The following is a 57,671-nucleotide window of genomic DNA, read 5'->3' as shown; positions in this document are numbered from 1 at the left end:
AGGAGTCCCTTGATCGACTTCAGGAAACAGTATCGGGCGGCGATCCGATCATCGGCGCAGGTGCAGGGACCGGTATCTCGGCGAAGTTCGCCGAGCGCGGTGGCGTCGATCTACTGATCATCTACAATTCCGGTCACTATCGGATGAACGGTCGGGGGTCGCTGGCTGGCCTCCTTCCTTACGGTGACGCCAACGAGATCGTCGTCGAGATGGGCCACGAAGTGCTTCCAGTCGTCAAGGACACGCCAGTTCTCGCCGGCGTCAACGGGACCGACCCGTTCCGACAGATGGATGTGTTCATCGAGAGCCTGAAACGACGTGGGTTCTCGGGCGTCCAGAACTTCCCGACGGTGGGTCTCATCGACGAGGACAGCGGGTTCAGACAGAATCTCGAGGAAACGGGGATGGGCTACGACAAGGAAGTCGACATGATCCAAGAAGCGGCCGAGCAAGGAATGCTCACCTGCCCATACGTCTTCAGCGAGGAGCAGGCTCGCGAGATGACCGAGGCCGGAGCGGACGTGGTCGTCTCACATATGGGACTGACTACATCTGGGGATATTGGTGCCGAGACGGCACTAGATCTCGATGCCGCAGCCGAGCGCGTTCAAGCTCATCACGACGCCGCAAAAGAGGTAAACCAGGACGTACTGGTGATCTGTCACGGCGGCCCGATCGCATGGCCCGACGATGCCCAGTACGTACTGGAACACACCGAGGGTGTCGTCGGATTCTTCGGTGCGTCGAGCATCGAACGCCTCCCAACTGAGGAGGCAATCGAAGCACAGGCCCGCGAATTCAAGGAGATTAGTCTCGAAGATGACTGATAGCGAATACTTCATCACTCCTGATGACGTCGAAAGTCAGCTCTTCGATTGGGGCGTCCTGAAGTGGCTGAGCACGCCTGACGTGACGGGTGGCGAGCGCTTCAGCGCTGGCGTCGTCAAACTCGAACCCGGAAAGGGCCATGAGCGCCACTCGCACCCTGACAGCGACGAGATCCTCTTCGTCATCCAGGGCGAGGGTGAACAAGAGGTCGCCGATCAGACACGCGATATCTCGGCCGGCGAGATGGTGTTCGTTCCTGAAGGCGTCGAACACGGAACGGTCAACACCAGCTGGGAACCGTTGTTACTGCTCGCGGTCTACGCACCACCGGGTCCTGAAGAGGTACTCCGGGATCTTCCTGAGTGTGAGATCGTCCCGCCGGGCGAACTGCCGACACCCGAGAACGTGGAGGAGTGAGTATGGCCGTCACAATCGTTGGGACCCTCGATACGAAAGGCGAAGAGATAGGTTTCGCCCGAGATGTCCTTCGCGCGCAAGGCGTTGACGTACACATCATCGACACGGGCGTGGTGGGCGACCCAGGGATCGATCCGGACACTACTGCGAGTGCGGTCGCCGAAGCGGGCGGCACCACGCTGGGGCACCTCCGGGACGATGCCGACCGCGGTGAGGCGATCGAAGCGATGGGCAAGGGCGCAGCGGCGATCGTCCAGCAGCTACACGATGCTGGCGACCTCGACGGTGTGCTCGGACTCGGCGGTTCGGGCAACACCTCGATCGCGACCACGGCGATGCGGGCGCTGCCGGTTGGTGTCCCGAAAGTGATGGTCTCGACGATGGCCTCCGGCGACATTGAACCGTATGTCGGTGCCACTGACGTGATGATGTTGTATTCGGTGGCTGATATTGAGGGACTCAACCAACTCTCCCGGAGGGTGATTGCTAATGCTGCCCTCGCGATGGTCGGGATGGTCACGAACCAGCCAGACATCGAAGTTGAAGACCGCCCCACTATCGGGATCTCGATGTTCGGTGTCACCACACAGTGCGTCCAGACGGCTCGGGAGTATCTCGAAGAACGAGGCTACGAGACGATCATCTTCCATGCGACTGGGACCGGTGGGAAGGCGATGGAGGCCCTCGTGAGACAAGGCGTCATCGACGGCGTGTTGGACGTGACGACGACGGAGTGGGCCGACGAGCTTGTAGGGGGTGTGCTTGCTGCTGGCCCCGACAGGCTGGACGCCGCCGCGGAGACGGGCACGCCACAGGTCGTCTCGACGGGCGCGCTGGACATGGTCAACTTCGGGCCACGAGACTCCGTCCCCGAGGAGTTCGAGGGGCGGCACTTCCACATCCACAACCCACAGGTAACGCTGATGCGGACAACGGCCGAGGAGAACGCTGATCTGGGCGAGGTCATCGCGAAGAAGCTCTCAGCAGCGAACGGACCAACCGCCCTATATATTCCACTTGGAGGTGTTTCGATGCTCGACGTCGAGGGAGCGGATTTCCATGATCCCGACGCCGACACAGCCCTGTTCGAGGCACTCAAAACAAATCTGGCTGAGTCGGTCGAATTGGTCGAGATGGAGACCGACATCAATGACGAAGCGTTCGCCCGGGCACTGGCCGAGCAGCTTGACGCGTATATGCGGGCGGTAGATCTCGCTCCGGAGGAGTGATTACTGCTTCGAAGGAATCTCCGACACCGGACTGGTACGCCTGCTCCCAGCGTTGGTCACCGTCGGACCGTCAGTCATCGCGCACCGCCGCGAGCAGTCACGTCGGATTCGAGGAGAGACATACCGATACGGGGGACGAACGGCCGCAAAAGGCTTCGCCCTGTCGGAACTGTTTAGCCCGCGTTGCTCCTCGACCGACCAATGCGAGTCCTCGATCGGCAGCCTTACTCCTACGTCCTACTGGCCCGCGACGGCGAGTGGATTCTCACCTTCCTCCTCGGCGGACCGGTAGAGCGCGATGTCTCCGTGCGCTTGACGCCCGCGGAGGTCACTGCAATCGAAGACGGCGAGTCCTCGGCCACGGACTTGGTCGAGACCGTCCGCACCGACCTCTCAGCGTACGATGACAGACGGATCAGGCCGACAGTCTGGCCAGGGAAAACGGACGACGAATGAGCATAGCGGTCCCGCCAGTTTCGTCAGTGCTCTTCCGTTGCGAACGTGGCGTGTCGGTTCAGCGTCCGGACGAAGTCCGCCTCGTCGATAGCAGTCAGCGACCCGTGTCTGGATAGTTCCTCGCGGAGCCAGTCACCGGCGCAGGCGTCGACGAACTCGGCCCACTCGTCGAGGCGGAAGTCCTCGAAGTCGTAGACGGCACCGCCGAGACCGTGCCCTTTTCCCTGAAAGAGTCGGATCTCACGGTCGTCGAAGGACAGTCCGAGTTCCTTGGGCCACTCGGAACTGTGGTTGCTGTCGGGAGTGTGCTCCGGACTCGAGAGGACGTAGTAGGTTGCCATACGGTGGATTCTGCCAGTGGGTCACTCCGAGTAGTCCTCGGTTGGACGGTCGCCGCCGAAGACGGCCGCTTCGAGGGTCTCGCCCCCGGTCGCCCGGAGTGCCCGACCGAGCAAGTGGGTACAGTCTGCCTGTGCTCGGGGATTACCCGTCGGGAGCCTGTCGACGGCCCGCGAGAAGGTTCGTACCACGGCATCGTCGGCCCGGAATACGTTCTCCTCACTCGCACGCTCGACGGACTGAGACACGGCCTCGACACACGCCTCGACCTCGGCGGCTAGTTGGCTCTGCGTCGTTCCCGCGACTACGACGTCGGCGTAGACTCCTTCGAGAAACGTCGCCGGGTCCTCGACGTGGCTCTCCAAGGCGAACGCCCGGAGGGCGGCATCGAGACGCCGACGCCACGCTGGCGTCTCGGCTTCGACTGCGTCGACGTACGCCCGGGTGTAGACTCCCGCAACGAAACCGGCGGGATCGTCGGGGAGTTCCCGCGTCGCAGTTGCTTCCATCCGCTCCGAGCAGACGGCCAGCCACGCCTCGGTGTTGTCGTGGTCGGCATTCGTCCGACCGACTTCGGCGAGAGCCGCCGCATACACCCGTTCGAGGATGCTCGCCCGCGCCATCCCGACCCACGCGAAGTCAGTTCGCTGTTCGGCGGCGACGACTTCGGTCACGCCGAAGCGAACTTCCGCAGGGTCGGCCTCGACTGCCAGCGCCAGTGCGGTCCCGAAGACCGAAGCGACGTAGTGTACGGGCTGCAGTGGGTACTCCGTCGCCGTTGCGGTGGTTTCGATCTGGGAGAGTACCGACTCCACCAGGCGATCGTGCGTTCGCCCGCCGGCGTCAGTCCGAGTCAGCACTGCCAGGAGAACGGCCGCGTCCGCTTCCGCGAACGCGTCGAACCACTCCGTCTTGCTCGGTCCCTCGATCCCTTCTCGCGCTCCGCGGAACGCCCGGACGAGCGACCCAAGCCACTCTCCGGCCAGGTTCGCCCCACCCTCTGCGGCCCACCCTGTAGCTGCGTCGCCGTAGACCGAACGCAGGAACGCGACCGGCTCCGAGACTAGGTCACCCGTGGCTGCCAGGTCCTCAATGCGCTCTGTCATGCTGTCGAACCACATACTCTCGCTGTGTGGCGAAATCCCGTCGGCAGGCTCGGTGTCGTATCCCCGGACCTGCGTCGAGAGCGCCCCACGGTAGACCGCCCGAAGGTACGGCTCGACCACTGCTGTTGGTGCATCGCCCACTACTCCGCGGGTCACGGTCGCGTCGTAGCGGTCGATCCAGTCCGCGAACCCTGGCGAATCCGGGAGTCTGAGGGTTCCTTTGCCGTAGGGGCCCGACTTGGCCACGTCTCCCTGTTCCACGATGGCTAGGGTCGCGAGCGCGCCGGCGTGGAGTGACGCACGGCACCCCCACTCGTCGTCGGGGACCTCCGAGTCAGCGATCGTATCGACCAGCCGGTGACACTTCTCGAACAGTTGCTCGGCACGGTCGAGGTCGCGGTAGTGAACGACGTGCCAGATTGCCCAGCTGTACGTGTCGACCACGAAGGATTCGGGGTGATCGACGAACGACGACTCGGCCGTGCTCCGACAGAGTTGCTCGCCGGTCGCCACCAGCCACGGCTCGAATCGGTCCGCCGGACAGTTGTGGTCGAACACCCAGAAGCCGATTGCGCTCACGGACGCGACGTGTAACAGCTCGGCCCGGTTCTCGTCGTGCTGGAGCGATGTGGCCACGTCTCTCGCAGCAGCGTCGATCGCGTCAATCCAGACGGGGAGGTCGTCGGTCGGCATCTCCACACTCCCGAGGGCCCCGAGCATCGATCCGAACACGTTGCCGAGGAGGACGGACGCGTGACCGTCCTCGTGCTCGGACGCTGTCTGGTCGACGAGCGCGACCACCGGTGCGAGCACCGCCTCGGCACTCGCCGACTCCTCGGCTCGTTCTACGAGCCGTCCGACAGTCTTCCCGTAGATCCGACAGAGCGGATACAGGCCGGGTTCGGGATCGATGGCGTTCCCGTCCACCATCTCATGGAGCAGATGGTCGACCGTCGCGAGTGCCCCCTGATTCGGCTCTCCTCCGGCTTCTGGTCGGGCAAGCGTCGACAGGGCCGTCGTGACGGCGGTCACGATAGGTTCGACGTCGCCACCGACCGAGTCCCGACCGTGGGGAGTCGCGGTCTCGTTGGTCAGTGCCAGCGCACGAACTGCAATGGCCTCGACCCACGCGTCGGCTGTCGGGTGCTCGCTCGCCACAGTCGCCATAGCAGTGCCCGCGACCGTTCCCCGGTACCTGATCGCCGCGTCCGTGTCACAGCGGTTCCCTGCGACGTCTCCGACGAGGTTGTCGACCAAGAGCAGCCACTCCCGTGCGGCGCTCGGCTGGGCGGTCCGTGCGACGACAGCGACGGCCTCGGCAACGACCTGCCCGACGAAGGCCGCATCGAGAGCACTGTCGGGCATGCCAGCGATCGCTGCCAGCGTACTCTGGCCCGCGACCGAATCGACCGCGAGTGACCGACGGGAAGGAGTTCGATTTTCGGGCCACTCCAGCGCGGACAGCAGATCCTCGGCGACCGCCTCTGGCGTCCGATCGGCCGTCAGGTCAGCGTCTCCAAGGTCGAACTCGATACGGTCGCACCAGGCCTCGACGTCGTCACAGCCAGTCCGGTCGGCGAGGGCGTCCAGATGCTCCCGTCGGTCGTTATCACAGAGCAGCACTGCACCGGAACAGACCCCTGCCTCGACCCAGTCAGCGAGCGCCCGAACGCCAGCGTCGCTCACGATCCGTGCTGGCTCGGCCCCGTACGTCGCGACTACGACTGCGTTGGGCGTGGCGTCGATTCCCACCCTGCTGTGGTTTGGCTGACGGAGGTCGGAGAGTCTGACCGTCGCTCCCCGCATCGTAAGTGCCGTCGCAACGCTCGCTGTGAGCCGTCGCTTCCCGCTGGCTTTCGGTCCCGAGAGGAGCACGAGCCCGCCATCGAGTGCGTCGACGACCTCGTCGACGCCGACCCCAGCAACGTCCCCGTCGGCTGCAGAGTTCTTGTCCGAGTTCGGGAACTCTCGGTCCGCCGCAGCCGCGTCTAACGCTGTTAGTCCGTTCCAGTGCCAGGAACCGACGAGGGGATCGGTTCCGTACTCGTCGGGCTCCATCGCGGCGGCGTCCAGCGACGACCCGATTGCTCGCATGGCTGTCAGAGCTGCATCGATTGGGGCACTCGCGTCGGCGATGGCTGTCTCCGTTTCGGACTGAGCCGTCAGGCGCTGACTGATCCTCGCTCGCATCGGTTCGGACCCGAACACCCGAAGCCGCTCGACCGTCCCCGGCGGGAGATCGACGGCGATTTCGAGGGATTCGGCAGCCCCGGCCAGCGGCCGATGTCGAACGAACGGTTCGAGCCACTCCGTGTCGTCATCAGCCAGCGACCTCGCGACGAGAGCGAGTGCGGTGGCGACCGCAGGTGACATTTCGACCGAGCTACAACTGCCATCCACGGCACAGGAATAAAGGGACGCGATGAGGTCGAGGGCGCCCCCGTCAAACGGTTCGACCGTGATGTCGCGGTCGGTAACCACCGCCCTGACATCGGGACCGGCCAGAACCGTTTCGGACCCATACTGCGAGAGCGAGAGGAAGGCTGCGGGCGTGACTGTCTCCTCGACGGTCCCGATCTGTTGCTGAAGCCGCTCGTCCTCGAAGTCATAGCCTGGATAGGTGACGCGTTCGACGAGGGACGTGCGCTCCCCGTCACCCAGTTCTGGTGGACGTCGCTGGCTGGTGAGTTCGCGGATTTCGGTGATTGCATCGTGGCTCTCTGCGGGGGGCGTCCGAACCACGAGCACGGAATCGACTCGGTCATGGAACGCAACGGGCGCGAGGTGACCGTGTCGGCAGAGCCAGTCGAGGCTCCGTGGCCGCGTCACGATTACTGCACCCCCGGAACGATCGAACAGGACATTCAGCCTGTCCCGGTCGTCACCGAGGTGCAAAACCGCCGAGACAAAATCGTCGACGACCACGAGTTCGTCGTCGTCGATAGCTGTTGTTTCTGCGAGCCGCTCGACGGATGGACCGACCCGCCGCAGGTGATGTGACTTTCCGACACTGGGTGCCCCGAGGACGAGTGTAACCTCACACGGGTCGACCGCGTCGCACAATTCGCTAGGCGTGACTTCTCGAACCGTTCCTTCCATGTAATTCCCCACGACCGACCCCGCCGACGACCGCGTCTGGATGGCAGACCCTGCCGAGTATATCTGTTCAGTACGCTTGCTGGAGAATATAACTGTTTGCTGTTGGGACAGATATCCCCGAAGCCGATCCAGCCACCACTCCCCCGACATCACCCGACGATTAGCCCCCGGTGTCTTCGTCGTTGGCAGACCGTCCCTGTCGGCTCTGCTTCGGGTCGCTTGTCTGCGCCGTTATCAGGGCTGCGCATTCTCAATCACCCCACGCTCAACTCTAATCTTGCCTGTGGGAGGACTCGGTCGCCCGACGAAACGAGAGCGATTCGCTCTTCCAGTGGGAGGAACACTCGCTGTAGTGGTTCTATAGTAACAATTGAAACGAGTTACACACTGATCGCATTGCCGCCATGCGACCAGCTGTGCATTGATTTCCAATGGCTACTATACTGAAAGTTCAACTCTATGTTTGTGAGCGTCGCGTGTTCAGTCACGGAATCCCATCGACGGTTGCCGAGGGGACGTGTTGCATACAGAATAGTTATTTAACGAATTATCAGATAGTGATAATATAACGGTGCGCCTCGTGGCCACCGTATTTCCGTATTCCGTCGAACTGAGTAGCGCAATGAGCCGCATTGCGTGGAGAATTCAATTTGAGCGAGTGCGCTCAACTAAGACAATCCTGCTGCTCAGTCAGATACCTGTTTGAAACTCTGAATAGCGACTACGGTCTTGTTTTGCGACGGGATATCCCGGACACTGTACTCGTGTGGGTGCTGCTGGTCGTGTGGATATTCGGCCGGTTGTGGGACATCATACGTTTTGCTGTCTCGGAAATCGCTCAGGAACTCTCGGGTGAGCATCGGTTCAACGAACGCCAGCTGTGACCCCTCTGTGTCACCGAGAAACCCTTGAATGAGTGTGTTGCTGAAGCTAGTAGGATCACCTCGGTCGTCGGGGCCACTTGGGAGTTCAGGCGCATCGTTGGGAGCTACGTGTTCACCCATGTCTGTGATATACCGCTCGTCAGCGACGGGCGGAGGTGATCGCGCATACCCTTCTGGAAGTTGAGCGAAGTCGAAGTTTGTCTCGATTCCGTCCGCTGTTTTGATATCGTACGGCGGAAGCTGAGGCCCCTCGACGTTATCCACTGTTGCAGGGTCACGCATGTGAAAGTGGATATCGAAGTGTGGCTTCTCCCACGCTCCTTTGCCACCGAAATGGCCGTCCGGATTCCAGTTGAGTCCTAAGAAGGTAAACGGCGTGCCAGCCGCATCTGGGAACGGCACAAAGAACTGGAGTGACTGTTTGAAATGGATCGTTGCCGCTTGTCCACTAAATCGATACTTATCAGTCTCTACAGGATCGTTTACCTCACTTATCTCTGTCTCGCTTGGAAGCCCTTCGAGTGCCGTGTGGTCGAACTCGACCCCGTGATACCTCGGCTCTCCTGACGGTGTTTCACTCGTAAATGTTCGCACCTCCCCGTTTCCGAGGGTGACTTTCCGTCCATACTCAGTGATGCCACTCGGCGGAAAGCCCGCTGAGCGATTGTTGCTATCTCCAGAACCCTTCTCGTCGGACTGCACCTGTCTGGCAACTGGTGTGGCCAGACCGACTCCCCCCAATATCGCACTTCCAACAAGGGTCGACTGAAGTAGCGTCCGCCGATTTAGCGTGAACGTCGACTGTGCTGCCGACTGACCCTCCTCTTTTCCTTTCGGGCCGGACTCTTCCACCATACTGGTTAAATATAGTCCTATTTACACTATAAGCTGTGCGCGAATAGAACCGTCGTGTTTAGTTAAACGTATTCGGGCAAATCACACATGATGTCCAGTAACGACACGGACAGCCGAACAACGGAAGGGGACTCAGAGCTTCTTCACGGCAGAGAAGGCTGCAAAGAGGGTGAATAATCCGCCAAGTCCAATAGCGATGATCGGTGCGTTCGACGTTTTGTTTTTCAAAAACGCATCTCCTGGCTCGTCTGGAGACACGTATGCAGTTGTCTGTGTCCCCTGTTCGTAGGATTCGATCGCTGATTCGGCTGCTGACCGTCTCTCATAGTTCCGCTCAATATTCGCTGGGTATAGTTTTGTCCCGGTGTATGTCGTTCCATTATAGGTGTATTCAAATTCGACGTTCGGTTCGTACTTTACGCCCGGATTTGACGCTGTTCCGCTATCCGTTTCGATACCGAGTTCCGTAATGTTCGCGTCCACTTCAACCGAGTTTCGAACTGCTTCAGTCTGCTGAACGTAATCGAATCCCCCGTAGCTAGCGATAGCGATACCGACAACGAGATACAGTACTGCGCCACCCAGAGTATCTGGACCAGTAACACGAAGCCCTGAATCGTTGGCCATGCTACCAGTCTCCTCCGGAAAATTTGATGGCTAACGACAGCCAAGTGTCTTTGAGAAGCTCAAGTAATTGAGGACTGAACTGTTTATTCAGATGAATGTGACGGGGCAAGCAGGTCATAGCCACAGTTCGGGCGCTATGTCGTGGGAGTGTACGATGGTACTCCTGGAGGGCGGAATACACAAGATATCATCATAAGGGCTGGCCACTAAAACCTATATAGCCACTACCGCAGTGAGATATTCGCTGTGTTCACAGCATTCGAACAGTCGCTATAGTAACAATTGAAACGAATTACACACTGACCGCACTGCCGTCGTGCGATCAGGTGTGCATTGATTTTCAATGGCTACTATAGGTTGCTCAAAAATCACGGTACTGTTGATTGTCGCGTAGTACAGCAGCAACAGGTGACCGGTCTAGTGTTTCAGTCAGTGTTCGTAGTTCGGGGACTCGCTGCGAGAGTTCTGCAGGCGTGTGGCTGTCCGATCCGAGGACGAACTGGATTCCATACTCGGTAAACAGATCTAGCATCGCTGGGTCGGGATGTACCCGGCCGAGCGAGCGATGGACGCGGCCGGCGTTTACCTCAGGCACTGTCTCGGAGTCAGCAAGCGCTCGTGCGACCCGGTCGTAATCCGCTCGAGTTGTGTGCCGTCGCAACGTTGGAATGCGTTCTGGGAGGTCGAGGTGCCCGACTACGTCGAAGAGTTCAGATTCGATGAGCGCAACGACCGCATCGTAGTACCGCTCGACGGCCCGCCGGCGTTGCGTTGCGGACGCAGTAACGTATTGTGTCCTACTGGTGTAGTCGTACTGGTCGGCGAAGTGGACGCTCCCGATAGTGTATGCGAAGTCGGCGGTGTCGAGAAACGACGCAATACACGCCTCGGTGCCTTCGACGTAGCTTACTTCGGCAGCATCGTACAGTTGGAGGGCAGTCGTGTCTCTGGCAGCACGAATGTCCTCCCGGCGCTGTTGATACGTTTCGACGAGGTCGTATTTCGCACGTCGCCCGAAGTCGTCTTCAGTGACGATACAGTGATCAGTCAGCCCGAGTGCAGACAAGCCAGCCTGTTCGGCCGCGGTAATCATTGCGTCGAGATCCGACCCATCCGAGTACGTGGTGTGCGTGTGGATATCGGTCCGCATCAGATCTCGGTCTCGCCACTCACGTCATAGAGTCGTTGCCCGTCCAGTTTCGGAACGACGTCACGGCTGTCGAACGCGAGTGTGTACTCGTAGAGGTCCGTACGCTTGATCTGTGGTTTCTCCTCGTACTTCGGCCCCTTCCCGAACTGAACGACTTCCCGATAGATATCGCGTTGCTCCGGTGTCAGTGGCTTCCCGTGCAGTTGCCGAGCAATATACAGCGCGCCAACGAGGTCCTCAGGCGAGGGTTTCCCTCTCGAGCCGGCAGCAACGAAATACGTCTTGCGGTCGCTGTCTGCGAGATAGTCGGCGACCGCTTTCCCGTTAGTCAACCCACCAACGTAGATATCGACGTCGTCACCGCCTGCTAAGCGGATATCCGTGACCGCGTTCCCACCGTTGGTCGAAGTCATCGCAGTCGGCCGACCGGCGACGTCAATATCCTGAACGAAGCTCGGTGAATTAAAGAAGTCGTATCCCTCCTCGCCCCGATAGTCCGGGCCGGAACTCCCGCCGATTTTCGCGTCTGGATGTTCAGCCTTGAATGCTGGTTCGTTCCCCCGTTCCTCGGTAATGTAGATGTACTCCGCGCCATTCGCAAACAGTTCCGGGACCGTCGTCGAGAACTGCGCCACGTCGACGACGACATAGTTCCCTGGATCGGGATCGTCCGGAATCTTTGCTCGGCCGAGAATAATCGTCTCCAGCAGTTTCGATTCGAGCGAGTTCCCCGTAATCAGGCTCATATCACTCACTCAGTCCGTCATGTCAAAAAGACCGCTAAGAGCCCTATGGACCAGTTACACTCGATATGTATCCCTCAATATACGGTAGACAGTGCCAGACTGTCAAAGGGTACACTGGAGTTCCTTTTGATAGGCTATAAGAGAATGAGAACGTGGTAAGGAAACAGTCAACGGCGCGGAGGACATCACAGAAGAAGCGCGAGTCCGGTAACGACGAGCAGAGAACCGGCGAAGAACCCGACATCGACGGGTCGAATCTGCATGTCCGCCAGCCGAAGTTCCGTACTCGCCTCGTCGGCTAGTGAGTGCGAGAATCCCCGGGCTTCCATGGCCTCGACGGTGACGCGACTTCGCTTTGCCACGTTGAAGATCATCGGATAGAACGCACGCACCGATAGCTTCAGCAGGTAGACGTAGTGCCGCCAGCGGAATCGCCCGGGTGAGTCGGGAGCCGTACTCCGTAACCGGAACGAGTTCACCAGATCGTGGTACTCCTCAAACAACACTGGGAGCATCCGGTAGCCGTACGTGATGAGGAACGTGAACTGTCGTGGAATCCCGAGACTTCTGAGACCCTGAGAGAGGGTCTTCGGACCCATGCTCGAGAACACCGCCAAACTCGACACGGAGATAATCGTTAACTTCAGCGTGTACGGAACTAACGCTCGAATCGCCGCAACGGGATCACCCGTAAAGACAGTCACGACAGCGTACGATCCTAACGTCGTTGCCACGGTAAACGCCATCAGTCCGACGAGGAACAGGCTGACCCGTGAAAGTACTGCGAGCACCGACACGAACGCTAGCAGTCCGAGAAGGATGGTTGTGTCGTAGAACAGCCATGGGACGAACAGGAAGACGACGTACCAGAGTAACAGGACTCTGGGGTCCAAGCGGTGGAGGAACGAACCCTCGTTCTCGTAGGCCGTCCGAAGCAAGTCAGCCTTGATCGCCTCGACGGACGTGGCATCACGAAGCGCATCGAGTGTCGTCATCACTGCTCCTCCACGGTCGGTTTCGATGTCTCGTCCGGCGGACTTGCCGTGTTCAGTCGGTCCGTGAACGCCTCGACTGTGAGCGGTGCGGGACTGAGACCGAGTTCTGTCCCCAGGCGGACCACTTGCGGTGGGTGAAGGTTCGCTCGTTCGAGAGCGGCAAGGTCAGCAAACACGTCACTCGGCGGGCCGTCAGCGATGATGTCACCGTCGTCGAGCACGACGACACGAGTCGCCCACGATGCCGCGAGCTCGAGGTCGTGTGTCGCAATCACGACCGTCTCGACACGGTCGCCCGCCCGGTCGATGGTTCGACCGACCTCCTCGCGACTCGCGAGGTCGAGACTGCCGGTTGGTTCGTCGAGCAGGATAATCGACGGGTTCGTCGCAAGCCCGATAGCCAGTGACGCCCGGCGCTGTTGGCCGACGCTGAGCAGGCGGCCGTCCCGGGACTGCAGATCTTCCAAGTCGAGGAATTCGATCACCTCGTCGACTCGCTGCTCGACGTTCGGGTAGCCCCTATCATCGAGATAGTGAGCGACATCAGCCCGGACAGTATCGTCGATAAACATCTCTTCGGGGTTCTGCTTGACGTAGACGACCTCCTCGGCCAGTTGCTCTGGGAGGACGTCTTCGGTGTCTGTTCCGCCGACGGTGACCGTCCCTTCGTCGGGCGTCTCCAAGCCAGTCACCAGTTGCATGAGCGTGGATTTCCCAGCGCCGTTGCTGCCGACGAGGACGACCCGCTCGTCTGGGTAGACCTCCAGTGAGAGGGTATCGAGAACGTCTTTTGTCCCGCTTCGGAGTGTATCGTACGACTGCGAGACGTTATTGAAGGAGATGACAGGCTTCCCTTTCCGGTTCACCTCCGGTGGTCCGTCAGTTCGAGCCACAGTGGTGTCGCCGTAATCGGTGAATAGATCGAGGCCGTCCGCGAGCGTCACCGGGAGCGGGCGAGCATCATCGAGGACGCGCTCGGCGATCCGCGTGACCTGTGGGGGATGGACATCCTGTCCTCTGAGGTCTTCCAGCTGATTGAGGGCCGTCTCGACCGGTAATTTCCAACGGACAATACCGTCCTCGACGAGGACGACGCTATCGCAGTATTCGGCGATGAACTCTGTCTGATGTTCGATAGTGACCACGGTTTTCCCGTGGGTTTCGTTGAGCGTGGCGAGACGGTCGTAGGTCTCCCGAGCGTTGACTGGGTCCAGTTGTGCCGCCGGTTCGTCGACGACGAGGATGTCTGGGTCTAGCGATAACGCTGCCGCCAGCGCAACCAAGTGTTTTTGCCCGCCGGAGAGTTCCCAGACGAAGCGGTCTTCCAGCCCGCTCAAATCGAGCAGATCTAGTGTCCGGTGGACTCGTTCGCGGTAGTCCTCGTGTCCATAGTTCATCGGGGCGAAAGCGACTTCCTCGAATACAGTCGGACTGACGAGCTGGTTATCGAACTCCTGGAACACGTAGCCGACGTGCTGTGAGAGCTCTGCAACAGAGCTCTCGGAGACATCGTGTCCAGCGACGGTAACTTGGCCTCGCATATCACCCTCGTAAAAATGCGGGATGATTCCGTTAAACGACTTACACAGCGTCGTCTTGCCGGAACCGTTCCCACCGATGATGGCGACGAACTCGCCGGGCTCTATCGTCAGCTCCGCGCCGGTCAACACAGCTTCGTCAGCACCGGGATACCGGAACTGCAGTTCGTCAACGGCAATTTGAGAGTCGTGTGTCGCTGTCATCATCTTACGCCGTTTGCGTTGCGCGGTACCAGACGATGGTGGCGACGATAGCGGAGACGACGATCGGAACTGCGATGTAACTCTGACCGAACGTCGCGAGGAATTCCGGCTCCCAGACTACGTTGACCGCCCCGCCGACTTCGCTGGCAGCCTCGGCCACGAAGGCGAGCGGGAACGCGATAAGCACCGCCAACAGCGCCTTCGGGGAAAAGCCACGCCACATCGACCCGCCGCGTTCACCCTCAAACGGTTCCATACCGAGCAGCGGTTCGACTTTACCGTGGAGTTTGGGGTAGAGATACAGTGCGGGGATGACGCCGAAAAGAATCCCCGTGATTAGCATCTGTGTGAGGAAGTCGACCCCTTCGAGCACGATAATGCTCTCGGGGAGGCCGGGTACGGCTTCCAATTCTTCAACCCCGATATACACCTTCCCAATGTCGATGAACGTAGCGAAGAACTCTTCGAGTGCCTCAGCCAGAAACACGACAATTGCCAACTGTGTGGTGTTTTCCGGGTCCTGAAGCAGTTTCGCGGCGAAATAATAGCAAACCGGGATGAGGAGCAATCCCTCCATGGCACCCAGACCATCGAACTCACCGAGCAGTATCTCTCCGAATACAATTTCGCCAACAGGAACGGCTACTGCAGCCCAGTAGGTCCTGAAAAGTAGCACCAGCACGATCGGGATAAAGATGAAGCCACCAACGCCCAGTTCTAGCGGTCCGACCGTGAACTCGGGCATGATTTCTGTGAACGCATTCTGCAACCCGGTAAGGGACATAACGAGTATGAACACCATCATGTCCTGTTTACCAAACGATAACCAACTCTCCGTATCAGCCGAGAGTGTGCTCATGCTACACTGGAACGCATACTGATGACGTGTTTGAACATTTATAATATGTATACTGACTACTATGAACCGTCCACCGTGACTCGTAATACTATATACGGCCCTGTTTAGATGTCTCCAATAACGTGGGGTGGTGTCTGTGTCGACTGAACAGGACCGGTCTGTGGGAGTCTCTGGTCGATTTCGTTTTTCCGATAGCTACCGGCTCGGCCGACCTGCACCGCGTCGAAACAAGGCCCGTCGATAGCAAGTACTGTTGGTTACTACGACAGGGTAGTTCTGGAACGGTCAGTACCTGAAGGAGACAGTTGCAGAAGGCCATCCGTGGCGGGACCCGGTCAGCAGTCCTGGAGTCGGCCACCCACCCGGACAGTGATGCCCTCTTCGCGAGCGTAGTCTGCGACGGTCTCGAACGGGAGACCGAACGAGTCGATGGTTGCCTCGTGTGGAATCGGCCAGTCATCGCTGTAGACGACGTAGGAGTTGGTGGCAAGTCTGTACTCTCGACCGGCTTCGAGACTCTGGCCGTTGACAGCCACACCGATTAGCCGTCCAGCCTCGGAATCGTACTCGACTGTCATCCCGCTGACGTCGCCGTGCCAGAGCCGTCCGTCCTCGCGGTGGGGACGGAAGGCCGCCTGCAAGAGGGTTCGTAGTTGTTCACCGGAGACGCCGAGGACTTCTACCGTACCGCCGAAGGGGTGTACGCTGGCCACCTCGCCAGCAGTGACCTCGCCGGACAGGGGTCGCCCCGTTCGAAGGCCGCCATTGTGGACGAAGCTGACGTCAGTATCGGCCGCCCAGCGATAGGCGTCAGCCACGAGGTTGCCAACGCGGCTCTCGCCGCGGGTTCGCTCGTCGAGGCCTCGATGGATCGGATCGTCGACAGTGGCAACAGTCTCCAGCAGACCGACATCGGCCAGCCGTTCGCGGGTCATGTCGGCCACGGACTCGTCGATAGGTCCCTCGGATGTCGAATGACGGGTGGCAATCGGCGAGCGGTCCCCGTCGAAGAGTTCGACTTCCCAGACCACCTGCCCGTTCGCTCCGGGGCGGACAACCAGTGTTCCGTCGACAGCCTCGTGGCGCTCCCTGTGGACGTGGCCGCCGAGGACCGCGTCGACGCCCTGAACGGCCGCAACGTCGGTCTCTACGTCGTCTCGCAAGTGTGCGAGGACGACGAAATGATCGACACTGTTGCCGAGTTCGCTGACCGCTTTCCGCACGCTCTCGACAGGATTGGTCACGTTCAGCTCTGACGCGCCGGAAGCAATCCGGGGAGTCGCGGGATCGACTACGCCGACGAATCCGACTCGCCGGCCATCTCGATGCAAGACTGTCGTCCCGTCTAATCCGGCGAAGGGAGCGCCACGATCACTCTCGCCTTCGTAAACGTTCGCGACGACCCACTCCTGTGGACTCTTCGAGACCACGTCCAGAATGGGAGCAGTCCCGAAGTCGAAATCGTGGTTCCCTACCGTCTCGACGTCGGTACTCACTGCCCGGAAAAACGGCATCGCTTGATGCCCCTCGTAGTAATGGGCGAGGACACCCGGTGCAGTGTTGTCGCCGGTGCCAGCGACTACAGTATCCTCCCCGCGGATTGACTGGATCGTTCCGGCAAGCCGACCCATCCGCACGGGGTCGTCGCAAGCGTTCTCAATGTCTGAGTAGTGGAGCAACCGGATCGACATCTTTCGGAGCCGATTCCAGCGGGGCATAGAAGTGGATACCGTTTGTGGCTTCTTGGCAGGTGGCCGATAGCAGAAGCTGTCGATTCTGGGAGGTCGTGCGTTCGTTCAGCGGTGTACGCCAGATTCAGAGCCACCAATTTGCGGAATGCCGGCAGCAGGACGAGCAGAGATCCACTATCCAGATGAGTGTCCCCGTTGAAATTGTCGTCCCGCTAAGTGCCAACAGAACTGACAGCTTCGCCGCGATAGTTAGAATGGATCTGGGAGGTATTCGCGCGGAATGGAGTTCCGCACAGTAACGAGTGGGTCGACGACTTGGCTGATTTCGAGGCCGCCAACGAGGCTCGAAAAGAGGTAGGCGTCGGTCAGCGTGTACTCGTGTTCGGCAGCGAGCAATCCGATGAGGTCCTCGTTTGCCGTCTTGACCGCATCTTCCATCGTTTCGGCACTTGCAATCGTCTTCCACGCGTCACCGGTGTCGACGAGTGGGCGCTCAAGGTCGACAGCGGCATCCGAGATTACTGAGACGGTGACGTCGATCTCGGTTCCGATTTCGGCACCAGTGCCACACATTTCACCGTCTGCCATCGCGGCCTTCGAGTCACCCATCGCTAACATCGCACCGTCCTGGAACACCGGAAAGTAGGCCGTCGTCCCGGTGGTCATATCCGTGGTATCGAGATTTCCGCCGTGGTCGTGTGGCGTCAGAGTCGACATCGATTCCTCGGACGTTGCCACGCCAATGGTCCCGATGACGGGATCGACTGGTACCTCTATATCCTTGAACGAGAGTGCCTCCCCGTCGTCGGTTATCTCCGTCACGCGCGTCGCTGGGTGTTCGATGTCCTCGTGATCCTGGAGGAGTCCAAACCCCGGTGCCGTAATTACGCGACCCAGATCCTCGGTGACTCGGACGTCTTCGATCTCAACCTTGAGGACGTCGCCGGGTGTAGCTCCCTCGACAGCAACCGGCCCTGTAGCCGCATTCACTTCTTCAGGGATCGCATCCAGCAGATCAGCGTCTGATTGAACGGCTTTGTTCAGGCTATCGATGGTTTCGAATGTGAGCGATTCCCCGTCTGCAGCCGTATACAGCGGTTCCATATTCGGGGCGAACTCGTAGACGTGGCCGTCTTCGTATGATATGACAGTCCGTGTCATCGTATGGTTTCGTTGAAAACTGTCACTTATAAATCTATTTGAGTGCAATCCGCTTTGTCTCGTTTTTTCCGCACTTCAGACGGTCTGGCTCCAGTCCAACGAGAATCTAACGGGCCGTCTCATTGTGATTCGTCGACCAGCGTTTTGAGTTCCACCAGCCGCGGCAGTTCTGTGACGCCGCTGAGTACGACCAGAACCGACAACGTGTCCCGGTCCGGCGTCGGCATATCGCCGCTCCGTACCTCCGGTGACTGCAGTTCCTCCGTGAGCCATCGCCGCCCGTCGGTAACGGCATCCCGGATCAACCACGCGGGCGGCCCGGCAAACACGGCCAGGGCTCTGTCGACCGAATCCAGCTCGCACTGGGCCGTCAGTTTGCCGCGTACAGCGCGGCGAAGTGTCGTCTCGACGGCGTTGTATGCCTCGATTTCGTCGACGTCGTCCGAGTTGTCGCCGAGAAAACGGTTCTTGAGCTGGTCTATGACTGTCTCGTCACTGCCGCCATCGTCCGCTTGCAGGTCCTGACTGGCGTAGCCAAGCGTAGTGAAACCCGAATCCGAGAGGGTGTTGATTATTTCGCTGGCGTCGACGACGCTCTGGCCGACTGCGTCGGATGCCGTCGCCTCACCCGCTGCGAATAGTGCACCCAGCCGTGTCACGACAGTCTCGTTCAGCGTCTCGGCGGCCGTCTCGACCGTCTGTCCGCTTCCGAGCCACGCTTCGTTGTCGAACAGTATCTGCCCGTCGACGGTCGGTTCCAGCGCCCGGAGTGCTTGGATGGTGTTGGCGGCTGCTTCGTCGTCCCTGCCGGCGGGTAACACCGACAGGCAGTAGACCGGGATCGTGTAAATCTCTCTGAGCGCGTCGGCAATGTGGGCCGTAGCGCCACTGCCCGTCCCGCCCGCAAGCCCGGCCACGAGGACGAGAGCGTCGATATCGCTCGTTACCAGTTGGTCTATCGGCCGGCGCACTTCGAGCCGTTCGTCTTCGATGGCGGCAGTACCGTTCGTCCGGTCCCCGTTCGTTCCGGCCCCGTTTGTTTCGGAGAGCCCGAAGGCATGCCGCCGGTCGTCCGGAAGTGCGTCGAGTTCGTCGAGCGCTTCGGTGTCCGTATCGACGGCGCAGGCCGCGCCGAGATACGTCGTCTCGCGGCGTTCGTTGTCCTGCCACAGCCGCTCGACGATCCGTCCCCCGGCACCACCGATTCCGACTGCCGCGACTCGCATACGTCGTGTTTAGTGTCGGCTGACATTAATAGTCCGACTCGGTGCGAGGCAACCACTGGGACTTCGTAGTATGATGATTTACAGCGGAAGCGACAGGGGAACTTCAGGAGCGCCTCTCGGGGCTGGTGTTCGGGAGCGATACTGTCATCGGTCGGTGGACCAGAGGCCTTTCGTACGGCAAGCGCTGAGAGGGGCCGTGTCACAGGACCTCGCCAACGAACCATCCGATTCCCTGTCCGTCACCATCTCCGGCGGGTCGATGGGCGGCCTGTTTACCGGCATCGCTCTCGACAGTGCAGGCCACGACGTGACGGTCGCCGAGCAATCGGCCGGCGACCTCCGAAGTCGCGGCGGCGGCATCGTCGCCCAGCAGTCGATCCGACAGTTCCTCTCACGACACGACATCGTCGACTCGGCGACCATCACCACCCGAGCCAGTGAGCGGCGGTTTCTGACTGCTGACGGCGATGTACGGACGTCGACACCGGATTCGATGGTGTTCACCTCCTGGGACGCCGTCTACCGTCAATTGCGGGCGGCGTTCCCGGACGACCGGTACCACGCCGGTCGGACTGTCACCGGCCTCAGGGCCACAGACGGCACGGTTCGATTCGCCGATGGGGACCGGACCGCGGCCGATCTGGTCGTCGCTGCCGACGGCGGGCAGTCGACGGCCCGTGCGCAACTGTTTCCCGAGACCGAACCGGAGTTTGCCGACTACGTCGCGTGGCGTGGTGTCGTCCCGGAGGCGGACGTTTCGGATGCAGTCATCGACGCGTTCGACGGCCGCTTCACGTTTTATCAGGGAGAGCGAACGCTCATCCTCGCGTACTTCATCCCAGGCGGCGATGGCAGCACAGCACCCGGTGACCGCCGTCTCAACTGGGTCTGGTACGACACACTCCGCGGGCGCGAGCGTGATACTATCTTTACCGACACGACAGGAGCAAGCCAGCAGTTCAGCGTGTCGCCGGGGCACCTCCAAAACCCGGTCGAAACGCGCCAGCGCGAGCGGGCGACCGAGATACTGCCGCCCGTGTTTGCCGACCTCGTTGCAACAACAGCAGCGCCTTTCGTGCAGGCGATTTACGACCTCCGGATCCCCCGGATAACAGTCGATAGGGTCTGTCTGCTCGGTGATGCGGCGTTCGTCGCCCGCCCACACACTGCCGCTGGCACTGCGAAGGCGGCCAGCGACGCCGTCGAACTAAAAGCCGCTCTCGACCGCCACAGTTCGCTCGGAGACGCGCTGGCGTCATGGGACGACGCCCGGACCGACTACGGAGAGCGTCTCGTTGCGCAAGGCAAGCGAATGGGCGACGAACGGTTGTCCCTCGGGAGTTGATGGACTACCGTTCTGCGTGTCTCGGGTCTGGGTGCAGTACTGGCTCTTCGATTGCGGGCTGTCTTCTCGCCGTGTAAGAACGAACGGTATGTTACTTGTCTACGGCTCCGGTAATCAGCGTATGACACTCGTTGTGCCGTTCGACGGCTCCGAACTGGCCGAGGCAGCACTCGTTCGGGCGACGGAGTTCGGCACCGTCTTCGAAGAGGACGTGTTGGCCATCAGCGTTATTCGGAACGAGAATGCCAAGTACGCCCGAGAACGCGACTGGATCGGGCCGAACGAAGAATTCGATCTGGAGACAGTCGTCACCTCACTGCACGAGCAGGTGATGGACCTGTGTCCGAGTTCGGATTTCCGACATACAGTCGTGGATCGGTACGCGCCGGCCGGATCGGTGGCGAAAGCCATCCGTAAGATGGCCAAGAGAGAAGACGCGTCAATGGTATTCATCGGAAGCGAAAACGCCGGCCACCTAGTCACGAGCATCAGCAGTGTCGGCGGGTCGATTGCATCGGACGACGCCTACGACGTTGTCATCGTTCGCCATCGGAACCCGTCCAAAATCGCTCAACTCAGGAACACGTCCCCGCACAGACAATCGAAATCCGATTTTTATCTCCCGGAGTAGGTACCGATAGTCTTCGGCAAGTCAATACTGTTGGCTGTAACTATTTTAAGATATTCGCCACCCCGGGTGGCGAAATTCTTTACAGACTTACAGCCGACAGTAAAGTATTGAAAACAGAAGCCCGTCCTTAGACCCTTTTTCGCCGAATATCTTCGTGCCCCGTCTCACCAATTGGGAACCTGTAGTATCGTTCATTTAGCAAAGGCCGTGGGTCCCACGTATGCAGATACGCGCTGTCCAACGGAGTGATGTCCGGTGAAACTGTCACGGCGGGACTTCCTGACCGCGGCTGGCGCAGGGACGGTCGGCGCGCTCGCCGAAGGTGCTTGGGGCGCGACACAGTCCACGGAACCGATAACGAGCGTGGACAACCCGCTCAAATCCTATCCGAACCGGGACTGGGAGCAGGTGTACCACGACATCTACGCCTACGACGAGGTGGACTGGACGGTGTGTCACCCCAACTGCACCCAGTCGTGTGCGCTGAACTTCTACATGAAAAACGGCGTCCCGATACGGGCCGAGCAGGTGTATCACAACGAGGAACCCTCGGTCGGCCCGTCGGGCTACGAGGACGCCGGCGTCAGCCAGCACTGGAACCCCCGTGGCTGTATGAAGGGGCTCTCCCTGCACCGCCGGACGTTCGAGCCGTCGCGCATCAAGTACCCGATGGTCCGCAAGGGGTGGGACCCCGAGGACCCTAACCCCGAGGGCCGCGGCGAGGACGAGTTCGAGCGCGTCTCCTGGGACGAGGCCATCGACCTCATCGCCGAGAAGATGGCGAACTTAGAGGACAACAAGCGGTTCCACATCTTCAACGCCATCAAGGCAGATGGACTGTTCACCCGGCACGGCTCGGGCCGCCGACTGGCGTCCATCTTCGGCGGCTGTGAGTGGACCGAGTACGACTGGTACGCCGACCTGCCGCCGGGCCACGTCATCACCACTGGTTACCAGACATCCGATTCTGACGCCGTCGCCTGGCGCAAAGCCGACTACACCATCATCCAGGGGAAGAACCTCATCCACAACAAGCTCGCAGACAACCACTTCCTGCAGGAGACCCGCGAGCGCGGTGGGAAGATGGTCGGCGTCTACCCGGACTACTCGCCGACGGTCCAGAAGTGTGACCGGTGGCTGCCGATCCGCCCCGGGAGCGACCCGGCGTTCGCCCTCGGCATGGCCCACGTCATCATGGCCGAGGAACTGTACGACGCCGAGTTCATGCGGAAGTTCACGAGTCTTCCCCTACTCATCCGGGAGGACACAGGCAAATACCTTCGCGCACACGAGGTGTTCGAGGACGTCGAACCGCCCGCGGAGGACATCGACGAGCAGCACGAGCACAACGACTGGGGCGACTTCGTGGTGCTGGGTGAGGACGGCCAGCCCGTAGCGATGACCCGCGAGGAGGTCGGCGAGGAGATGCCGACCACGCCACAGCTAGACGTCGACAGCGAGGTGGCACTGACCGATGGCTCGACTGTCGCCGTCAGGAGCGACTTCGCCCGCCAGCGGGACAACATCATCGAGAACTACGACCCGGAGACGGTCGAGGAGATCACCACGATTCCGGCGGACAAGCTCGCCCAGACCGCGCGGGAGTTCGCCGACGCCGAGAAGGGCCAGTGGTTCACCGGCGAGGGGATCAACCACTGGTTCCACTCCAACGACGCGCTCCAGCGGGCGGTGTTCCTCGTCCAGGCGATGCTGGGCAACATCGGCGACGCCGGCCAGGGGTACTACAACTACTCCGGCCAGTACAAGATCGAACTGCTGGACGGGTACCCCCACTACGTCAACCCGGACGGCAACGCCGCCCACGGGATGTATCCGGGCTACGCCTTCGCCTTCTTCGGCGGCGAGAAACTCGACCCCCACGAGATTCGCGGCGACTTCGACCGCGAGATGGACCTCGTCCCTCAGGGCGACGCCGAGGAGCCGGTGATGCCGAAGAACGCCGGCTCGTACACGATGTCCAAGCCGTCGATCCTGTGGACGATGAACTGCAACCTCCTGAACCAGACCAAACATCAGGAGCACGTCATCGAGAACTTCGTCAAACACCCAGACACCGAGAACGACCTGTTCATCGTCTCGGACATGCACATGACCTACTCCGCCAGACACGCCGACATCGTGCTCCCGGTGCCGTCCTGGCTGGAGTGTGAGTACCCCGACATCACCATCGGGCCGGAGAACCCGTTCGTCCAGATGGACCACGGCGTGATGGACCCCATCTACGACACCAAACAGGACGGGGAAGCCGTCGCGATGGTCGCCGAGAAACTGGACGAGAAGATTCCGCCCGAGGAGCGAAACGTCGACTCCTACCGGGCGTACTTCGAGGAGTTCCTGGAGGAAGACGGCGACGTCAAGAACTACATCCAAGAGACCTTCGACCGCGGGATGACGACCCAGAGCATCGACGTCGAGGACTTGGAGGATGGCCCGGAACGGCTAGACCTCAAGACCTATCCGCGGATTCCGTTCTACTCGCAGGTCCACGAAGACCGACCGTTCTACACGAAGACCGGCCGGATGGAGTTCCACAAGGAGGAGGACCGGTTCATCGAACTCGGTCGGGACGACATCGACCACGTCGAGAGCGTCGAGGGGACTCCCTACGGCGTGAACAAGAAGTGGGACGAAGCCAAGGACGAGGAGAACCCGCTGTATCACGACGAGGGCAACCAGTTCTACTACAACACCCCCCACCCCAAGTACCGGACCCACTCCTCGTGGGGGATGACGGACTGGAACCTCATCTGGGCCTCGCGGGACTTCGGCAGCGTCAGCGGCGACCCGGAGGGGACCGACCGGTTGGTCGATGACTTCTCGTTCCCCACCGGGGACGGCGAGTCCGAAGACGTCGCGCCGCTCGGTGAAGCGTTCGTCGAGATGCATCCAAGCGACGCAGCAGACATCGATGTAGAGAACGGTGACTACGTCCGCATCACCGGCAAGCGCGGCGACCTCGTCGTCAGAGCGATGGTCAGCGAGCGTCAGCGCCCGCGGTCGGCCGGCGACATGGGACAGCTGACGCTGTGGCACGGCTGGTGGCCCCAGCACTTCCCCGACGACGAGGCCGACGAGGACGGCGTCAAGGGGTACAACACGATCACCAACATCTGGCTCGATCCGCTGCAGGAGACCGACGACCTCGTCCACAAGGCGGTGTTCGGCGACCCCAACGTCTCCGACATCGTCGACGAGGACATCGCCTGGCACGGCGCAGAACTGGAGCACGGCTACGAGGAGACGGTGTGGGCTCCGACGGGGACCAACCGGGACGACCTCGTGGACGTGGAGAAGTACGAGGAAGCGGACTGGTGGCCCGGCGACGCCCGCCGGGACGACCTCGTCGAGGACTACATCGGCGGGTCCTTGCAACCCAGCGGTAGCGGCTCTGGCAGTACCAGCAGGAAGACCCCAGGAGGCGATGACTGATGGCACAAACGTACAACCCACAACTCGGCCGCGAGCACAGCTATCCCTACGAACACCGCGAGGAAGAGCGGGACTACCACTGGGGGATGGTCATCAACACGAACCGGTGTATCAACTGCAACACCTGCTCCTTTGCCTGTAAGTCGACCTGGACCAGCGGCGAGGGCGAGGAGTACATGTGGTGGATGAACGTCGAAACCGAGCCCTACGGCGGCTACCCGATGGGATGGGACATGCGGCTGCTCGACGATTTAGAGGCCGACCAGACCATCTTCGACGCCGCCGACAACGGCGAAAAGGTCCACGGCTACATCGCCGAGAAGCAGGCCTGGGAGTACCCCGCGCTGGGCGACGATCAGGTCCACGGCGAGTACCCCGAGGGCGAGGTCGTCGAGTCCGACCTGGAGAACGACGAGTACCACGACATCTGGCAGTTCTACCTCCCGCGGCTCTGTAACCACTGCAAGAACCCGGCCTGTCTGGCGGCCTGCCCGCGGAAGGCCATCTACAAGCGCGAGGAAGACGGTATCGTCCTGCTGGATCAGGAGCGGTGTCGCGGCTACCGCCGCTGTGTGAAGGCCTGTCCGTATCACAAGCCGATGTACAACCCCGAGACGGGTGTCACCGAGAAGCCGGTCGGCTGCTACCCCCGCATCGAGGAGGGGAACGTCCCGCGGTGTGTCTCCTCCTGCATTGGGAAGACGCGGCTCCACGGCAACATCAACCGCGGGCCGGACGCCGGGCCGGCAGGGGGCAAATCCTCCGCCGCGTCGGGGCGCTCGCCGATCAACTACCTCGTCCACTCCGACGAGAAGGTGGCCCTGCCGCTGTACCCGCAGTTCGGGACCCAGCCGCAGGTGTTCTACATGCCGCCGTACCACGTCCCGCCGGAGTTCCTGACCCAGATGTTCACGCCGAACACCGAGGTCAAAGAAAACGAGTGGCCGGGCGACACCTACGAGGAGTCGGTCCGCATCGTCCAGGAGCGGGCTCGCAACCCCAGCCACGAAGTGCTTGGCATTCTCCAGTTGTTCGGCGCGACGACGCGGCTCATCGAGACCTACAACGTCAAGGAGAACCGCGTGAAGGGCTGGGACCGCAACGGCGAGAAGGTCGTCGACGTGCCCATCGAGGAGCCCATGGAGGTCCGCGAGGGCGAACAGTGGACGAACCAACCCTGAGGTGCGTACAATGAAGAACACGCCACAACACCACACGCGACGCGCCGCACTGTACGGGTTCGCCGCGGCGGTCTTCCAGTACCCCGATGAGGCCGTCGTCGCCGATTTACAGGACGAGGCGGTACAGGACGCCGTGCGACAGGCCGGGGTCGAACTCGGGCTCGACAGCGAGGTCGAGGCGCTGCTGGACGCGCTGGACGGCGTCGACCGCGACTCGCTCGAACCGGCGTACAATCGGCTGTTCGGTCTCCCGGGCGACGGCGGCACGTATCCAGTCGTCCCCTACGAAGCACATTACACTACCGGCGACGAGGTCAACGAGAGCCAGCGCCGCATCGCCACGGTCGTCGGCCTGCTGGAGGAGTTCGGCCTTGAAATCAGCGACGAGTTCGACGAGCGCCACGACCACGTCACCGTGGAACTGGAACTGCTACAGGTGCTCGCCGCACAGCGGGCGGTCGCCCTCGACGGCGGCGACGACAAGACGGCCGTCCGCCTCGCTCGTGCGGGTGCAACGGTGTTAGACGAGCACCTCGGTGACTTCGTCCCCGCGTTCGCCCATCGGGTCCGGGAGACCGTCGACGGCGACGGCAGTTCCGACCGAGACGTGCCCGAGGCGAGCGCCGTCTACGCCGCCGCCGCGGGGCTTGCGGCGGCCCTGGTCGAGTTCGACGAGGCGAGCCATCCCGATCCGGTCTCGCCCGGCACGGGGGTGAGAGCCGATGGTTGAACTCGACTACGAGGCGGCCCGCCGGGCGACGACAGCAACGGCAGTCGTCATGGCGCTTCTGGTCGCCGGACAGATGGCCGTCGCGGCGGCCGTCACCGGTGGCCAGCAACCGCTGGTCGCGACCGACGAGGTGCCCCAGACCGCCGAGAGCGACCGCTGGTCGGAGGCTCCGTCCCGGACCGTCTCGCTGTCGAAACAGCAGATGGCCGTCCCCTACGGCGGCGGGAGCGTCGACGAGATGGAGGTGCAGGCGCTGACCAACGAGACCCACGTCGCCTTCCGGCTGACCTGGACGGACCCGACGAAAGACACGAACATCCGGTCGCCGAAGAACTACAGCGACGCGGCGGCCGTTATGCTCCACAGCGGCGAGAAACCGCCGATCACGATGGGCGCGGGCGGCGACCCGGTCAACATCTGGTACTGGCGGTCCCAGTGGCAGTACGGGAACGACAAGAACGCGGAGTGGAGCAACGATATGTACGCCTACCCGCACCCGGACGAGGAGACCAAACCGGGGCGTGCGGCCGGGAACCCGCTATCACAGAGCCAGTACGAAAACTACGGCCAAAACTACTACGCGGCCGGCTACGGGTCGCTGAGCAACGCGCCACAGCAGAACGTGAACGCACAGGGGACTCGCAACGGCGACGAGTGGTCCGTCGTCTTCGTCCGGGAACACACCGGCGAGGGCCAGCATGACGCGGCGTTCCGCCAGAACGAGACGATGTACCTCGCCTTTGCCGTCTGGAACGGGAGTAGCGACGAGGTCAACGGCAAGAAGTCACTGACGATGCAGTACAGCACGCTCGACACTGAATCGGGCGAACTCACGGCACCCGAGAGCGGCGGCAGCGGGGACAGTTCGAGTTCAGGTAGCGCCGCCAGCGGCGGCGGTTCCAGCGGCGGCGACTCCAGTAGCGGCGACGGCGGTTCGGGCGGCAGTAGCAACCCGCTGTACACGTCGCTCGGGACACTCATCGCGGCAACGGTCGCCGGCTGGACTGTCCTCTACTGGAGGCTAGCGCGATGAGCTACGAGAACTGGAGCGCACGCGGTCGGACGCCGGGCGAGACCGAGACAGAGGTCCGAAGCGCACTCGACGCTCCACAGGTCCGGACTCGGCAGGACGCCGCCATCGCACTTGTGGATGCGGCCGAGTCCGGCCTCGACCGGGAAACGATTGACGCGCTGGGAGAGCGCGCACTGGAAGACGACGACCCCGAAGTGCGGCAGTTCGCTGTCGAGGCGCTGGGTGTCGCCGGGGCCGCGCCGGCCGTCGTCCGGCAGGCGCTCGACGACGCCGAACCGTGGGTCCGGGCCGAAGCCGTCGTCGCCCTCTCGCGGGCCGGCGGCGACGCCGACCAGCCGCTGCTGGTCGAGTGTATCAAGACCGACCCCCATCCGGCGGTCCGGGAGTACGCCGCGCAGTTCCTCGGCGGCGTCGCGGAGGACGTGCCGGAGGCCGAACGCATTCTGGCCGCGATGCTGGCCCGGGAGCCGAACGCCTTTGCCCGGGCGAAAGCCGCCGAGAGCCTCGGCGAACTCGCGACCGACCGCGCGGAGCAGGCGCTCGAAGCCCACGGCGTGACCGACCAGAGCGAGGACGTCGCCCGCGCGGCCAAACAGGCGCTCGCGAGCGCTCGCGGGACCGACCCCGAGGAGCTAGATGTCGAAATCGGGCCGCCGTCGGCCCCCGGTAGCGGGCCGGACACGCCCGCGGAGCAGTCCGTCGATGGCTACGACCCCGCCGGCTCCTTTGACTCGGCCCGATCCGGGAGCGGGTCACCGGCCCCCGGCGGCGCGCCCGGGTTCGAGCCCCGGCGCGATCTGAACACCGACCCGGAGGACAGGACCTGACGATGCCATACGAACTCGACTCGACCGGCACGGCAGCGGAACAGGACGGGAACGAGACAGAAACCGACGAGGGCGGCGGTCTTGAGTCGTCGCTGGGCATGACCATCCCGGAGGACCACGTCGGTGCGTTCGTCGCCGAGGCGCTGGAGGACCCCGAGCGAGCGACGACCTGGACCGACATCGTCGACACGATGGTCGCGCCCGTCGCCCGGGATGCCTGGGCGGAGTTGTCCCCCATCGAACAGGCGACCGAGGTGCTCTCGAAGGCGGCCGAGTTCGACCGGCGGGCCATCGAGCACTTCGAGGCTGTCCCGCTGGACGGGGACCGGAGCGAAGCGGAGACGGACATCGACGAGGGGCTGCGGTGTCGGCGCAACGCCGACACGTTCCGGGACGGCGTCGCCGCCGCCTACGGCGACGGGCGGCTCGACGACGACGGCCTCGTCGACGCCCTGGAAGCCGCGGAGTTCGATACTGAGATCATCGCCAGGCGCGAGGACCTAATAGAGCGTATCGACAGCGTGTTCGAAATCGACTACCGCCCCTACGGCGGCACGTTGATGGACGACGACGATGGTCCCGAACCGGAAACCGAACACGGGGAGACGTGGTAATATGTCCGGAGAGCAGCCCGAACCAACGGAAGACGCGGTCAGGGACGCGCTTCGGACTGTGGCCACGCCCGAGAGTGACGAGGACGTGGTTGCCGCGGGGCTGGTAGCGTCCGTGGCTACCACTGACGGGACCGTCAGCGTGGAGACGGCGCTGTCCGGCATGGACCCTGCCACGGCGGACGCGCTCGCCGACCGGATGCGGGCGGTAGTGCTAGAGTGTGGCGGTGTCGAGGCGGTCCACATAGAGACGGACATCACAGAGCCGGACCACGGGACTGTCGTGCCCGGTGTGGACCAAATCATCGCCGTCGCCAGCGCGAAAGGCGGCGTCGGCAAGACCACCGTGGCGACCCAGTTGGCGCGCGGACTGGCCGCGTCCGGCGAGCGGGTCGGCCTGTTCGACGCCGACGTGTACGGTCCGAACACGCCGGAGTTACTCGACATCGAGGGGCCACTCGGCTCGACCGGGGACGGCCGGGCGGAGCCGGTCGAGGTCGACGGCCTGCAGGTGGTCAGCGTCGGCCTGATCGCCAACGACGAACCGATGGCCTGGCGCGGCGCGATGGCCCACGAGGCTGTCGAGGAACTGCTGACCGACGCCGCCTGGGACGTCGACACGCTGGTGCTCGACCTGCCGCCGGGGACCGGCGACATCGTGTTGACGACGCTGCAGTCGTTCCCCGTCGACGGCGCGGTGTTCGTGACGACGCCGTTTCCGACCGCGGCCAGCGATACGGAGCGCTCGACGGCGCTGTTCCGCGAGGAGGGCGTCCCGGTACTCGGAGCCGTTGTCAACATGGCCGGGTTCACCTGTCCCACCTGTGGCGACGACCACGCGCCGTTCGGCAGCGACCCCGACCTCAGTGCGGACGTACTCGCGGAGCTCCCCATCGACGACTCGCTTCGCTCGACCGAGGGAGACGTCCCAGCAGCCTTTCGGGACCTGGGCGAGGACGTACGCGAAGCCCTTGCGGACCGGACGACGGTGACGGTTCCCGAGACTGCGCTCGACCTCCGCGGCGTCCCCGACCGGGCGCGTATCGAACAGGTTCGCGCGGAGTTCGGCGCGCTCGCTCCCGGCGAGTCGCTCCATCTCGTGACGGACACCCGTCCGGGCGACGTCAGCGGAGCCCTCGAAGATCTCACCTCGGCACCGCCACGGGTGGCCGTAGAACAGAAGCGGTCCGGCGTGTGGGCGCTACAGATATCCAAGACTGGCCCTGACCCAGCCGAAGACGTGCCCTGCTAACCGACGGTCGAACACCCGGGTTACCGGACGCCTCCGATTCGGTTTTCCCTATCAACTAAGTGGTGTGGCCGGTTCGAGATGATATATGACTCTCCGCACCGACGGGAGGGGTGTTTCTCTACCGTCGCTCGACTCGACGTTTTCTGACGACGAAGTGACGATGGTTCTTACTAGATGCGGGCTTCTCGTTGACAGAGCGGAGACGCTCGCTCGACTGTACGCCCACCATCGGGACTGGACGGTTGTCGAAGAGAAGTGGATCGAAGAGCGATTCGACGAGCGCAGCACGCGTGGGAGTTCGAAGGGCATCTACCGCGCACTCAGTTCGCGGTTCAAGACCGCTGGCAGCGAACTTCCCTCTATTGTCCAGCTCCCCTCTGTACTCGACCGGTGTGAGACGGTGCGTGACAAAGCGCAGGTGTTGTATTTCTATTTGCTGGAAGACGATCCCCTCGTGAGGTACACGGTACATCGATACGTCGACCGCCTGCAGGAGTCCGGTGTCGACGGGCTGGGATTCGAGCAGGAGACGATAGAGCGCCTCCTGAGCGAGTTCCATTACGAGGACGGGAGCGAGTTTGACTATGCTGAATCGACGACGCGACGGTGGGGAGAGGGGCTCCGGTCGGTGCTGCGCGATATCGGTGTTCTCGACACACAACAGACCTTGCAGGGACAGATCCCAAACCTCGGGTCGACGCCGTTACTCGTCGCATCAGGCTACTCGTGGGAGATCCACGGCGACGACTGGCTCTCCCAGCCGACCGGCTGGCTCTACCTCTTCCAGCCGGACCAGTACTGGGACGCCCTGGCCGAACGCGTGAGCGACGATCCGAACTGGGAAGCGAGCGGGATTCACGGTGAGTTGCGACTCCAGCCGGTCGATGACACGTACGGCTGGGCTGAACCGTGGGAGGGCGAAGTGTGACGGACGAGGGCTGGTTCGCTGCCGACGTCGGGAGCGATTTCGAGGAGTCCGTGCGCATCGACCGCGAAGACGACGGGCGGGATCATCGGCTGGAATCGATCGACACCTACCACGTAACGGAGGAGTCCGAGGAGTTCATATCCGACTTCTTCTCACGGCTACTCGGTCGGTCCGAGGATATGCGGTCAGGCGCGAACTACTGGCTCTACGGGTACTACGGGAGCGGAAAGAGCCACCTCCTCAGCGTGCTCCGCGGACTTCTTGACAGCGAATGGCTGCGACAGCGGGACGATGTCTGGGAACGGCTACCCGACGGTCGGTCGCTAGAGACGCTCGAGTCAACGTGGTCATCGATTCACGAGGAATACGAGGTCATTCCGGTCTCGGTGAACCTCCTGAAGCATCAGGGCCAGAAGAAACTGAGCTTCAGCGAGATCGTCCTCCGAAGCGCCCACACGTCGGAACGGCTCACTGGTGCAGAGGGAGGGCTCTCCTCGCAACTCGACGTTGCCTTCTTCGAGGACTGGTACCGGACGACCGACGCGTGGGCCGACCGGACCGCCAACACCCACACGGCACTCCGGGGTACGGTTGACAGCCCCGAGAAGTACAACTGGGAGGACGTGCAGCAGTACAACGCTCTAGCCGACGCCGTTCTCCCGACACTCTTCGAGCAGGAGACCGGCACGGCGGATGGTCTAGATGACCTGATGCCGTCGGATCTCGACCCACAGGCGATGGTCGAGCGCCTCGAACAGTTGCGGAGCGATCGCGAAGCGGAACTCGGCCGCCCGGTCAAACTCGTGCTGTTGCTCGACGAGGTCAGTCTCTTCATCGGGACGGATTTCGACCGCCTCACCGAGTTGCAGACGCTCGCGGAGAGCGTCGACGAGACCGGCGACGGTGACATCCAACTGGTGGCGACGGCACAGGCCAAAATCGAGGACGTCCAGCCGCAGTTCGCGGCTCGCGGGGCCGACTTCAGCATCGTCAAGGACCGGTTCCCGCATCGGTTTGGCCTGCCGAGCCGACACGTCGGCGAAATATCGACGCAACGGCTACTCAAAAAGTCGGAAGCCGGGAGGGAGGACACGGAGCGCGTCCTCGACCGTACCAGCAACGAGCCCGAGACACTGCTCGTGTACTCCGGTATCGAACAGAACACCGAACCACCGCTCGACAACATCGATCGCGAGCGTCTCATCGAGTTCTATCCGTTCCTCCCGTATCAGCCACCGCTGTTTCTCGAAATTCTCTCGAACCTCCGGCAGGAGGCCCACGATCCGGCAAAGTCGATTTTCTCGGGAACCGCACGGGCGATTCTGGCCCTCGTTCACGGCCTCCTGCAAGAGTGGCTAGAGGCCGGCGACGAGACTCACGTCATTTCGCTTGTCGACTTCTACGACCTCATCGAGCCGGAACTCGATGACATTACGCCACAGGACGTGGGAGTCATCGAGGAGATCGAGGAACAACACGAGGCAGGCGAACTGGAGGAGATCGACGTGGCTGTCGCGAAGGCCGTGTTGCTCCTCCAGCACATCCCGGACACGATTCCGATGTCCGAGCGGAATCTCGCAGTCGCCGTGTTGAGCGACCTCGACGGCCCGACCCAGTTCCAGATGGAGAACCGCGTCGAGGACTCGCTCCAGCGGCTTCGGAAATTCATCCGTCCGACGCACGACGAAACCGGGCCGAAGTACGCGTTCACGCATCCGGAAGAGCGCGAGATCATCGAAGCCGCAGAGCGGAACCTCGACAACCCGGACTGGCAGTCCATCATCGAAGCCGTGGACGGGTATCTCTGGGACGACATCGTGCGTGACCTCTCGCTCCCGACGTCGGCCGAGTACGGAGAGACTGGCGAGCAGTACCCCGTTCGCTACGGGTTCAGTATCGACGGGATAGAACTCGACACGACCGTCGACGCTGCGGACGCACTCGATGTCGAGGTCGCCGTCAGAGGTATTTCACCTGCGGCGACAGACGTCGACCACGACGGCGACCCGCTCGAATGGACGATCGGTCAAGACGGGCTCGACGACCTCCGAGATAGCCTCATCGAGTGGTGGTCACTCAGAGATGCCGTCGGAGACCACACACTCCCACAGTCTGTCGAACGAGATCTCTCCGATCGCGCGGCTCGCGTTCAGAGCAAGCTCGTCGGGGCTCTCGATAGCGGGGCATTCGACGTCAAGGATCGCGGCGACCAGATCGGGGGCATGGGCTCGGGAGTCGAGGAGTATCTCGACGTCACCTATCCCGACGACTTCCATCCCGTAATGTTGCAGGTCGGCGACGAACACTTACAGGAGCTCCAGAGACTCTCCGCCCAGGACCCGCTCCCTGCGTGGGCCCGGCAGATCGATGTCGCGACAGAAGACCCCGAAACGCACGGCGGGTCGATCCAGAACAACGTACGCGCCTTCACCGGCCGACAGTTGAAGCAACGCGGCGGGAACCTCGCGATGGCGACGATCCTCGACGGCATCGTGAAGAAGAAGCCGATCTACGAGGACGCTCGCCCGGCGCTGTGTGCGATTATCTGGGGGCTCTGCCGGAAGGGGGACTTCCTGCCCGTCGACGAAACGGGCGACTCCCTCGAACTCGACGCCGTCATCGACCTCAACAAACTGACGACGACGCGTCTCAAGATCGCGGGGAGTGGCGGTGTCCGAGGGATTCTCCGCGAGGGCGGCTTCATCGACTCGACGGAGACCATACCGGACGGAATCGTCAGGCTCCAGTCCGCGAACGACACGCTCGCGGGTCGACTCGGGAGTCTCGTAGAAGACGTCAAACTGGTCGCCGAGAGTGACATCCAAACGCGAGCCGTTCGCACCCTCCTCAAGTCGTTCGCGGGGGCGCTCGAAGCCGAGCAGCAGAGCGCTATCGACCGAAGAGAGGCCGTCAAGTCACGCAATACCGACTGGGCGGCAGTCGTCGAAGCAACCAACGACGCACAGGGATGGTACGACGACGCCGAGGAGGTGTGGAATTTGCGCCTGCCCGCGCTCACACGAATCGACGCGCAGCTAACGCTCGCCCAGCAGTCGTACGACTGGCTGACCGAGGAGTGTGACACGGCCAGCCAGACGCTCCGTGGGAGTATCGACGGTTACGAGGGCGAGTGGTGGACACACGATGGGTGGGATCGGTTCAACGACGCCCAAACCACCGCACCGGCGCTCAACGACGCGATCGGGACCGCGTGGGACTCGTTCCGAGAAGAAACCGGGGTCGATGCGTTCGTCGACGAGTTACAGGCGCATCCGTGGATCCAGCCCCTGAGCGAGTTCGAATCGAACGTTCGGCCGGCTTTCGAGAGTGAATACATCACACCGCTCCGCCGCGCCGCATCGTGGTACGCTGACGTCTCGAACGCAGTGTCGACGGTGACTGGCGGAACGACCAACGCCGAAGCTGACGACTTCATTCGGGCAACGAACGCACTCCTCGACAACGACCCTCTCGCCGTGGTTGCCGGTAGCGACATCGGCGATTTACGAGCGACGTTCGAAGAGCTACAGACACTCGTTGGGGAGCAGTCTCCCGCGGACGTCACGGCGATCGGGGTGCTCCCGTCGGATCGCGAATCGCTTGACTCAGAACTGGAACGGCTCGTCGAACACCACGACCTCAGTGTCGAACGGACTGAAACGGGGGTTATTATCCGATGACGACAAAACGTCCCTTCCGGGACTTCACGGATCGGATCGCACAGTTCGCCGACGGGCGACGCGGCATCCGAAACCCGTTCGTCATCGTTCCCGTCCAGCCGAAGTACGAGCGACGCGTCGCCGAACGGCTCACCGAGTGGGCGACGAACCCGCACCGAACCGAGGAGTTCCCGGACGACGGAACCGTCCAGATCCTCCGGTTAGACGAGGTGTTCGTCGAAACAGAAGTCTTCGAACTCGCAGTTGACCTCGGGAAGCACAGCCAACCAGCGACGATCACCGAAACGATGCAAGACCGGCTAGCGGAAGAACTGGTCGGAATTATGCTCGATAGGATCGAGGCACCGGGCGAGCAGCGACACGTCGTCCTCCTCACACATCTCGGCAGCCTCTACCCGTTCACGCGTGCGTCGGAGCTCCTCGACGAACTCGACCGTCGCAACGTCCAGTCGACTATCGGCATTCCGTTCCCCGGAGATATCGTCGGTGGGAAGCTGAGTTTCTTCGGCGAGGAATCGCGTAACTACTACCCGGCCCACCAGATCGAAGGCCGGGTTGAGGGGGTGCATCTCCAATGAGCGACACACACATTCACGACATCTTCCAGCAATCACCGACTCGCGAACTCGAAGAGGTCCAGAAGGTAAACGCCAGAGCGCAGGCCGAAAACGACGTTCGCGAGTTCTACGAGACCGACAGCGCTCGCGACGTGCTGACCACGCTGGGGGACCTCGTCGACAAGTATCCACACGAGCAACCGCGTTTCCTCTACATCTCCGCGACGTTCGGGTCGGGGAAGACACACCTCCTGAAACTCATCGGCTTCGCCGCCGATACCGAATCGGAGTTCACCGATCTCGGCGAAGAGTTGGCGAACAGGTGGCCGGGGTTCCAGTCGTTCCGACAGAGCGTCGCTGACTCGCACGTCGACCGGCTGAAACCCGTGTTCCTGAACCTCCTCAACCGGGACGCAGCACAGGAGCCGCCGCTCCCGTATCTCATCTACGAGGCGATCGGCCGCGAACTCGGCTATCCGACTGATCCGAACTGGCTGCTCGAGTGGGCGTGGCAGCTCGACATGAACCACGGTGACTGCTGGGAGCGGCTACAGCAAGTCGAGCACGACGGCCAGACGTTCGAGGATGTGTACGACGAGCGGGCGTCGCTACGGAGCTGGCTCTACGACGCCGTTCCGACGCTCGATGACTCGCCGTTCGCGTCTCGGGCGGAGGTCAAGCAGTCGATCGACGACGCCATCGAGGAGGTCGATCCCGGTGAGTTCGACTCCGCCGATCTCGTCGAGCGCATCGAAGCGGCGCAAGCGTCGCTGAGCACGCCGGAGACCGAGACGGAGTTGCTGATCGGGCTCGACGAGGTGGCTCTGTTCATCGGCGATGGCCGCCATCGCTACAGGGAGTTCCAGGAGACGATGGAAGCGCTGACCGAGCTCGGCGTCGGGCCTAACCCGCCGGTCATCGGGACTGGACAGTATCCGATCGAGCGTATTCACGGTGAGTTCGACGATACGGAAGTCACGGAGCAACCGTGGTACGGTGCCCAGGAACCGTTGGAGGGTGCCGACACCGAGATCATCGTCCGGAAACGGTGGCTGCAGAAGGATGTCGAGGGCGGACAGGCCGTCGAGACCGCACTCCGGGAGATGCCCGACCTGACACTCGACGCATACACAGATATCGCCGGGGCCGATCCGGACGCAGTCGAGTCGTACCCGTTCCGGGAGTACGACCTCGGGTTGCTCCGGACGGTGATTCAGCAACTGATGCCGCGGGGACGCGTGACCGAAGAGGAGTACGTGCAGGGTCGGGCGTTGCTCATCCTCGTCCGCTCGCTGTTCACGCGGTTCGAGTGGGGCGACAAGCGGGTCGGTGCTCTCGTCACATGGGACGAACTGTACGACCTGCTGGTCGAGGAGACGACGTACGTCCCGCTCTGGGTACAGGAGATGGTCGAGAACAAGCTCGTCCCCTCGGCGGGCGGCGACGAGAACTCGTTCTCAGTTCGGGTGGCAAAGGCGCTGTACCTGCTGAATCAGGTTCGGTCCGCGGTGCCGTCGACGCCGGCGAACCTCGCCCGACTGATGGTCACGTCGACCGACGAGTCGTTCGAGTCCGTCCGAGACGATGTCGAATCGGCGCTGTCTGCCCTCCTCAAGGATCGGAAGGTGCTGACGGAGACGAACGACCGCGGCGACGAGGAGTACCTGCTGGTCTCCGAGGAACAGGAGGACATCCTGACGCGGGCGAAGACTCGCGCACGGCAGATTCCGTCGCATCGGCTGTCGGCCAAGTTGGAGAACTCCATCCGGGAGGGCAGCGATCGATTGCTCTCTGCTGGCAGTCGACACGAGGTGGATTTCGAGGGAGAGCGCAAAGTCCCGCTCCGGTTCGGCTACTCCGTCCTAGACCCGATCGAGCAAGCACCGACGCCGGAGTTCGACGCCGTTCGTGTGCGCTTGGTCGCGAACCGCGACGCCGAGATCAGCGACCAGGTTACTGCGTGGCAGGCAACAAACGAGGGCCGTGACGGTGGTGAGCATATCCTCGTCGCCGTCAGTCTACAGCAATCGACAATCGACCGCCTGCGGGACGTGATGGGGATGCAGGAAGTGCTCTCCGAAGAGACGGATACCTATCCGGACCTTGAGTCCGATCACCGCGACGAACAGCGGGCACTCGAATCGACGATTCGCGAGCAGCTCAAAGAAGCGGACGTCTACGTCCGGACGGGTGGGACGAGAGGGCGGTACGAGGACGCGTTCGAGCAGGTCGTTCAAACGGAAGTCCAGTCCGTGTTCAGCGGAACGCGGTTCGTCCTGACGAACGGTATCACGGAAGTCGACGACGCCAGGCGGATGGCACAGTTCTTCCGCGGTGTCGCCGACTGGCCGCTCACGAGCGAGGACGCTGTCACGCTCGGGGTGGATACAGACCGCGCCGAACTCGCCGACGGCCGGTGTCAGGAATTCCTCGACGAGTACGCGGACACCCAGTCGCTTCGTGCCGAAGACGTGCTCACCCAGACTGTCCAGCGCGGCGGCGCGTATCGCGGGACGCCCCAGGAGTCGATCTCGGCACTGCTGATCACGCTCGCTACGGCCAACGAGATCGCACTCCGGCGGGACGACGAGTACATTACCGAACCGGAGGAGATCGGACGGGCGGTCAGAAACAAGACGAACCTGACCGAGATACAGATCCGCTTCGAGTCGATAGGCAAGATCGATCCAGAGCAGATCCGGGACACCGTCGAGACGCTGATCGGCGATGAGCCGGACGGGACCGACCCCGACGCGTGGCTCTCCGCGTTAGCCGAGTGGGTTGACGAGAACAGCGTGCTGGTGAAACGCGTCCTGCGAGGTGTCAGCAGGGAGTTCGGCGACGGCGCTTCGCTGGACGAACTCGAAACGGCGCTCCAGCCCGCACTCGGGGGCGAATCACTCGAAACGGATGCGTTCGCGTCCGAGACGGTCGAACGGCAGTCCGAGCGGTTCGCTCGGGCCAGCGGGCTCTTCCAGCCGAGCGAAGACGGCCAGTCCCTCTGGGAGCAGTTCAGCCAGCGGACAGTGGAGATGAAGCGGCGCTACCCCGGTCCGGACATTACGGGGGAGATGCAAGCAGTCATCGGCGGGGACGAAGTGCCAGATGCCGACCGGCTTCGAGCACTACTCGAAGAAGCTGACACACACAGGCGTACCGTCGTCCGTGCGCAGTACGAACGCATCACGGGCGGACCGCCGACGGACGAGGAGCCCGAGAGCGTGGTGTCCAGTCTCGCGACGTGGCTCTACGCACACGACGGGAGCAGCAAGGAAACCGCGGACCGCGTCGCCGTCGAATTCGACGGCGTAACCATCGACGACCTCTACGATCTCTTCGAGACGGCGTGGCGGGGTGACTCGTTCTCCGAGGAAGCCCTCGTCGACCCGACGGTCGTCCAGCAGGCCAAGCGGTACGAGCGGGCACGGCGGCTCCTCGAAACATCCGGTGGCGAGGCCTCGCTCTGGTCGCAACTCCGGGACGCGTCGAAACGACTCGCGGAAGACCATCCGAATCACCCAGTCACGGCCGACGTGAGCGAGATGCTCAGCCGGTCGCAGCCGCCGAGTGTCGACGATGTAGAGCAACTCCTCGATGCGGCAGAGAACCCCTTCGAGGTAGACGAGCGACTCGAGGAACTCGCCAGCGAACTGCAGTCCGAGTATCCCGACCACGATCTCACCCAAGAGGTCGTCAATGCAGTAGAGGGAACCAGCCCGCCGAGTGAGGAACGCGTGGGTGAATTGGTCGAAGACGCCGAGCAGTTGCTCGACGGTGTTGACGAGCAGCTGCGACGGATTCGGGAGACCATGGATGAACTACCGGATGGCTCTGTGATGGTGATCGAGTCGCTCGACTGACGGTCTGGTGTTGCAAAACACCGAATTCATTTATATTCAATTCGCAATTACGCAACACAGGGCCGTAATCACGGTCGAACCGACGTGCCCGTCCAAATTCTCTCCCATTGTTACTGGTGGCTCCAAAGGATTATCATGCGTCTGTGATTCTATCTCGACATCATGCTTAGAGTCGGGGACAAGGAAGACGTTTCCACGTTAGAAACGGTCTCCCTGAAGGAAGAGGGATTTCGTGAGGATGACCTCCGAGAGTGGATTATCAATAGTCCCGAGAGCATCCTCGGAGAGGACTTTCGACTGGTCGGACGGGAGGTCTCTGTAAAGCAGATCGGCGATGGCATCGACCTTCTCGCCATCGACCGAGACGCTAACGTGGTCGCTATCGAACTCAAACGAGGCGCGCTAAAGCCGAAGGTCGATTTTCAGGGACTCAAGTACGCCGCCTACACCTCGCACTGGGATTACTCCAAACTCCGCGACCAGTTCGAGAAGTTCAAGTCCACGTCGTGGGGTCGGACGCTCTATGAAGAGGAAACCACGTTTACCGAGGTGCTTGACGAGTTCTGCAACGAGGACTACACGCTCAATCAGGATCAGCGAATCGTCTTCGTCGGTGAATCCGTCCGCGAGCGGCTGGACATCGTGCTCCGGTGGCTCAGCGACAGATCGATCGACATCTCCGTCATCGAGTTCCAGCTCCTCAAGGACGGCGACCGGCTGTATCTTGACGCAGAGCAGACGATCCCGACACCAGAACACACCGTGACGGACGTAAGTCCCGACACCTCTGACGAGCCGTGGAAGGAGGACGGACAGAGTTGGCACCTCAACGAGCGTTCAAATGAGGAAACAGCCGGTTTGCTGGAAGACGTCACAGCCGCGCTGCAGGAACTGGAGTTCCTCAACGGGCCGGAGTGGGGGCAGAAGCACTACGTCGCGTTCAACAAGGGCCGAAAACGTCGCACCGCGATCCGGACGAAGCGGACGCTGTTCCACATCGACCTGTACGACGTCGATACGGCGTCGCTTGACGCTGCGGAGATTGCGGATGCACTCGGGATCGATGCCGAGTCGGTTGCAGTCAAAGAGGATATGCGGGGCAGTGGCCGAAGCGGAGTGAGAATCACCTGTAACCCGAATCAGGAGATCGATTTTGACGCGCTTGAATCTCAGGCTCGGGAGATACTCGGCGAGACTACCGAGTGAGATAGAGGGCAGCAGAGGCTGCAGCTCCACTCTTTTCGAACCTAGCACCGGGTCGGCTTTCCGCTGTGTCGGCCTTCTGTTCACGGAAGGCGCTTAGAATGCTGCGCTGTGGTTGTTAGAATCCGCTATTCTCGGCCATTTCCAGAGCTTTCATCAGCACAATAAGGATGAGCGCGATGATCGAGAAGAACCCTGCAAGCTCAAAGAGCGCCATCGGGTTCTCTACGAACCACCAGAAGATTGGTTCGAGAAACTCGATCCCGTAGAAGTCCGCAAGTATCTTCGATATCACGGCACCGAAGACGGCTATCAACAGTAGATACAGGAAGTACCGAAGCTTCCGAGGGCCGGCGAAGGCATCTACTATACCTCAGCTTCCACATTTTGGCATAAATGCTTCGTGGAGGGTTACCCCCGTCGGCCTATCTCCGAGTGCTAATCCAACCGCCGTCCGAGAGATCGAGGGACAATCTTCAAGACATCGCAATGGCTCTGCTTGAAACATCACGGATTCTCGTATGGACGGACAATCTACCCACCCCCGCAAGGCCCAGCTCGACAAGGAAGAACGCGAGCATCTCGAAGCCGTCGTCACCGAGATGCGCGACCGGGTCGAGGCGAACGTTCGCTACCAGCTCGAAGACGAGTACGGCCTCGACGAGAAGCCGGACACCGTCGGAGCAAGCGCCGACGAGTCCTCCCTCGCTGCCGCTCGCGAGGACGGCGACGCGTCCCTGAGCGAGACGCAGGAAAACCTGGTCGAGGCTATCGAACTCGAAGCCGCCGACGGCCACGATTGGGAGGCCGCTCACGAGCAGTATATCACGGGCGTCGGCTACACTATCGTGAACCGTCTGGCGGCCCTCCGATGTATGGAGGTTCGGGACTTCATCGACGACGAAGTCACGTCGTTCCGTGACGACGGCCTCACACCGGCCGCTGACCGGTTGGTTACCGAGGAGTTCATGCTGGAGGAGGAGGCCGTCCTCGAAGCCTATCGGAACGAATGCGACGCCCTCGCTGATGAAATAGAGATCCTCTTCGACCGCTCGACCGCCTACAGCCTGATCGACCCCGACGACGACACCTACGAAGATCTCTGCGGAATGCTGGACGAGGTCCCCGACGAGGTCTGGCGAGCCGACGACGTACTGGGGTGGGTGTACGAGTACTACAACGTCAAACTCCTCGATGACCTGCGTCGGAAGGGCGACCGCGAAGGATTGGAGCCCGAAGACGTGCCGGCGGCGAATCAGTTCTACACGCCCCATTGGGTCGTCCGGATGCTCACCGACAACTCGCTCGGCAAACTCTATCTCGAAGACAACGGAACGCTGCAGGAGACCGTCGAAGCACAGGACGCGCTGACGCCGGACGAGCGCAAGAACCGGCCACTCTCCCCCGACGAATCCCCGGACTTGGCGGATTTCTGTACCTATCTCGTTCCCTCGGAGGAGGAAGGCGAGCCACCGGCGTTCGACGGCCCAGAAGACATTCGCGTCATCGACCCGGCCTGTGGAAGCGGCCACTTCCTCCTGTACGCGTTCGACGTCCTGGAGCGCATCTGGCGAGCAGAGACCGACCTTGACCACGCGGAGATTCCGCGGGAGATTCTGCGGCACAACCTCCATGGTGTCGACCTCGATATGCGGGCCTGCCAACTGGCCGCGTTCAATCTCTATCTGAAGGGGAGGACGCGTGCCGAGGCCGAAGGGGCAACTGGCTTCGATATGCCAGAAGTCGGCATCGTCTGTGCTGACGCGAAGGTGGCTGACATCGAGGGCGTCGAGGAAGTGTTCGACGAGGTGGCTGGCGGCAAATCGGACGTAAAAGACGCACTCAGGCAGATCCTCGACGCATTTGAAGGAGTCCACGGACTTGGTAGTCTACTTGATGTACGTGGTACACTTGATGAGCTATTCGAAGACAAAATTGATCAGGAAAGTGTACAGATCACCCTCGAAGATGACCCTCGTGACGATCATACACTTGGCCAGATTCTTCACAGTCTTCGAGATGCAGTAGACGAACATCGACAAGGAGACTCGTTCTTAGCTCAAGACTTACGGAGTTTCATTCGGTTGCTAGACGTGCTAGCACAGGACTATGATGTTGCGTTGATGAATCCTCCCTACGGATCGCGGAACAGAATGCCACCCTCAGTAAAAGAATATATTGATGATCACTATCGATACCCTGCTGAATTTTATGTAAACTTCTTTGAAGTGTGTGATGACATCACCAAGAATCACGGTAGAATTGGGATGCTCGTTCCGCGGACATTTATGTTCAAGGCTCGTGCGGAGCAGTTCAGATCTGATTTCATAGGTGGTGAGGGGAGTTTCGACTTCCTTGCAGAGTTCGGTTTAGGAGTTTTAGATAATGCAACTGTAAGAACAGCAGGAACTGTTGTTAGGTCTGGTGTAGAGCCTGATCCATCTGGAGAGTTTATCCGTCTATATGATCTCGAAGCTTCGAGTAAAGAGGAGAAGTTTGTTGAAGTTTTATCGGGTGACGAACCGGACGTTCAGAGGTTGTTCGAGGTGGATTTAGATTCATTTTCGAAGGTTCCGGGGAATACAATCTGCTATTCCACCCCCGAAGAAGTTCGGGATCTACATGATACAGAATTGAGGTTAGACTGTGAGGTCAGCGATATTGATGGAGAATCAATCGGATATGCTCGGCAAGGAATCGCGACAACGAACGATTTCCGGTTCATGCGGTTCCACTGGGAAACTGATGATTTCGATACGTTCAACCCTATTGCTACTGGTGGATCGGACGCGTGGATTTTACCCCAAATTGTGGAAGTTGTTAGATGGAGAGACCAAGGAACTCGGATCAAGAGGTATAGTGGTACTGTAAGAACACCAAACGAGTTTTTATATGGTAGAGAGGGTCTTGTCTGGACACGGTCGAAAGAGACGGGTAGACGGTTCGGATATTACCCCTCTGATGGATTATTCAGCCAAACAGGGTACTTGTTTGTTCCAAAGGATTCAGATCTACTGTGGCAACTACTTGCAAGCCTAAATAGCGACTTGTACCACTCTCTGTTCTTATCACTTACCGTTGAACGAGATTGGGTCGGTGGTATTGTAGGTCGTGCTCCTTGGATCACGGCGTTTGAGGGTGAGGAAAAACTAGAATCCTTAGCAAAAGAACAACTCAGTATAATGGCGAGCACAAAAACAAGTGATCCAGTTAGTCCATACTATATCTCACCGGACATTCTTCCAATAACAGGTGATCGAGGGTATTTCTACCAACATCCTCATTCAAAGAAGATTGACCTAGTATCTGAGGCAAAGGAGCAGTCGCCACCGAAAGAAGAAAGCATTATAGAGGCTGCGAAGACCGCAAAAACGGAAGGAATATCGACTAGACAAAGGTTAGAGACTCTTGCAGAGAATATTAACAGTCTTGTCTACGATTTGGCTGGTATATCAGGAAATACACAGAAACAAATTGAAGAAGAGATCCGCCTTCGGACTGGTAAAAATCAGAACAGCGAAAGTAATGAAACTGTTTCTGAAACACCTGATAACTTAGAGGAACAGGTCAAAGACCTCATCCACCACTTCGCGGTGGAAGCCGTCCGCGAAGAAAACGACGGCGTCATTCCACTCAAGAGCGCGGACGACCAGCCCGATATGCTTGATCGGATCGTCGACCGGTTCCATGACGCGTACGGCGAGTACGCCGAAAATCGCCTCGTCGAAGTTGACGACATCCTCGGGGCTGAGTCGGCCGCCGACGAAGCCTACCCCAACCTCCGGGCGTTCATCGATGACGACCTTTTCGAGTACCACGTCGAGACGATGGAGAACACGCCCATCATATGGAAGCTCAGTACGGAACGGCTCCTTGCCGACGCGAAAGGCGAAGGCTTCGCCTGTTTTGTTGACTACCACCAGCTTGACGCCAGCCTCTTCGACCGGCTGAGCAACCAGTACCTTGAGCCCCGGAAAGCTGAACTTCGCGAACGCCGGGCAGCTGCGAATCAACGGCAGAACGACGAGTCGCTCTCGACCAGTGAACGGGCCGAGGCTACCGAAGAGTTTGAATTCTGCTCAAGCGCCCTCGAACAGATCGCCGAATTCGAAGAGGTGATGCAGGAACTCGGCAGCACGAGCGAGCGCGACTTCGATGAGGATGACCGTGAACTCGTCGAAGAACTCGCACCGAAGGTGGCTGCGTTCCGCGAAGAGACAGCCAAACGCATCGAGACGCTCGAACAACTCCGCGAGATGAACGGCGAGGAGTGGTTCCAAGACACCTTCTCGGACAACTTCTGGGAGGCGGTCAACGAATGGAGCGATGAATGGCTGGAGGCTCTCGACGAACTCGAAAACGCCTGCGAGGAGTACGCCAAGCCGAGTGACGAACCCGTTGAGGCTCACCTAGCAGACCTCTTCGACTACTTTAACTGGCGACTCAAGGGCTCGGATCACTACTCTAGCACAGGCATCCTCTTCATGACCTACTACTTCGAACGTGAGGGGAGTAAGCTCCTCAACGGCGAGGGCGAACCGTTCGACACCCTCACTGAAGACGAGGAGATGCTCGCCTCGCTTGCGACGGGCGTCAACGACGCGTCCGTCCTCGACGAGGAGTACCTTCAGCAGATGGCAGACGTAGAGGACGTCGACGATATAGACGACTTACCACCGCTAGCGGAGTTCAAGGCGCTCGCCGAGGAGATCAACGATCGCTGCCAGACGGTAGACAAGCAAATTCCCTCGGACTGGTCAGACCGGGCACTATCGGAGATCACGACCGCTGGCTACCAGCCCAACCAGAATCACGGCGTCATTATCAACATCACGCCGCTCACGGAGAAGAATGTTGTTCCGGAAGTCGTTGAGGACAAGGTACTCTGATTGCTGTCAGAGAAGCTAATGGTGAGTAAATAAACCCTCAACTCAAAGAGACCACTATCATGACCATCAGTATTTTTGCCGAAGACGCGGGAACTACGCGGGAAGAGACAGATATTCCGTTTAAGCGGTTCTATCAAGGTGGATTCCTCACAGTTTCCAGCCTAGCCGATCAGCTTGGGGAGTATGGGGACGTTCAGTTACACATCCTATCGGAGCGATTCGGACTCGTCAGAGGGGGAGAGAATGTGAACAAATGTCGTCCCCAAGACCAAGCAGCGAGTGAAGATGAAGGAGAAGTTCTAAGCACAGTCTTAGAGAGAGTTGCTGATTCAGATGTCGTAGTAATTCTCCTTTCGTCATCTAGATTCGACTCTCTCATAGTAAGTAACTGGGAACAAATTGTTGATCGAGCAAAGCCCGACTCTGTATGGTGCCTTGGTGCAGCTCGAAGCTCCCTCGACGCTATAGATTTTGACCCGCTTCAACAGAAGAACTGCGAAATAGTCACCTACGAGCGAGTCGGTGTTGCACGAATCAGCAATGAGGTACGAGAGAAACTTCTAGAACAAGTCGAACAACAGCAGTCAGAATAATCATGCAAGCGAAACAGACCCTTCCCGAAGCCGCGAAAGACACCATCCGAAAAAAGTTCGACCGAGCCGAATCAGCGGACCCGATTGTCCTCTGGTGGGACGACGGGAACTACCTCGAGGACATCATCGAGCAGGCCTGCGACGAACTCGGCGTTCACCTGAAAGTCGCCGAGGAGACGCCGCTGGAACTCCGTGCCAACCCGGTCGACGGCGAACAGGTCTGGTACGTCCCACACGTCAAAGAGCCCGAAGACGCCGAGGGCGACTTCGACTGGTTCCGCGACGTCGAGCACACCGGCGGCGACGTGGAGATGAGCATCGAAGACCTCACCGTCCACGCGTTCGAGCGCGGGCAACTCGACGCGTGGGAGCTGAAAACCGCGACGCAGGCGGACGACCCCACAAAGCGCCGCGAGATCGCGCGGATTCTCCACGACCAGCTCACCGGCGGCCAGCTCCCGACGCTCGAACAGCTCCGCACGCGGATCGTCACCGGCGGCTACACCGACCCGGTCGCGTTCGTGCTGGAGAACGGCTGGGGCGATATCGACGACAGCCCCGGAACCATCGAGCAGATGCAGGACTTGCTGACCAGCGAGGGCGTCGACGCGGTCGCCAGCGAGGACGAACCCGCGGGGATCGTCGCGGCGACGCGTCGGTGGGCCGTCGCCGAGTGGCTGATCCACGCCGGTGTCGACGCCGAACGGTTCCCGACGGAGTGCCGCGCCGAGACGGCCGGCGATCACGACCTCCCCGAACTCAAGTCGCTGTTGAACAACACCACCTCGGCCGGTCTCCTCGCCGACCGCTACCTCGGCGAAGCGACCTGGCCCGACGTCGTCGCGGCCGTCGACGACCCGTGGGACCTCGCGGACTGTCTCGTTGACGCCGCGCTCGAACGTCGTCTCTGGGAGGAGTGGCACGCGTCCTTCGACGCCGGCGACTACGAGACGTGTCTCGAGCGCGCGGCGGAGCGGTACGACGCCCTCCTTGGCAGCGAGGACTTCCGTGGCACCTACCGCGGTGCCTACGGCCCGGACAGTCCGTGGACGCAGACGTGGGAGCAGGCCGCGGAGGTCGCCCGCCTCGCACACCAACTCGAGACGTGGGACGAGAGGGCCACCGACGACGTCGTCTCGCTGTACGCTGATCCGGACGACGGAACGTGGCAGATCGACAACGCGATGCTCAGCCTCGTCGTCGCCGGCGCGCCCGAGTCCGACCTCCCTGCCGACCATCCTGCCGTCGATACCCTTGACGACCTCCGCACCCAGCTCCAGTCGGAATACGTCGAGTACCTCGAAGCCCTCGGCGACCGCGTCACCGAAACTGTCGAGGCCGGCGCTCCGTTCGTCGACGAGGACCACTCCTATCAGTTCTTCACGAAGGAGTCCGCCGGCCTCGAAAGCGGCCAGACGGTCGCACTGTTTGTCATCGACGCCCTCCGACTCGACCTCGCGCGCCGGCTCGCGGACGAGTTGCGCGACTACGTGGCGACGCTCCCGGCCGACGCCCCCGAGTTCGCCGTCGACGAAGACGTCTGGCTCGGGACGCTGCCCTCGGAGACCGAGTTCGGGAAGGCCGCACTCACGCCGGGCGAGATCCAGATGTTCGACGTCTCGCTGGTCGACGGCGAGTTACAGCCCCTTCGAAACAACCGAAAGGTGAACACGAACCGGCGGAACTCGCTGTTGGGCGGCGACGGCTGGACGGTCACTCGCGACACCGAGGACGGCTGGCAGTCGACGCGCGTCGCCTACTTCAAAAACGACCTCGACGACATTGGCGAGAAGGAACTCAGCGACCTCGAGGCGATGCTGGCCCGACGCGTCGACTCGCTCGCGGAGTTCATCGGGACGAAGCTCGAACAGGGAGAGTGGGACCAGGCCTACGTGCTGACCGACCACGGGTTCGTCCTGCTCCCGGACAGCGCGTCGCCGGAGAAGATTTCTCGGCCAGCGGAAGCGTCCGACTCCGGACGCCGATGGATCGCTGGGGAGGACGTGGACGAGGATTCGCCCGGCGTGTTACTCGACTCCAGCTCCCGGCTGGGGTATCTCGATGCCAACGTCAGCGTCCTGGCGAGCCCGCTCAAGCGGTTCAAAAAGCAGGGCCTCGGGGACGCACGGTTCTACCACGGTGGCCTGCTCCCACAGGAGTTCGTGCTCGATTTCATCAGCATCACGCAGGGGTAGCTGTCCTGGTCGAGCCATCGCGATGGGGCAATATTCAAGAGACCACAGTTGTACTGGGAGAATATCACTGACTCTCATATGGATGGGAACGCTCTGGCCCCCCGAAAGGCGCAACTCGACAAGGAAGAGCGCGAACACCTCGAAGCGGTCGTCACCGAGATGCGAGACCGTATCGAGGCGAACGTTCGCTACCAGCTCGAAGCGTCTGATCTGGCAGACCGTCCTGATGACGCGTCCCTGAGCGAGACGCAGGAAACCCTCGTGGAAGCTATCGAACTCGAAGCCGCCGATGGCCACGATTGGGAGGAGGCCCACGAACAGTACATTACGGGCGTCGGCTACACGGTCGTCAATCGGCTGGCCGCGCTTCGCTGCATGGAGGTCCGGGACTTCATCGACGACGAAGTGACGGCCTTCCGCGACGACGGCCTCACCCCGGCCGCTGACCGGCTTGTCACCGAGGAGTTCATGCTGGAAGAGGAGGCCGTCCTCGAAGCCTATCGGAACGCGTGCGACAAACTGGCCGCGGAGATCGAGATCCTCTTCGACCGCTCGACCGCCTACAGCCTGATCGACCCCGACGACGACACCTACGAAGATCTCTGCGGAATGCTGGACGAGGTCCCCGACGAAGTCTGGCGGGCCGACGACGTGCTGGGCTGGGTGTACGAGTACTACAACCGTCCCGTTGTCGAGGCGCTCGACGCGAAGAACACGCTCGAACCGGAGGACGTGGGACCGGCGAACCAGTTCTACACGCCCCATTGGGTCGTCCGAATGCTCACCGACAACTCCCTCGGCAAACTCTATCTCGAAGCGACTGAGCAGGAAGACGCCGTTCCGAATCCGGACGCTCTCAGCCCCGAAGAGCGAAAAGAGCGCTTGGTCACGCCGGAGGACAGCCCGTCCGTTCCCGAACTCTGTACGTACCTTATCCCTGACGAGGAGGCCGGCGATGCACCGGAGTTCGATCATCCGTCGGAACTGCGGGTCATCGACCCGGCCTGTGGGAGCGGCCATTTCCTCCTCTATGCGTTCGACGTACTGGAGCGCATCTGGTGGGCCGAAACCGATCTCGACCGAGCCGAGATCCCGGCGAAGGTGCTGGAGCACAACCTCTACGGCGTCGACATCGACCTGCGCTCGTGTCAGCTCTCGGCGTTCAATCTGTATCTGAAGGCCAGAACACGTACCGAAGCGGAAGACGGCCAGTTCGAGATGCCCAGCGTCGACATCGTCTGTGCGGACGCCCGCGTGGCGGACGTTGAGGAAGGCGCAGAAGTGCTGGACGACATTACCGGCGAGGGAACGGACCTGCGTGCTGCGCTGGGAGAGATCATCGACACGTTCCAGCACACGGAAGCCCTCGGGAGCCTGCTGGACGTGAGCGGGACGCTCGAAGACGTGTTCGAGAGCGGTCAGACGGACCTCTCGGACTGGGGCGACGGAACACACCAGTCGCTGAACTCCTTCTTGAAGGCACTTCGAGAAGCCGTTGGTGAGCGCTCGTCAGATTCGTTCGGCGAACAGAACCTCAAGAGTTTCCTGAATCTGCTGGTAGTGTTAAGCCAATCGTACGACGTGGCGCTTATGAACCCGCCGTATGGTTCGGGGGGACGAATGCCGGACACCGTGCAGGAATACGTCGAAGAGAACGAGAATTACAAATATACGACGGAGTACTACATCAACTTCTTCGAGGCGTGTGATCGGCTGGCCAAAGCCGACGGACGCACGGGGATGCTCGTTCCGTGGTCGTTCATGTTCAACAAGTCCTTCCAGACCTTCCGGGAGGATTTCGTCGGTGGGAGAGGTGCGTTCGACTTCTTCTCAGAGTTCGGGTACGACATCCTCGACAACGCGACCGTCGGCACTGTCGGGACAGTTGTTCGCTCCGAGGCAGACAGCGGGCAGACAGGGACGTTCATCCGCCTCCCGGATGTTGCAAAGGGTGAGAAGGAAGGGGAATTCATCCGCGCGTCTTTCGAGGGGTCTGAAACCGGTGTCAAGCGACTCTATCACCGAGACCTGTCCGAGTTTGCGATGGTTCCCGGCACGCCGCTTTCTTATTGGGTGCCACGAGGCCTGCGAAGCATCTATCAGTCCGATACCGTTCTCGACGCGGATAATGCGGGCTTAGAGGACCGGGAGACGCTTGGAGACATCAAACAGGGTACCGCAACCGCAGACGATTCCCGGTTCGTGCATAAGTTCTGGGAAGACAGGGGCGCTGAATGGGTGCCGTTTGCGAAGGGGGGCGCTGATGCGTGGCTTTTGCCTCGAATAAAGAACACCCTCCTCTGGGGAGAAGACGGGACGGAAGTCGATAGATACCCGAAATCCTACCCCCGCAATACAGACGCCTACTTCAACGAATCATTAACGTACACCGTCGCAAAGCGAAGCGGTCGGAGGTTCGGGTATCTCCACGATTCGTCCGTCTTCGGTCACAAGGGCTCGGTTCTGATTCCGGATCGGGCTATCTGGAACGCTCTCTCGTACACGAATAGCCATCTATTCACGTATCTGATGCTTGCACAGACCTCCGAGCGAATGTGGGAAGTCGGGTTCGTCTCGAAAGTCCCGTGGCGGACAGAACTCGAAGAGATCGACGAACTGGCGACCCTCGCCCGGGAAGCCGTCGGGCACCTCATCTCGAAGCGGCAGTACGACTTCGTGTCGCCGCATTACGATGGGCCTGTCCTGCTCGATGCACTCGGTGTCGATGACCCGCTACCGCAGTACGATCATCCACACCGCGAGCTTCGGGACGAACTTTCGCTCGATAGCCCGACACAAACTGTGTCCACGGCAGACTCGCTCAATCAGGTCGGAACTGCCGCCGCGAAACACTTGGCGCGAGTCGAGCAAACCCTCCAGTCCTGTGCGAACGACATCGACGATGCCGTCTTCGATTGCTTCGACATCACCGACGGGCAACGCGAAACGATCCTTCAGGAGATCGCGCTCCGAACCATCGAAGATCCACGCGAACAGGAAGTGTATGCTCCAGCGGCCATCTCAGAGCCGTCTAGCGACTTCCCGGAACAGGTCAAAGACCTCCTTCTCCACTTCACGCTCCGAGCGATCAACGACACCGATGACGGCATTATCCCGCTTTCCGAAATCGACGGCACGGACGACCTTCTGACCCACATCGAGGCGGAGTTCGAACGTGTCTGGGGCGAGCACGCGACCGACCGCCTCGCGGAAGCCGACGCGGTACTCGGGAACCGCAACGCGAGCGACGAAGCGTACCCGAACCTTCGGGCGTGGCTCGAAAACGACCTGTTCGAGTACCACGTCGCGGAGTTCGACCGAACGCCGATCCTCTGGCGGCTTTCGACCGAGCGACTCGTTTCCGACGCCACGGGCGAGGGCTTCGGCTGTCTCGTCGATTACCATCAGTTGGACGCGAGCATCTTCGACCGACTGCAGAACCAGTATCTCGAACCGCGGCGGACGCACCTCCGCGAACGCCAGGCGGCGGCAAACAGCCGTCGGAACGACGAATCGCTCTCGACCACTGAGCGAGCCGACGCCGCCGAAGAGTACGACCAGTGTGAGAGCGCCCTCGAACAGCTCAGCGCGTTCGAAGAACGGCTTGGCGACCTTTCGCAGGCCACCCCGCGTGACTGGCCCAGCGTGAATCAGGAACGCGCGGCCGAGGCGGCCGAACGCGTGGCGGAGTTCCGGGAGCGGACAGCATCACGGCTAGACACTCTCGAAACCCTCGCCGACCTGAAGGACGTAGATATGGCAGACCTGTTCAGTCCCTCGTTCTACGAGACGGTACAGGAGAACAAAGACGAGTGGGTCGATGCGCTCGACGACCTACAGACTGCCTTCGAAGCGTACGCCGAAGACGGCTCCGAACCCGTCGAAGCACATCTCTACGACCTCTTCGAGTACTACGACGATCTCGTCGGCTCCTCCCACTACGCGAGCAACGGGATCCTGTTCATGACGTACTACTTCGAACAGTTCGAGGATGCCGAGCAGTCACAGATCGGAGACACCGGCGTCGCCGAGCGGCAGCGACTGCTCGCAGAACTCGCGGCCGACGTTGACGAGTATCGGCAACTGGCCGACGAAATCGCTGCAAACTGCGACGAGGTTGCGACCGATATCTCCGGCGATTGGGAGGAACGGGCGCTCTCAGAAGTCGTGACCGCGGGCTACCAGCCCACCCACAAACACGGCGTCGCGATCAACATCACGCCGCTCGCCGAGCAAGACATCGTCCCGGAAGTGGTGGCGGACAACGTACTCTGAGGCGGTGGGGAACCGATCTCCGTCAGAGGAGGTGGCTGACAAGGTTCAAGAGTCTATGCCGTTTTGGAACACGTAGCACTCGATGACGGATTCTTCATTCTCGTCCGGGCAACGAGTCCTTCTCAACGGAACACCGGCTGAAGTCATCAAAACACAGACAGTCGGCGAGATCGAATATTTGAGAGCGTATATCGAGGGGGAAGGCGTCAAGACTGTCTGTCTCGACGATGTAGAGATTCAGCCACAGCAGTCCGGAATCGAGGAACTGGCCAACCAGCGAATCGACGACCTTCATCCGGATCACGATGCGGTCGCGGCGCAGTGGTTCGACCTCCGGACGCAGGCGACGAAGCTCAAACTCGCTCACGAACAGGGACAGCTCCTGAGCATCTCGAACTCGCTCGTTCGGCTCGAACCGTATCAGCTTGACGCCGTAAACTGGGTGATGCAGAAGCTCCGGCAGCGGGCGCTTATCGGTGACGACGTCGGGCTCGGGAAAACGATAGAGGCGGGCCTCGTCCTCAAGGAACTCGCTGCACGGAATCGCGCTGACCGCGTCCTGTTCGTCGTTCCCGCCCACCTCCAGAAGAAATGGATCCGGGATATGGACCGCTTCTTCGACATCGACCTGACCGTGGCAGACCGCGCGTGGGTGGAAGGTGAGCGCCGACGGCTCGGCGAGGAGGCTAACATCTGGGCCCAAGACCAGCAACGGCTCGTCACCAGCATGGCGTTCCTGCGGCAGGACGAGTTCCGGCCTGCACTCCGGGACGCGTTCTGGGACGTCGTCGTGGTCGACGAGGCCCACAAGGCTGCAAAGCGGGGGGACTCACCGAGCAAGACGGCACGGATGATTGACGCCGTCACGGGGAACTCCGACTCGTTGCTGCTTCTCAGCGCGACGCCACACGACGGGAAGGGCGAGGCGTTCCGCTCGCTCGTGGAGTACATCGATCCGTTCCTCGTCGCCGAAAACCAGGAACTCTCACAGGAAACAGTCGACCGCGTCATGATCCGTCGCGGGAAGACCGACATCTACGACGAGGACGGTGAACGCGTCTTCCCGGACCGCGAGGTCAACTCGGTATCGGTCTCGATGACCCACGACGAACGACAGTTCTACCGGGCTGTCACCGACTACGTGAAAAACGTCTACAACCGCTCGGAGAAGCTGAACGAACCCGCGGTCGGGTTCGCGATGGCGCTCATGCAGAAACGACTGGTGAGCAGCGTCGGCGCGATTCACGCGACGCTCCGACGACGACTGGACGACCTTCTCGACGAAGAGGCAGAGACAGACGGTCTTTCCGAGGAAGCACGAGCCTATCTCGACGGCGAGGATCTAGACGAGGACGACAAGCAACACGCGGAAGACGAGATCGCCGGTCTGACCGTCACCAGTACCGACGAACAACTCCAAGAGGAGATCGATACGCTCCGCGACCTCGTGTCGCTGGCGGAGGATCTACCGGTCGACTCCAAGGCCCAGAAAGTCAGACGGTTCATCTCCCAACTCCTCGAGGAACAGCCGGACGAGAAACTCCTGTTGTTCACGGAGTACCGCGATACGCTGGACTACCTTCTCGAATTCGTGCAGGACGAGCCGTGGGCCGACGAGATTCTGGTGATTCACGGCGACGTTGACAAGGACGAACGGACCCGGATCGAAGACGAGTTCAATCACGGGCAGTCACGACTCCTGTTCGCGACCGATGCAGCGAGTGAGGGGATCGATCTCCAGCACAGCTGTCACATCATGGCTAACTACGAGCTTCCGTGGAACCCGAACCGCCTCGAACAGCGGATCGGACGCATCCATCGCTACGGACAGGAAGAGGAGGTCAAGGTCTGGAACTTCCTCTTCGACGACACCCGCGAGAGCGAAATCTTCGAAATGCTCCAGACCAAGGTCGAGGAGATCCGCTCCCAGCTCGGAAACACAGCGGACGTGCTTGGCATCCTCGACGACATCGACGTGGATGCGCTCATCATGGAGTCCATCGAGAACGACGACCCGCCGAGTGCGACCAAAGCGGAACTCGAGGAGCTGATCGAGGAGCGCCAGCGGACGCTTGAGGAGTGGTACGAGCGGAGCCTCGTCGATACGAGCACGTTCGACGCGGAGAGTCGCCGGCAGATTCAGGAGGTCGTCGACGAGTCAGCGGACGTCTACGGAAGCGAGGGAGACATTCGCGAGTTCTTCGAGCGAGCAGTCGAAGCCTTCGGAGGCGAATTCGAGAAACGCGGTACCAACCTCTATCAAGCCGAGTTGCCTGATGGGATCAATTCGCCCGGCCAAGATGCGACGTTCGGCCCGTTCACGTTCGACCGCGACTTCGCGATGGATCACGAGGACATCACCTACCTCGCTCCGGACACGGACGTCCTGCAACGGCTCATGGCACGCGTGTTGGAGGACGAGCGCGGTGCGGTCGGACTCAAACTGCTGCCGTTCGTCGACACGCCGGGGATCACCTACAACTATCGCGTGGCGTTCGAGGACGGCACTGGCGATGTGATTCGTGAGGAGACCATCCCCGTCTTCGTGGATGCGACGCAAGGGGACGCTCAGCAGGCGCTTGGTGAACGTGTCGTCGAAGGCGACTCGGTAGCAGCAAAGCCCGACGTCGACGACTTGCGAACGGTTCTCGACGCTCAATCCGACTTACGGGCGGCCGCTGACCGGTACGTGAGCGTGCGTGTCAACGAGATCAAGAACCATCTTCAGGAGAAACGTCACAAGGAGACTGCCCAGGAGTTGGAAAATCTCGAGGAGTATGCACAGGCGGAACGAGAACGGATCGAGGCCTTCATCGAGGAGTACGAGCGCAAATCCGACGCCGGCTCGGATATGGACATCGCGATCCGTGGCCAACAGGAGCGACTTGCACAGCTCGAAGAGCGAATCGAGACACGTCGCCGTGAATTAGAGCGCCGAGAACAGATCATCTCACTGGCGCCCGAGGTTGAGAACTACTGTTTGACTCTCCCATTGTGAATCGGTTTCTGAATGAGACTACCTCAGTGTCGTAATTGCGACGGGCTCGCTGACAGTCGGCTGAATAATTTGCCTTCCGAGAGAGCGTTCGTGGCCGCGCAACAATCACAGAACCGATAGACTGCAAGCCGATATCACAACTGTTTTTGTTACCAACTGTGTACCGGTAGGTGGGTTCTGGTCCTCGCTCCATTTCCCCCTTGAATCCGATTCAGATCATCGATTGGCCCGAGTCCAGAACCTGTCGTCGTGGATGACGACTTCGAATGGTGCGTTGCACGCCACTCCCCCCGGCTGCCCACCATTCCGTTGCTGACCTGAGTGAGGGGATAGCAGTCCTCGTGATACGTATCCGGGAGTTCGTCTGCCGTCACTACCACGTCTCTCCAGCAGCGGGGCGGCCACAGACTGGTTCGGGTATATCAGCGTGGCTCTGGTGTAAGACATCGTAAGCTCACGTATACCCATTGGTGCGAGCATCACGGTTAGGCAGGAGATCCACTCCGGTATCCGGGCCGCACCGACGGCCCCGATATCCTACCTTCTTGCGGAATGACTTGTCTCGCGACGCTGTATCCGTCGATCCAGGCACTCGTAAAACGGAGAGTGGGGAAACCAGGTTGGCAGACACTGGCGTTGGCCCCACTATCAATATACAGCCCAAACATATAAGTTTTTTGATAGATAATCTACAATATTATGTGTTTAGTTAGACGGATAATAATAGGCGATACGAGCGGACTGCTCGCCTACATTACTTTCTTGCGCAGATAGGCCGAGATGGCTTCACTGATGAGCACAAGGCCCAGAATCGAGATGAGGATCGTCAGGACTGCTTCCCAGTTGAAGTAATTGATCTCAGTCTGGAGCGGGACGCCGATCCCGCCTGCGCCGACGAACCCGATGATCGTCGACGCTCTGACGTTGATATCCCATCGAAGCGTCGCGACACTGATGAACGCCGGCTTGATCTGTGGAACGATACTGTAGATGAGCACATCAATCGGCGATGCTCCGGCTGCAGTGATCGCTTCGACAGACCCGCGGTCGATCTCCTCGATGGCTTCCGCGATTAGCTTTGCAGTGAACCCGATCGATCTGATCGAGATCGCCAGCACGCCAGCGAGGGCCCCAGGGCCGAAGATAACCACGAAGATCAGTGCCCAGATGATGACGTTGACCGAACGGGTAAACGAGATGATGAACTTCCCCAGCAGGTACGCCGGCTTGTTGGGCGACGTGTTGCTGGCTCCGAGGAACGCAACCGGGATCGCCATCACGATGGCCAGTGCCGTTCCCAGAATCGAGATATTGATCGTCTCGAGCAGCGGCCCGACAATATTCCGGGAGTACCCCACATTGGGGGGATACATCCGGCCGAAGAGGTCGGCCAGCTCACGCGGGGCAGTCACGGCGTAGCCGTAATTCACTTCCATGGCGCGCCAGGCTGCGACGAGGATGACGAGTCCAGCTAGCAGCCCGAAGAACCGGAGTAAGCGCTCACGGCGATCGAACCGGCTCCATGAGTCAGTGCTGTTTGACATTATTGGATCCGCCTCCGAGCGAGAGCGCTGACACCTTCACCAACCATGACGATGGCGACGATGACAGCGATAATTGCCATGCTAAACTGGTAATCGTACTTATCGAAGGAGTTCAGCAGCGTGATACCGATACCGCCCGCTCCGACGATTCCGACGACAGTGCTGTGTCGGAGGTTGATGTCCAGGCGGTAAATCGACAGGCCGACGATCCGGGGCATTACCTGCGGGAGAACGCCGTAGAGATACGTCTGAACGGGTGTCCCGCCGGCAGCAGTGATCGCCTCCATCTGCCCACGATCGATGTCTTCGATCTCCTCTGCGAGAAGTTTCGCGAAGAATCCGATCGTTTTGAACGCGAGGGCAAGGACACCAGCGAGCGGACCGAATCCGACCGCTTTGACCATAATGATCGCAACGATGAGCTCGTGGAGTGAGCGCGTGACTGCAACGATGCTGCGACCGACGTAGTAGACTGGCTT

The 57,671-nt window shown here is 60.9% G+C and carries 38 protein-coding genes (2 of these 38 only partly in view); 23 read left to right on the top strand and 15 right to left on the bottom strand.

Annotated elements, in window-relative coordinates:
* From HAH_RS17170 to HAH_RS17155, 4 genes are all read left to right on the top strand, one after another.
* Positions 1 to 827, top strand: the 3' portion of a protein-coding gene (locus HAH_RS17170; protein ID WP_014030969.1) for a phosphoenolpyruvate hydrolase family protein. The gene continues 16 nt to the left of window position 1, outside the view; only the last 827 of its 843 coding nucleotides appear in the window; its start codon lies off the left edge, out of view; it ends in the stop codon at positions 825 to 827.
* The gene (locus HAH_RS17165) at positions 820 to 1,245 is read left to right on the top strand and encodes a cupin domain-containing protein (protein ID WP_014030968.1); all 426 of its coding nucleotides are present in this window, start codon (positions 820 to 822) and stop codon (positions 1,243 to 1,245) included. The genes HAH_RS17170 and HAH_RS17165 overlap by 8 nt, the downstream gene beginning before the upstream one ends.
* 2 nt (positions 1,246 to 1,247) lie before the next feature.
* Positions 1,248 to 2,474, top strand: a complete 1,227-nt coding sequence (locus tag HAH_RS17160) for a Tm-1-like ATP-binding domain-containing protein (protein WP_014030967.1) — start codon at positions 1,248 to 1,250, stop codon at positions 2,472 to 2,474.
* A gap of 201 nt (positions 2,475 to 2,675) precedes the next feature.
* Positions 2,676 to 2,930, top strand: a complete 255-nt coding sequence (locus HAH_RS17155; protein WP_014030966.1) for a hypothetical protein — start codon at positions 2,676 to 2,678, stop codon at positions 2,928 to 2,930.
* Positions 2,931 to 2,953: 23 nt separating this feature from the next.
* Here HAH_RS17155 and HAH_RS17150 read toward each other — a convergent pair whose 3' ends face one another.
* The 12 genes from HAH_RS17150 to HAH_RS17095 form a co-directional block, all read right to left on the bottom strand.
* On the bottom strand, positions 2,954 to 3,271 hold the full coding sequence (locus HAH_RS17150; RefSeq protein WP_014030965.1) for a hypothetical protein: 318 nt from the start codon (positions 3,269 to 3,271) through the stop codon (positions 2,954 to 2,956).
* A gap of 21 nt (positions 3,272 to 3,292) precedes the next feature.
* Entirely contained in the window at positions 3,293 to 7,474 is a 4,182-nt protein-coding gene (locus HAH_RS17145; protein ID WP_014030964.1) for a hypothetical protein, read from the bottom strand.
* Between the two features lie 686 nt (positions 7,475 to 8,160).
* Positions 8,161 to 9,213 carry a hypothetical protein gene (locus HAH_RS17140; RefSeq protein WP_014030963.1) on the bottom strand — a complete coding sequence of 351 codons (1,053 nt, stop codon included), beginning with the start codon at positions 9,211 to 9,213 and terminating at the stop codon, positions 8,161 to 8,163.
* 132 nt (positions 9,214 to 9,345) lie between these two features.
* Positions 9,346 to 9,840 carry a DUF3592 domain-containing protein gene (locus HAH_RS17135; protein ID WP_014030962.1) on the bottom strand — a complete coding sequence of 165 codons (495 nt, stop codon included), beginning with the start codon at positions 9,838 to 9,840 and terminating at the stop codon, positions 9,346 to 9,348.
* 361 nt (positions 9,841 to 10,201) lie between these two features.
* Positions 10,202 to 10,990 (bottom strand): histidinol-phosphatase HisJ family protein, encoded by a 789-nt coding sequence (locus tag HAH_RS17130; RefSeq protein WP_014030961.1) that lies wholly within the window; start codon positions 10,988 to 10,990, stop codon positions 10,202 to 10,204.
* Positions 10,990 to 11,736, bottom strand: a complete 747-nt coding sequence (locus tag HAH_RS17125) for a 2-phosphosulfolactate phosphatase (RefSeq protein ID WP_044952617.1) — start codon at positions 11,734 to 11,736, stop codon at positions 10,990 to 10,992. Before HAH_RS17125 ends, HAH_RS17130 begins: the two co-directional genes overlap by 1 nt.
* A gap of 185 nt (positions 11,737 to 11,921) precedes the next feature.
* Entirely contained in the window at positions 11,922 to 12,731 is an 810-nt protein-coding gene (locus tag HAH_RS17120; RefSeq protein ID WP_008308251.1) for an energy-coupling factor transporter transmembrane component T family protein, read from the bottom strand.
* Entirely contained in the window at positions 12,731 to 14,476 is a 1,746-nt protein-coding gene (locus tag HAH_RS17115; RefSeq protein ID WP_023842942.1) for an ABC transporter ATP-binding protein, read from the bottom strand. The genes HAH_RS17120 and HAH_RS17115 overlap by 1 nt, the downstream gene beginning before the upstream one ends.
* Position 14,477: 1 nt before the next feature.
* The gene (locus HAH_RS17110; RefSeq protein ID WP_014030958.1) at positions 14,478 to 15,332 is read right to left on the bottom strand and encodes a hypothetical protein; all 855 of its coding nucleotides are present in this window, start codon (positions 15,330 to 15,332) and stop codon (positions 14,478 to 14,480) included.
* Between the two features lie 335 nt (positions 15,333 to 15,667).
* On the bottom strand, positions 15,668 to 17,023 hold the full coding sequence (locus HAH_RS17105; protein ID WP_044952614.1) for a bifunctional metallophosphatase/5'-nucleotidase: 1,356 nt from the start codon (positions 17,021 to 17,023) through the stop codon (positions 15,668 to 15,670).
* 249 nt (positions 17,024 to 17,272) lie between these two features.
* Positions 17,273 to 18,184 carry an acetamidase/formamidase family protein gene (locus tag HAH_RS17100; RefSeq protein WP_014030955.1) on the bottom strand — a complete coding sequence of 304 codons (912 nt, stop codon included), beginning with the start codon at positions 18,182 to 18,184 and terminating at the stop codon, positions 17,273 to 17,275.
* A 119-nt stretch (positions 18,185 to 18,303) separates the two neighbouring features.
* Positions 18,304 to 19,410, bottom strand: a complete 1,107-nt coding sequence (locus HAH_RS17095) for a tubulin/FtsZ family protein (RefSeq protein WP_014030954.1) — start codon at positions 19,408 to 19,410, stop codon at positions 18,304 to 18,306.
* Between the two features lie 196 nt (positions 19,411 to 19,606).
* On the opposite strand from HAH_RS17095, the gene HAH_RS17090 reads away from it, so the two are divergent.
* The 14 genes from HAH_RS17090 (at position 19,607) to HAH_RS17025 (ending at position 40,701) form a co-directional block, all read left to right on the top strand.
* Positions 19,607 to 20,755 (top strand): FAD binding domain-containing protein, encoded by a 1,149-nt coding sequence (locus HAH_RS17090; RefSeq protein WP_014030953.1) that lies wholly within the window; start codon positions 19,607 to 19,609, stop codon positions 20,753 to 20,755.
* A gap of 121 nt (positions 20,756 to 20,876) precedes the next feature.
* Entirely contained in the window at positions 20,877 to 21,386 is a 510-nt protein-coding gene (locus tag HAH_RS17085) for a universal stress protein (RefSeq protein ID WP_044952611.1), read from the top strand.
* A 255-nt stretch (positions 21,387 to 21,641) separates the two neighbouring features.
* Positions 21,642 to 24,836, top strand: a complete 3,195-nt coding sequence (locus HAH_RS17080) for a molybdopterin-dependent oxidoreductase (RefSeq protein WP_014030951.1) — start codon at positions 21,642 to 21,644, stop codon at positions 24,834 to 24,836.
* A complete protein-coding gene (locus tag HAH_RS17075; RefSeq protein ID WP_014030950.1) occupies positions 24,836 to 26,017 on the top strand; it encodes a 4Fe-4S dicluster domain-containing protein in 1,182 nt (393 codons plus the stop codon). The genes HAH_RS17080 and HAH_RS17075 overlap by 1 nt, the downstream gene beginning before the upstream one ends.
* A 10-nt stretch (positions 26,018 to 26,027) precedes the next feature.
* Positions 26,028 to 26,747 carry a TorD/DmsD family molecular chaperone gene (locus tag HAH_RS17070; protein WP_014030949.1) on the top strand — a complete coding sequence of 240 codons (720 nt, stop codon included), beginning with the start codon at positions 26,028 to 26,030 and terminating at the stop codon, positions 26,745 to 26,747.
* Positions 26,740 to 27,780: an ethylbenzene dehydrogenase-related protein gene (locus HAH_RS17065; RefSeq protein WP_014030948.1), complete on the top strand. Its 1,041-nt coding sequence runs from the start codon at positions 26,740 to 26,742 to the stop codon at positions 27,778 to 27,780. Before HAH_RS17070 ends, HAH_RS17065 begins: the two co-directional genes overlap by 8 nt.
* Positions 27,777 to 28,607: a HEAT repeat domain-containing protein gene (locus HAH_RS17060; RefSeq protein WP_014030947.1), complete on the top strand. Its 831-nt coding sequence runs from the start codon at positions 27,777 to 27,779 to the stop codon at positions 28,605 to 28,607. Before HAH_RS17065 ends, HAH_RS17060 begins: the two co-directional genes overlap by 4 nt.
* Positions 28,608 to 28,609: 2 nt before the next feature.
* Positions 28,610 to 29,221: a hypothetical protein gene (locus HAH_RS17055; RefSeq protein ID WP_014030946.1), complete on the top strand. Its 612-nt coding sequence runs from the start codon at positions 28,610 to 28,612 to the stop codon at positions 29,219 to 29,221.
* 1 nt (position 29,222) lies between these two features.
* Positions 29,223 to 30,470: a P-loop NTPase gene (locus HAH_RS17050; RefSeq protein WP_014030945.1), complete on the top strand. Its 1,248-nt coding sequence runs from the start codon at positions 29,223 to 29,225 to the stop codon at positions 30,468 to 30,470.
* Between the two features lie 85 nt (positions 30,471 to 30,555).
* Positions 30,556 to 31,398, top strand: a complete 843-nt coding sequence (locus HAH_RS17045) for a DUF1819 family protein (protein ID WP_014030944.1) — start codon at positions 30,556 to 30,558, stop codon at positions 31,396 to 31,398.
* Positions 31,395 to 35,078 carry a hypothetical protein gene (locus HAH_RS17040; protein ID WP_014030943.1) on the top strand — a complete coding sequence of 1,228 codons (3,684 nt, stop codon included), beginning with the start codon at positions 31,395 to 31,397 and terminating at the stop codon, positions 35,076 to 35,078. The genes HAH_RS17045 and HAH_RS17040 overlap by 4 nt, the downstream gene beginning before the upstream one ends.
* Positions 35,075 to 35,656 carry a BREX protein BrxB domain-containing protein gene (locus tag HAH_RS17035; protein ID WP_014030942.1) on the top strand — a complete coding sequence of 194 codons (582 nt, stop codon included), beginning with the start codon at positions 35,075 to 35,077 and terminating at the stop codon, positions 35,654 to 35,656. The genes HAH_RS17040 and HAH_RS17035 overlap by 4 nt, the downstream gene beginning before the upstream one ends.
* The gene (locus HAH_RS17030) at positions 35,653 to 39,495 is read left to right on the top strand and encodes a hypothetical protein (RefSeq protein ID WP_014030941.1); all 3,843 of its coding nucleotides are present in this window, start codon (positions 35,653 to 35,655) and stop codon (positions 39,493 to 39,495) included. Before HAH_RS17035 ends, HAH_RS17030 begins: the two co-directional genes overlap by 4 nt.
* A 162-nt stretch (positions 39,496 to 39,657) precedes the next feature.
* On the top strand, positions 39,658 to 40,701 hold the full coding sequence (locus tag HAH_RS17025; protein ID WP_014030940.1) for a PDDEXK family nuclease: 1,044 nt from the start codon (positions 39,658 to 39,660) through the stop codon (positions 40,699 to 40,701).
* Between the two features lie 115 nt (positions 40,702 to 40,816).
* On the opposite strand, the gene HAH_RS17020 is transcribed toward HAH_RS17025, so the two are convergent.
* Entirely contained in the window at positions 40,817 to 41,014 is a 198-nt protein-coding gene (locus HAH_RS17020) for a hypothetical protein (RefSeq protein ID WP_014030939.1), read from the bottom strand.
* Positions 41,015 to 41,219: 205 nt separating this feature from the next.
* Here HAH_RS17020 and pglX (HAH_RS17015) point away from each other — a divergent pair, with 205 nt between their 5' ends.
* From pglX (HAH_RS17015) to HAH_RS16995, 5 genes are all read left to right on the top strand, one after another.
* Positions 41,220 to 45,587 carry a BREX-5 system adenine-specific DNA-methyltransferase PglX gene (gene pglX, locus HAH_RS17015; protein ID WP_014030938.1) on the top strand — a complete coding sequence of 1,456 codons (4,368 nt, stop codon included), beginning with the start codon at positions 41,220 to 41,222 and terminating at the stop codon, positions 45,585 to 45,587.
* Between the two features lie 59 nt (positions 45,588 to 45,646).
* Positions 45,647 to 46,180 carry a hypothetical protein gene (locus tag HAH_RS17010; RefSeq protein ID WP_014030937.1) on the top strand — a complete coding sequence of 178 codons (534 nt, stop codon included), beginning with the start codon at positions 45,647 to 45,649 and terminating at the stop codon, positions 46,178 to 46,180.
* Positions 46,181 to 46,182: 2 nt separating this feature from the next.
* Positions 46,183 to 48,375: a BREX-5 system phosphatase PglZ gene (pglZ, locus tag HAH_RS17005; protein ID WP_014030936.1), complete on the top strand. Its 2,193-nt coding sequence runs from the start codon at positions 46,183 to 46,185 to the stop codon at positions 48,373 to 48,375.
* Between the two features lie 78 nt (positions 48,376 to 48,453).
* Positions 48,454 to 52,650, top strand: coding sequence for a BREX-5 system adenine-specific DNA-methyltransferase PglX (gene pglX, locus HAH_RS17000; RefSeq protein WP_044952607.1), 4,197 nt, complete (start codon positions 48,454 to 48,456; stop codon positions 52,648 to 52,650).
* An 82-nt stretch (positions 52,651 to 52,732) separates the two neighbouring features.
* Entirely contained in the window at positions 52,733 to 55,648 is a 2,916-nt protein-coding gene (locus HAH_RS16995; RefSeq protein ID WP_014030934.1) for a helicase-related protein, read from the top strand.
* A 749-nt stretch (positions 55,649 to 56,397) separates the two neighbouring features.
* Here HAH_RS16995 and phnE (HAH_RS16990) read toward each other — a convergent pair.
* Positions 56,398 to 57,192, bottom strand: coding sequence for a phosphonate ABC transporter, permease protein PhnE (gene phnE / locus HAH_RS16990; RefSeq protein WP_014030932.1), 795 nt, complete (start codon positions 57,190 to 57,192; stop codon positions 56,398 to 56,400).
* Positions 57,192 to 57,671 carry the 3' portion of a phosphonate ABC transporter, permease protein PhnE gene (gene phnE, locus HAH_RS16985; protein WP_014030931.1) on the bottom strand. 336 nt of this gene lie beyond the right edge of the window, so the window shows 480 of its 816 coding nt (coding positions 337-816); the start codon falls outside the window, past its right edge; it ends in the stop codon at positions 57,192 to 57,194. The genes phnE (HAH_RS16990) and phnE (HAH_RS16985) overlap by 1 nt, the downstream gene beginning before the upstream one ends.

Source organism: Haloarcula hispanica ATCC 33960 (assembly GCF_000223905.1).
GTDB lineage: Archaea > Halobacteriota > Halobacteria > Halobacteriales > Haloarculaceae > Haloarcula > Haloarcula hispanica.
This window is presented reverse-complemented; position numbering and strand designations above follow the sequence as displayed.

Coding starts and splice junctions, on each gene's coding strand:
- pglX (WP_014030938.1), top strand. CDS start 41,220: ATGGACGGACAATCTACCCACCCCCGCAAGGCCCAGCTCGACAAGGAA.
- HAH_RS17050 (WP_014030945.1), top strand. CDS start 29,223: ATGTCCGGAGAGCAGCCCGAACCAACGGAAGACGCGGTCAGGGACGCG.
- pglX (WP_044952607.1), top strand. CDS start 48,454: ATGGATGGGAACGCTCTGGCCCCCCGAAAGGCGCAACTCGACAAGGAA.
- pglZ (WP_014030936.1), top strand. CDS start 46,183: ATGCAAGCGAAACAGACCCTTCCCGAAGCCGCGAAAGACACCATCCGA.
- HAH_RS17135 (WP_014030962.1), bottom strand. CDS start 9,840: ATGGCCAACGATTCAGGGCTTCGTGTTACTGGTCCAGATACTCTGGGT.
- HAH_RS17010 (WP_014030937.1), top strand. CDS start 45,647: ATGACCATCAGTATTTTTGCCGAAGACGCGGGAACTACGCGGGAAGAG.
- HAH_RS17105 (WP_044952614.1), bottom strand. CDS start 17,023: ATGTCGATCCGGTTGCTCCACTACTCAGACATTGAGAACGCTTGCGAC.
- HAH_RS17070 (WP_014030949.1), top strand. CDS start 26,028: ATGAAGAACACGCCACAACACCACACGCGACGCGCCGCACTGTACGGG.
- HAH_RS17130 (WP_014030961.1), bottom strand. CDS start 10,990: ATGCGGACCGATATCCACACGCACACCACGTACTCGGATGGGTCGGAT.
- HAH_RS17140 (WP_014030963.1), bottom strand. CDS start 9,213: ATGGTGGAAGAGTCCGGCCCGAAAGGAAAAGAGGAGGGTCAGTCGGCA.
- HAH_RS17115 (WP_023842942.1), bottom strand. CDS start 14,476: ATGATGACAGCGACACACGACTCTCAAATTGCCGTTGACGAACTGCAG.
- HAH_RS17065 (WP_014030948.1), top strand. CDS start 26,740: ATGGTTGAACTCGACTACGAGGCGGCCCGCCGGGCGACGACAGCAACG.
- HAH_RS17045 (WP_014030944.1), top strand. CDS start 30,556: ATGACTCTCCGCACCGACGGGAGGGGTGTTTCTCTACCGTCGCTCGAC.
- HAH_RS17075 (WP_014030950.1), top strand. CDS start 24,836: ATGGCACAAACGTACAACCCACAACTCGGCCGCGAGCACAGCTATCCC.
- HAH_RS17055 (WP_014030946.1), top strand. CDS start 28,610: ATGCCATACGAACTCGACTCGACCGGCACGGCAGCGGAACAGGACGGG.
- HAH_RS17155 (WP_014030966.1), top strand. CDS start 2,676: ATGCGAGTCCTCGATCGGCAGCCTTACTCCTACGTCCTACTGGCCCGC.
- HAH_RS17110 (WP_014030958.1), bottom strand. CDS start 15,332: ATGAGCACACTCTCGGCTGATACGGAGAGTTGGTTATCGTTTGGTAAA.
- HAH_RS17025 (WP_014030940.1), top strand. CDS start 39,658: ATGCTTAGAGTCGGGGACAAGGAAGACGTTTCCACGTTAGAAACGGTC.
- HAH_RS17125 (WP_044952617.1), bottom strand. CDS start 11,736: ATGAGCCTGATTACGGGGAACTCGCTCGAATCGAAACTGCTGGAGACG.
- HAH_RS17145 (WP_014030964.1), bottom strand. CDS start 7,474: ATGGAAGGAACGGTTCGAGAAGTCACGCCTAGCGAATTGTGCGACGCG.
- HAH_RS17120 (WP_008308251.1), bottom strand. CDS start 12,731: ATGACGACACTCGATGCGCTTCGTGATGCCACGTCCGTCGAGGCGATC.
- HAH_RS17160 (WP_014030967.1), top strand. CDS start 1,248: ATGGCCGTCACAATCGTTGGGACCCTCGATACGAAAGGCGAAGAGATA.
- HAH_RS16995 (WP_014030934.1), top strand. CDS start 52,733: ATGACGGATTCTTCATTCTCGTCCGGGCAACGAGTCCTTCTCAACGGA.
- HAH_RS17150 (WP_014030965.1), bottom strand. CDS start 3,271: ATGGCAACCTACTACGTCCTCTCGAGTCCGGAGCACACTCCCGACAGC.
- HAH_RS17030 (WP_014030941.1), top strand. CDS start 35,653: ATGAGCGACACACACATTCACGACATCTTCCAGCAATCACCGACTCGC.
- HAH_RS17085 (WP_044952611.1), top strand. CDS start 20,877: ATGACACTCGTTGTGCCGTTCGACGGCTCCGAACTGGCCGAGGCAGCA.
- HAH_RS17060 (WP_014030947.1), top strand. CDS start 27,777: ATGAGCTACGAGAACTGGAGCGCACGCGGTCGGACGCCGGGCGAGACC.
- HAH_RS17100 (WP_014030955.1), bottom strand. CDS start 18,184: ATGACACGGACTGTCATATCATACGAAGACGGCCACGTCTACGAGTTC.
- HAH_RS17165 (WP_014030968.1), top strand. CDS start 820: ATGACTGATAGCGAATACTTCATCACTCCTGATGACGTCGAAAGTCAG.
- phnE (WP_014030932.1), bottom strand. CDS start 57,192: ATGTCAAACAGCACTGACTCATGGAGCCGGTTCGATCGCCGTGAGCGC.
- HAH_RS17095 (WP_014030954.1), bottom strand. CDS start 19,410: ATGCGAGTCGCGGCAGTCGGAATCGGTGGTGCCGGGGGACGGATCGTC.
- HAH_RS17035 (WP_014030942.1), top strand. CDS start 35,075: ATGACGACAAAACGTCCCTTCCGGGACTTCACGGATCGGATCGCACAG.